Here is a 57,671-nt window from a genome sequence, read left to right on the forward strand (position 1 = left end):
GCTGGCGGCAGATACTGTGCGTAAACTGCGTTTTCTCGATAAACTGCGCAGCCAAATAGAACAACTCGAAGAAAAGCTGCTCGATTTTTAACTGGAAGCTCAATATGGCGTTATTACAAATTAGTGAGCCGGGCCTGAGTGCGGCACCACATCAGCGTAAACTTGCTGCGGGTATCGATTTAGGCACCACCAATTCACTGGTTGCAACAGTTCGTAGTGGGCAAGCTGAAACGCTGCCTGACCATGAAGGGCGTCACCTGTTACCTTCTGTGGTGCATTATCAGCAACAAGGCCTCAATGTGGGTTGGGATGCGCGTGCGCAAGCCGCACTCGACCCTGCAAACACCATCAGTTCTGTAAAACGCCTGATGGGCCGTTCGCTTGTTGATATCCAGACGCGCTACCCGCATCTGCCTTACTCGCTCAAAGCGAGTGAAAATGGCCTGCCGATGATCGACACTCCGGCGGGGCTGCTGAATCCTATCCGTATTTCATCTGACATCCTGAAAGCACTTTCCGCTCGCGCTACCGAAGCGCTGGAAGGCGAGCTTGACGGTGTGGTGATTACCGTTCCTGCTTATTTTGATGATGCACAACGTCAGGGCACCAAAGACGCTGCGCGTCTGGCTGGCCTGCATGTTCTGCGTTTACTCAACGAACCCACTGCTGCGGCGATTGCTTACGGCCTGGATTCCGGTAAAGAAGGCGTTATTGCCGTTTACGATTTAGGCGGTGGCACCTTCGATATCTCTATCCTGCGTTTAAGCCGTGGCGTGTTTGAAGTCCTGGCAACCGGTGGTGATTCTGCGTTGGGCGGTGATGATTTCGACCACCTGCTGGCCGACTGGCTGCGTGAGCAAGCAGGCGTTGCCGACAGAAGTGACGACCGTATTCAACGTCAGTTACTCGATGCTGCTATTGCTGCGAAAATCGCCCTGAGCGATGCCGAAACGGCAAGCATTGAAGTCGCAGGCTGGAAAGGTTCGGTGACGCGTGAACAGTTCAACGAACTGATTGCCGCTCTGGTTAAGCGCACTTTGCTGGCTTGCCGTCGCGCTTTGAAAGATGCCGCAGTGGAAGCTGATGAAGTGCTGGAAGTCGTCATGGTTGGCGGCTCAACTCGCGTTCCATTAGTTCGCGAACGTGTTGGCGAATTCTTTGGTCGCACACCTCTGACAACAATCGACCCGGATAAAGTTGTCGCTATTGGTGCGGCGATTCAGGCCGATATTCTGGTAGGTAACAAGCCGGATAGCGAAATGCTATTGCTGGATGTTATCCCGCTGTCGCTTGGCCTCGAAACCATGGGCGGCCTGGTCGAAAAAGTGATTCCACGTAATACTACTATTCCGGTAGCGCGTGCGCAGGACTTCACTACCTTTAAAGACGGTCAAACTGCGATGGCGATTCATGTCATGCAGGGAGAGCGCGAACTGGTACAAGATTGCCGTTCACTAGCACGCTTTACGCTGCGCGGTATTCCGGCAATGCCTGCGGGCGGGGCGCATATTCGTGTCACCTTCCAGGTTGATGCTGACGGCTTGCTGAGCGTGACTGCGATGGAAAAATCTACCGGAGTGGAAGCGTCCATTCAGGTGAAACCTTCGTATGGCCTGAGCGACGGCGAAATTGCCTCGATGATTCAGGATTCTATGAGTTATGCCGAGCATGATGTGAAAGCGCGCATGCTTGCAGAGCAAAAAGTTGATGCGGCTCGCGTGCTAGAAAGTTTGCAAGGTGCATTGAACTCAGATGCTGCGTTGTTAAGTAAAGCTGAACGTGCGGAAATTGACTCTGCAATGGTGGCGTTAAGCGCTGCTGCTGCGGGCGATGACACTGATGCTATTGAACAAGCCATTAAAAACGTAGACAAACAAACCCAGGAATTTGCCGCACGCCGTATGGATGAATCAATCCGTAAGGCGCTGAAAGGCCACTCCGTGGACGAGGTTTAACATGCCAAAGATTGTTTTTCTGCCTCATCAGGATTTGTGTCCAGATGGCGCAGTTTTGGAAGCGAATGTCGGTGAAACCATTCTTGATGTTGCTCTGCGCAACGGTATCGAGATTGAACACGCCTGTGAAAAATCCTGTGCTTGCACCACTTGCCACTGTGTTGTGCGTGAAGGTTTCGACTCTCTTGCTGAAAGCACGGAAGACGAAGACGATATGCTGGACAAAGCCTGGGGGCTGGAACCTGAAAGCCGTTTAAGCTGCCAGGCACGTGTTACTGATGAAGACTTGGTTGTTGAGATGCCACGTTACACCATCAACCACGCGCGCGAACACTAACAGGAGTCGCTCATGGGACTGAAATGGACCGATAGCCGCGAAATTGGTGAAGCTCTGTATGACAGTCGCCCGGATCTTGATCCTAAAACGGTGCGTTTTACTGATCTACACCAGTGGGTTTGCGATTTGGAAGAGTTTGACGATGAGCCAAACGCATCCAATGAAAAAATTCTGGAAGCGATTCTGTTAGTCTGGTTAGATGAAGCAGAATAGTTAGAAAGGGGCTGCCTGAGGCAGCCTTTTTTACATGTGCTGGATAAAGGAAAATAAAATGACAGAAGCCATGAAAATTACACTTTCCACAGCGCCCGCCGATGCGCGTTGGGGTGATAAAGCCGCTTATAGTATTAACGATGAAGGAATTACCCTGCATCTGACAGGTAAAGACGATCTTGGCCTAATCCAGCGTGCAGCACGTAAAATTGACGGGCAGGGCCTGAAACACGTTCAACTGGCCGGTGATGGTTGGGATGTTGAGAAAAGCTGGGCATTCTGGCTGGGTTATCGCGCACCGAAAGGCACGCGTAAAGTTGACTGGGCACAGCTGGGAGAAGCTGAGCAAAAAGAACTGAATAACCGCCTGAAAATCATCGACTGGGTACGCCATACCATCAACACTCCAGCCGAAGAACTGGGTCCTGAACAACTCGCTTCACGAGCAATTGATCTGCTGTGTGAAGTCGCATGCGATAACGTTTCATACCGCATCACCAAAGGTGAAGATCTGCGCGAGCAGAACTACATGGGTATCCACACTGTTGGCCGTGGCTCTGAGCGTTCACCCGTATTGTTGGCACTCGACTACAACCCAACGGGTAACCCGGATGCACCGGTTTATGCGTGCCTGGTCGGTAAAGGTATCACCTTTGATTCAGGCGGCTATAGCATGAAACAAAGCGCGTTTATGGACTCAATGAAGTCAGACATGGGCGGCGCTGCCACCATTACCGGAGCGCTGGCATTTGCTATCACTCGCGGTCTGGATAAACGTGTGAAGCTGTTCCTGTGCTGCGCGGACAACCTGGTCAGCGGCAACGCTTTTAAACTGGGCGACATCATCAAATATCGCAACGGTAAAACCGTTGAGGTAATGAATACCGACGCAGAAGGCCGTCTGGTTCTGGCTGATGGTCTGATTGACGCTTGTGCGCAAAAACCAGAGCTCATCATCGACTGTGCAACGTTAACCGGCGCTGCAAAAACAGCATTGGGTAACGATTACCACGCGCTGTTCAGCTTTGACGATGAACTGGTCAACCGTTTGATGGCGAGTGCCGCGGAAGAAAATGAACCATTCTGGCGCTTACCGCTAGCCGAATTCCACCGCAACCAGTTGCCATCGAACTTCGCTGAGCTGAATAACACCTCTAACGCTTCCTTCCCGGCAGGTGCGAGCACGGCGGCGGGCTTCCTGTCCCACTTCGTGGAAAACTATCACCAGGGTTGGTTGCACATTGACTGTTCTGCAACCTATCGCAAAGGTGCGGTTGAGCAATGGTCTGCGGGCGCAACGGGCATTGGCGTGCGTGCCATTGCTAATTTGTTGACTGGTAAGTAACTCACTCGATAAATCCTCTCTCTTCAGGAGAGGGGATGCAAAGCCTGGAATCACAATGTCTGAAGCAAAAAACGAACTCGAAACCCTGCTTGAACAGGCGGCAATTGAACCTGCCCATCGTCCGGCATTCTTCCGCGTGCTGCTGGAATCTACAGTCTGGGTACCGGGTGAAGCGCCGCAAGGTGAAGCGATTGATCCGGACAGGTCTGTCGAATTGCAGCACTGGGAAAAAGATGATGGCACATCAGTCATTCCGTTCTTTACTTCCCTTGAGGCGCTACAACAAGCGATTAATCATGAACAGGCATTTGTCGTGATGCCGGTGCGTACGTTGTTTGAAATGACGCAAGGAGCATCACTCTTCCTGAATGCAAAATTACCGACAGGTAAAGAATTTACGCCGCGTGAAATCACCCATTTAATCAGTGATGAAAGCGACCCATTAACCCAGCAGGAAGTGCTGGATGGCGGAACTTCATTGCTGCTCTCAGAAGTGGCTGAACCACCGGCGCAAATGGTTGATTCGCTGACTACGCTGTTTAAAAACCTGAAAACCGTAAAGCGTGCTTTTATCTGCTCAATTAAAGAACATGCAGATGAGCAGCCGAACTTGCTGATTGGTATCGAAGCCGAAGGGGATATCGAAGCGATTATTCGCCAGGCTGGAAGTGTTGCTACCGATACGTTACCGGGTGATGAGCCGGTAGATATTTGCCAGGTCGTGGAAGGTGAGAAGGGTATCAGTCACTTCATGATGGCGCACATTACGCCATTCTATGAGCGCCGTTGGGGAAGCTTCCTGCGAGACTTTAAAACCAATCGTATTATCTGATTCTGATTTTCGCCCTCGCCCTTTAAGAAAGACCGGTGTGAGGGGGAAATCTAACTCGTCGCTTGCAACAGCAATAAATCAATCAGCATCACCAGATTGGACTCAAACGACGTAATCCCTGCGGCTTCGGCCGCAAAATGAATCGCCTCGTCATACAGTGGAAAATGCACATCTGCCAGTTCAGATAAACTGTTCGGGGAAGCCCGTGTGAACGCTACAATAGACATCCCCACATTCTGCGCAATTCGCGCTTTATCCAATACCTGCTCTGTTTCACCACTGCGTGAAATTGCGATAAACACCTGATACTTCGATGCGTTGCTCAGGAATATACCCCGGCTGTCTCCCGGCCCTGAAATAAATGCGGTTTTACCCAACACCTGAAGTTTCTTTGTCAGGTACTCGGCGAATAAATAGGAAAACCCCGCACCGTATAAAAAGAAACTCTCTTTTTCGCGCAGCAGAGATGAGAACTCCGCCATCAGTTCGGGTGTTACCCACCGGAAGGTTTGCCGGTAATTATCAACAAATTGGTCGAATAAAATCGGCAGCGTGGCAGCGGGTAATGCGGGCTGATTAGCAATGTGTGGCGTGCTGGAAAGCAGTTGTTTGCAGTGCCAGATAAATTCACTGTAGCCACTAAATCCGAGCTTATGGCAAAGCCGCATAATGGTCGCGCTGGAGACAAACGTCACCTGAGCAAGTTCGCGAACCGTAATGTTGCCAACCAACAACGGATGGTTTGTCAGATGTGAGAGAACGCGGTACTCAGCGCGGGTTAACGATTCCCCGCGCTCAAGCAGTCCTACCAGACGGTTGTCCATTACTGGGGTTGAGCAGGTTCGACAGGTAAATCAGGGCGCGCACCCCATTCACTCCAGGAACCGTCGTACAGCGAAACACCGTTGACCCCAAGTGTGGTTAGCGCAAGTACTACAACAGCCGCTGTTACACCTGAACCGCAGCTTGCGATGATAGGCTTATCAAAACTGACGCCCTGGCGAGTGAAGATTTCATTCAGTTCATCGGTGGTTTTCAACTGGCCATTTTCCACCAAATCATTCCACGGCACGTTCATGGCGCCGGGGATATGCCCACGTCTTAAACCAGGGCGAGGTTCATCGACCTGTGCGTTAAAGCGCGGAGCAGGGCGAGCATCAACAATCTGTGCAGTGCCTTCATGGCTAACCAAAAGAACATCGGTCAGGCGCTTGATAACCATTGGGTCGAAATTCACCTCGAACTCACCTTCCGGTAACGCCACATCACCTTGCTGGAGAGGGTATTCTTCGCGTTGCCAGTCAGCTAAACCACCTGCCAGAATCGATACGTTTACAACGCCAAATGTGCGCAGCATCCACCATGCTCTGGGGGCCGAGAACAGGTTTCCTTCATCGTAAACAACCAAATGTTTATCGTTGCTGATACCTAATTCGCGCATGGCGACCGCAAAGGATTCCGCTCGTGGCATCATATGTGGCAAAGGGCTGGTGCTCTCGGAAAGGGCTTCTATATCGAAAAATACTGCGCCAGGCAGATGCCCTGCACGATATTCACCGGGTACATCACGATGCTCCTGGCCTGGAGGAGCCATACGAGCATCAATAATCTGGATATTCGCATCATTAATATGTTCTGCGAGCCAGTCGCCCGCGACGAAGAAAGAGGTGGACATGGTTGCCTCCGAATGATTATTCACTATCGGATTGTCGGTGTTTTTCACCAAACCGACAAGTAGCCATATCCACTGCTGCGAGGTGTGCCGTAAATATTTTACCCGTCATACTTTGAGCTGCAAATGCGTTGACTGCACCCGCGCGCCCCAGTCACATAGTTAGCTATGTGACTGGGGACTTACGGCCTGGCCGCCTTTTTGCAACTCAAACTATTTAGGGTAAAGGGAGGTACTTATGCTTTTACGGCTTCACCGTTTCGCCATGCCTGCTGAAGCTGCGGCCAGTAGTCACGGTTGGCTTCAATCATATCGTCAAGAATCGCTTTCGCATGTTGCATGGTTGGCACCGTGCGATTAAGCGTAAACGCCTGCAATGCTTTCTCGTAGCTGCCTTCAATGGTCGCTTCAACCAGCAATTGTTCGGATGCTAATTGTTGCATCAACAAAGTCTGGTGGAAGAGGGGAACCGCACCCATGCGCACCGGCTCCGGACCTTCAGAAGTGATATATGCAGGAACTTCAACCATTGCGTCATACGGCAGGTTTGCAATCGCTCCTTTGTTTTCCACAATCACCAGATGGCGTTGGCGCAAATCAAAGGCCAGAGAACAGGCGACATCAACAATAAATGCACCATGTACACCGACATGGAATGCGTCCGGCAAAATACCGGTTTTTTTGTATTCATCAGCTGCTGCAAATAGTTTCTTCTCACGGCCGTCCATCACTTCATTGGCGCGGGTGTATTCAGGGTTTTGATGCTCCACAATCTCATTTGGCATCAGGTAATATTGCAAATAAGGATTCGGCAGGTATTCCGGGAAATTATCCATAATCGGCTGGATATTACGCCAGGTTTTCACCCACGACGGATCAGAATGCTGCGGATCGGTTTGCGCAGCATCTTCGGTCAGTAAGCCAAACTTCGCGATATGACGGCGTAATTCTGGCAGACGATCTTCCCCATCAACCAGTACACGGGTAAACCAGCCAAAATGGTTGAGGCCAAAGTAGTCAACTTCCAGCTTATGGCGGTCAACGCCAAGAATGGCGCCCATATTGCGCATTGCCGCCACCGGCATATCGCAAATATTCAATACGCGAGCTTTCGGGCGCAAACGGCGTACACCTTCGGCGACAATTGCTGCTGGGTTCGAATAGTTAACAATCCACGCTTTTTGATGGGCATAGCGCTCAACAAAATCACACAGTTCAACCATGGGTAAAATGGTGCGCAGACCATACGCCAGCCCGCCAGGTCCGCAGGTTTCTTGCCCGACTACGCCATGGCGTAGTGGGATTTTTTCATCCTGTTCACGCATTTTATACTGCCCAACGCGCATCTGAGCGAAGACGAAGTGAGCGCCGCTAAAGGCAACTTCTGGATCAGTGGTGACAGTAAATTTGATGCTTTGGCTATGGTCACGAATCACTTTCTCAACTACCGGAGCAATCACCGACTGGCGTGCGCCATCAATATCGTAAAGGCGAATTTCAGCTAACGGAAAATCTGCCAGGCGTACCATCAGGCTTTTAACAATGCCCGGCGTGTAAGTACTACCGCCACCGGCAATGGACAAAATAAATGGGGGTTTAAACATCTTTGACTCCTTTAGAGAAATGTCTCTACTGCTTCACGCATTTTTTTGACATGCAGCCCGTAGACCACCTGAACGTTATTACCTTGTTTAATCACCCCTTTTGCGCCAGTCGATTTCAGGCGGGGTTCGTCGATAACTGAAACATCGCGCACTGTGACTCGCAGACGGGTGTAACAGTTGTCGACCACTTCGATATTGGCCCGGCCACCCAGGCCTTCGATAATGGCTTCACCTAAGCCGTCGTTGCTGCCTTTGGCTTGATACTCTTGTTTGCTATACAGTTTTGTTTCCTGGTCGTCCGTTTCGCGACCCGGTGTTTTCATATCGAAGCGACGAATCAGGAAACGGAATACGACAAAGTAGATAACCGACATGGTCAGCCCGACCGCGATGTACATCGGCCAGTTGGATTTCTCTGTGCCCAGCGGCAGGTTATAAAGAATGAAATCGATAATGCCGTTGGCCCCGATGGCGTGAACACCCAGAAGATAGAACAACATCATGCCAATCCCGGTCAGTACCGCATGCACACCAAACAGCAGTGGGGCGACAAACAGGAAGGAAAACTCCAGCGGTTCTGTAACGCCAACTAACATGGACGTTAGAGCAGCAGGAATCAGAATGGCTTTGGCAGCGGCTTTACGCTCGGGTTTGGCGGTCATATACATGGCGAGTGCGGCAGCAGGAAGGCCAAACATTTTACTTATGCCACGGGCATCCCATACTACGGTACTGCTGAGTTGATGAACGCTCGGGCATGCCATTTCAGCGAAATAGATATTGCGAGCACCCTGGTAAATGTTGCCGCAAACATCCGCAGTACCCCCCAATTCGGTGTACAGAAACGGGGTATAAACCAAGTGATGTAGCCCTGTTGGCACCAGAATTCTCTCCAGGAAACCGTAGATAGCCACGCCAAACGCCCCTGCCCCTTTAATTGCTAGTGCCAGTGCGCTGATACCATGTTGTGCGAATGGCCAAAGTTCGCTCATTATCACGCCGAGCAGCATAGAAACCGGTAGCATGATAATGGCGACAAAACAGTGGCCTGAGTAAATCGCCATGGCACCGGAAAACTGTACGCTGGAATAGCGGTTGTACAGATATCCCGAAAGCGCACCGGTAAGGATCCCAGCAAATACGCCCATCTCAAGGACTTGTACACCTAACACCATGCTCTGCCCTGCGGCTCGCATTTGGTCGATAGGGGCCAGCTCACCTTGTAGTTGTAATGTCACATTCATCGCATTAATAAAGACGATAAAAGTGACCAGACCAATCAGTGCAGCGTAGCCTTTGTCTTTTGCCGCGAGTCCAATAGGGATACCGACACCAAATACCAAAGCCAGATTTGCCAGTACCGAAACGGCGGATTTAGATATCAGTACCCCGGTGTGTTGAACCGAAGGGTGACCGAGGAAAGGTAAATATTCAGCGAGGTTGCCATTGCCCAATACATTACCGAACGCGATAAATAGACCGACGATCGGTAAAATAAGCACTGGGCCATAGAGCGATTTTCCGAAATTTTGTAGGGCATTAACGGCACTTTTCATTTAGCAGTCTCTTATTATCACTTTGGCTAAACACCGCGTTCAGGCAGCGACTCAGCTCAAAATGTAGCAAGAATCAAGACTGTAAATCCATCTATCTTATTGTTTTAAAAACAAATGACTTATAAGGTAACATGTAACCTTTCAGGTTGTGATCTTGCTTCCAGTTTGCTATATCACCCCAGTTGAAACCGTTGCACAATTATTCATTCCCTTTGCGAGCGAACGCGTAATGCCGAGTATTCATACTTTCGTTTTTTTAATGTACCCGCATAATACAAGTATTATTGGGCGGGTTAATTGGGCCTTATTGGCCAGGGATAAAATATGCGAGCAATACATCTGGGCGCGCTGGCTGCTATGCTGGCGGCTGTATTAGTACTATCAGGGTGCGACAATAACGACAAACCCCAATCGGTGGCGAAGAGCGAAACCCCGTCTCAGCAAAATGTTGCTCCTGCCGCGAAGCCTGACGCCTCCCAACTTGAAAAACTGGCGAAGGATTCTGCGGGCAAACCGCTGAAATTGCTTGATGCCTCGGAAGTTCAGCTTGATGGCGCAGCCACGCTGGTCCTCACATTTTCTATCCCATTAGATCCCAATCAGGATTTCTCCCGAGTAGCACATTTGGTTGATAAAACCAGCGGCAAAGTTGATGGTGCGTGGGAACTTTCAGCCGATCTCAAAGAATTACGCCTGCGCCACCTTGAACCTAAACGCGAACTGCTACTGACTGTAGATAGTGGGTTGCTTGCTCTTAATAAAGCGACTTTTGACAGTAACTTTGAGAAGCAAATCTCGACACGTGATATTCAACCGAGCGTGGGTTTTGCCAGCCGTGGTTCATTGCTGCCAACTAAAGTGATTGCGGGTTTACCTGTGATGGCTCTTAACGTCGACAAAATCGACGTTAATTTTTATCGAATTAAAAATGAATCCTTAAGCTCCTTTATTAGCCAGTGGCAGTACAGAAACTCGGTGTCTAACTGGGAATCTGACAATTTGCTGAAACTTGCGGATTTAGTTTACAGCGGCAGGTTCGATCTTAACCCTGCGCGGAATACCCGTGAGAAACTGCTACTCCCGTTAGGCGAAATTAAGCCACTACAGCAGCCCGGCGTCTATATCGCCATTATGAATCAGGCAGGGCATTACAGTTACAGCAATGCCGCGACCCTGTTTACCTTGAGTGATATTGGCGTCTCAGCACACCGCTATCATGACCGGTTAGATGTATTCACTCAAAGCCTTGAAAATGGCGCGGCGCAATCTGGCGTGGAAATCATGCTGCTCAATGAGAAAGGGCAAACGCTGGCGCAATCTAAGAGCGATAGTGATGGTCATGCCACGCTGGAAAAAATAGAAAAAGGAACGTTATTACTGGCGCGGACTCCAGAGCAGACCACCTTGCTGGACTTAAACCGCCCGGCGTTGGATTTGGCTGAGTTCAACATTGCAGGAGACGCAGGGTACAGTAAGCAATTCTTTATGTTTGGCCCAAGGGATCTTTATCGTCCAGGGGAGACGGTACTTCTGAACGCGTTACTCCGTGATAGCGATGGTAAAGCATTACCCGCGCAACCGGTGAAGCTGGAAGTCGTGAAACCGGATGGGCAGGTCGCCAGAACACAAATCTGGCAGCCTGAAAATAGTTTGTATCAGTTCAGTTTCCCATTAAGCAAGGATGTGCAAACCGGTAACTGGCAGGTTCGTGTTAATACGGGTGATAACCAACCACGTATCTGGTCATTTAAAGTCGAAGACTTCATGCCGGAGCGCATGGCGCTTAACATCACCAGCCAATCGCAACCTGCGAGCCCTGATGAATCAGTGAGCTTCCAGATTGCCGGGCGTTATCTATACGGCGCGCCAGCTGCTGGTAATAGCTTACAAGGGCAACTGTTTCTGCGTCCACTCCGTGAGGCAGTGTCTGCCTTGCCTGGGTTCCAGTTTGGCGACATCAACGAAGAAAATCTCACCCGCAATCTGGATGAAGTCCAGCTTCAGCTCGATGAGCAAGGTAAAACAACGGTAAGCACGGATAGCCAATGGTCTGATGTCCATTCACCGTTAAAGCTGGTGCTACAAGCCAGCTTGCTGGAGTCCGGTGGCCGCCCGGTAACGCGTCGCGCCGAGCGGGCTATCTGGCCTGAAGAAGCGCTACCAGGCATTCGTCCACAATTTGCCAGCAAAGAAATTTACGATTACCGCACTGATAGCACCCGCACTCAACCGATTGTCGATGAAGACACCAGTGCTGGTTTTGACATTATTTATGCCAATGCGAAAGGTGAAAAGCTGGCGGTTTCAGGGCTTGATATCAGGCTGATTCGCGAACGCCGGGATTACTTCTGGAGTTGGGAAGAAGGCCAGGGTTGGCAGTCTCAGTATGATCAAAAAGATCTCGTAGAAGCGGAGCAAAAGCTGGATCTTGCGGCCGGTGAAACGGGTAAAGTTTCTTTCCCAGTAGAGTGGGGCTCCTACCGTCTTGAGGTGCGTGACCCTGATACCAACATCATCAGTAGCATTCGTTTTTGGGCCGGTTATAGCTGGCAGGACAACAGTGACGGCGAAGGTGCTGTGCGTCCGGACCGTGTCACGCTGAAAATTGATAAGCCAAGTTATAAAGCCGGTGACACTATCAATCTGCATATTTCAGCACCTTCTGCAGGCAAAGGGTATGCGATGGTGGAGTCCAGTGATGGCCCACTGTGGTGGAAAGAAATTGATGTACCCGAGAAAGGCCTCGATATTGCCATTCCGGTTGATAAAAGCTGGCAGCGCCATGATCTCTATCTGAGTACGTTGGTAATCCGGCCTGGCGATAAGAGCCGTGCGGCAACGCCAAAACGTGCTGTCGGTATTTTGCACCTGCCATTGGGTGATGAAAACCGCAGGTTGGCACTTGCATTAGAAGTACCAGCCAAAATGCGACCGAACCAAAATCTCACGGTGAAAGTAAAGACAAAACCTATAAACGGTGAAATGCCGAAGAAAATTAATGTGCTGGTTTCTGCCGTAGACAGTGGTGTGCTGAATATTACTGACTATAAAACACCGGATCCGTGGGAGGCTTTCTTTGGCCGTAAACGTTACGGAGCTGATTTATACGATATTTATGGTCAGGTTATCGAAGGGGAAGGGCGCTTAGCTGCTTTACGCTTTGGTGGTGATGGCGACGAAGGTGATGAGCTAAGCCGTGGCGGTAAAAAGCCTGTAAACCATGTCACGATCATTGCTCAGCAAACCCAGCCAGTACAACTGGACGAAAATGGCGAAGGTACTGTCACACTCCCGATTGGTGACTTTAACGGCGAATTACGCGTGATGGCACAAGCGTGGACTGATGACCGCTTTGGTAACAGTGAAGAAAAAGTCGTGGTCGCAGCACCGTTAGTGACAGAACTGGCTGCTCCACGCTTTATGGCAAGCGGTGATACCAGTCGCTTAGCAATGGATCTCACGAATCTTACCGAACAGCCTCAGCAACTGAATATAAACCTGAAAACCAGTGGTTTGATTTCGCTGGGTTCACCGGCATCACAAACGGTGAAACTGATGCCTGGCGCGCGTAAAACGCTGTTTATTTCAGTTAATGCGCTGGAAGGGTTTGGTGATGGACAGTTAAGCACCGAAATTAGTGGGGTGAACATACCGGGCGAAACCATCGCAGCCTTGCAAAAACAATGGACATTAGGTGTACGGCCTCCATACCCGGCCCAAAGCATCAATAGCGGTGCGGTGCTTGCTCCTGGTGAAATTTGGGATGTTCCACCGCAGCATATTTCCGGTTTGGCACCTGCAACGCTCGAAGGTCAGGTCTTGCTAAGTGGGCGTCCACCATTAAACCTGGCGCGTTATATCCGTGAACTTAAAGCGTACCCGTATGGTTGTCTTGAACAAACCACAAGCGGTCTGTTCCCTTCTCTTTACACCAATCAGGCTCAGTTAGAGTCGTTAGGTATTAAAGGAACCAGTGATGAGCAGCGTCGTGCTGCGATCGACCTCGGAATTACACGTCTGCTGGATATGCAGCGCGACAACGGTAGTTTTGGTCTGTGGGACAAAGAAGGGCCAGAGGAATATTGGCTAACCGCATATGTGACTGATTTCCTGGTTCGTGCGAGCGAGCAAGGCTACAGCGTGAACGTTGACTCGCTCAACAAAGCGAACCAGCGCTTGCTGCGTTATCTCCAGGATTCAGGGCTTATCGCCCTGCGCTATAGCGATGATTCCGCAGCCAGTAAATTTGCCATTCAGGCATATGCAGGCCAGGTATTAGCTCGTCAGCAAAAAGCGCCGCTTGGAGCTTTACGTGAACTTTGGCTACGCCATAACAATGCTCGTGCGGGCTTGCCTCTGGTGCAATTAGGTGTGGCATTGAAATTGATGGGCGATGCACCACGTGGTGAGCAAGCTCTTAAATTAGGTTTGCAAACTAATCGCCGCGATGAACGTATCTGGATGGCTGACTATGGCAGCGAGCTACGCGATAAAGCGATGATGTTAAGCTTGCTGGAAGAGAACAAATTGCTACCGGAGCAACAGAATCAATTGTTGATGGAGCTTTCTAATCTCGCTTACAGCCAACGCTGGCTTTCGACTCAGGAAAGTAACGCACTCTTCCTCGCTGGCCGTAACTGGCAAACGGCAAAAGGAGACTGGAAATCGCAGGTGTCATTTGCAGCCGAGCCATTAACAGGCACGCAATCAATGACTCACAATGTGGCAGCTGAACAACTCTCAGGTCTGCAGGTGACAAATACCGGAACCGGTAATCTTTATCTCCGTTTAGACAGCGTTGGCTATCCGCAGCAGGCACCAGTTCCTTATAGTAATGTGTTGCATATTGAGCGTCATTTCCTTGATGCGAAAGGCAACAGCAAATCATTGTCAGAGTTGAAAAGCGGTGAACTGGTTATGGTCTGGTTGGATGTATGGGCTGATAAAAATGTTCCAGATGCGCTGGTAGTCGATCTACTGCCCGCTGGGCTTGAACTAGAAAACCAGAATCTTTCGGAAAGCAGTGCCAGCTTAAGCGAAAGTGATAATCAGGTTCAGGAGTTACTGAGCCAGATGCAACAAGCTGATATTCAGCATCTGGAATTCCGTGACGATCGCTTTGTTGCTGCATTGCCTCTTAACGAAAGCCAGCACGCTACCCTGGTTTATCTGGCGCGAGCGGTGACACCTGGAACTTACCATGTGCCGGTTTCACAAGTTGAGTCGATGTATGTTCCGCAGTGGCGGGCAACAGGAGCCAGTACGGGCATCCTGACTGTACATCCGTAACAGGCAACGCAACGTGCTGAAGTCTACGCGCTGGCGGCATCGCTATCTTCTGGTGATGCTGCCTCTTATTTTATGTCTGGGAATTTGGTTGGCAGACCGGCTTTGGCCATTGCCTCTATCCCAGGCGAATCCTGCACGTGTTGTGGTCGCCGCAGACGGGACACCGCTGTGGCGCTTTGCTGATGAGAATGGGATCTGGCGTTATCCGGTCACGCTTAACGATGTTTCACCTCGTTATCTTGAAGCGTTAATCAACTACGAAGATCGCTGGTTCTGGGATCACCCTGGAATCAACCCACTATCGATTCTGCGCGCGGCCTGGCAGGATCTGTTTAATGGTAAGGTTATTTCAGGTGGCAGTACTTTGACGATGCAAGTCGCTCGATTACTCGATCCTCATCCCCGCACATTCGGGGGGAAAATCCGCCAGATGTGGCGAGCATTGCAACTTGAATGGCATCTTTCGAAAGAACAAATTCTTACGCTATACCTTAATCGAGCACCGTTTGGTGGCACGCTACAGGGTGTCGGTGCGGCCAGTTGGGTTTACCTTGGAAAATCACCCCAGCAATTAAGTTATGCAGAAGCGGCTTTATTGGCGGTGTTGCCTCAGGCGCCTAGTCGCCTGCGTCCTGACCGTTGGCCAGAACGTGCACAAACCGCGCGTAACAAAGTACTTCTTCGCATGGCTGAGCAAGCCGTCTGGGAACCGCAGCAGGTTAAAGAATCGCTTGAAGAACCGGTATGGTTGGCTCCGAGACAGATGCCGCAGTTGGCACCTTTGCTTTCTCGCTATCTGGTGAATCGCAGCAATGCGCAAAAAATTACAACCACGATTGATGCGTCAATGCAGCGCCAGTTGGAAGAGCTGGCACTAAACTGGAAAGCCCAATTACCACCACGTTCTTCACTGGCGATACTGGTGGTTGATCACACCACTATGGAAGTGCGCGGCTGGGTAGGTTCTGTCGATATCAATGATCAGAATCGTTTTGGTCATGTTGATATGGTCACAGCTATTCGCTCGCCCGGTTCGGTGTTGAAACCCTTTGTGTATGGCCTGGCCCTGGATGAAGGCTTGATCCATCCAACATCATTGTTACAGGATGTGCCACGCCGTTTCGGCGATTACCGTCCGGGTAATTTTGACACTGGTTTTCATGGCCCGGTCAGTATGAGCGAAGCGCTGGTGCGATCACTTAACCTTCCTGCGGTACAAGTGCTTGAAGCATATGGCCCAAAACGTTTTGCTGCTCAACTTCGAAATGTTGGTCTGGATTTACGCTTCCCGGAGGGCAGTGAACCAAATCTTTCGCTAATTCTTGGTGGTGGTGGTGCGCGTCTGGATCAGATAGTCGCCGCTTATAGCGCCTTTGCCCGCCACGGGCGAGCTGCACAATTGCGTCTGCAACCAGAACAACCATTGCTTGAGCGCCCATTGATGTCCGATGGTGCAGCCTGGATTATTCGTCGAATTCTGGCGGGCGAAGCTCAACCACAATCGGATGCTACTTTGCCGCCAGTCGTTCCTCTGGCCTGGAAAACCGGGACTAGCTATGGTTACCGTGATGCGTGGGCTGTGGGTATAAACCCGCGATATCTGATTGGGATCTGGACCGGGCGACCAGATAGCACACCTGTTGCCGGGCAGTTTGGATTGGGGAGCGCTGTTCCTCTATTGAATCAAGTGAACAATTTGCTGCAAGCCAGTTCCGCAGCACAGCAAGCACGTCTGCCGGTTGACCCTCGTCCTGCTTCTGTCTCTGCGGGTGAAGTCTGCTGGCCTGGCGGGCAAAATCTGGCTGTCGGAGACAGTAATTGCCGGCGCAGATTGGCTGGCTGGTTACTGGATAATAGCCAGCCGCCAACGCTCGAGGCTCCAGGACAGGAAGGGGTTCAGGGATCAAGAAAAGTTGTGTGGCTGGACGAACTAGGCAAACGTGTAGCTGCTGATTGTCCTGGCGCTACTCAACATATTATTTCGCTGTGGCCGATGCCGCTTGAGCCATGGTTACCCGTCAGTGAAAGAAGGGTTGCTCGCTTACCCGAGGCATCGGCACAATGTCCTCCACAGCAGAAAGATGAAGTTACGCCTTTATTGTTGTTAGGGGTTCGTGAGGGCGCTATTTTGAAGCGTCTACCTGGTGAATTACGCTTAGTGCTTCGCCTTAGCGCACAGGGTGGGCAAGGAGACCGTTGGTGGTTTTTAAACGGCGAGCCAGTGAGTGGAAATGGTAATGGAATCGCGTTAAATCTGGATAAAACGGGGGTGTATCAGGTTTTAGTCCTCGATGAAGCAGGGCAGATTGCTGCGGCTCATTTTACGTTACAGTAGAATAATAGTGTGATTTTTAAGCGCTTAAGTTAAAAATGTTGCCGATGTTCGTTTTATTTTAAAAAAATGTTACCTGCATCCATAGGCAACACGAGACTTGCTCATTATAATCGGCGCCAAATCATAACCGGCTAGCCGGTGCAAACAGAACAGACACAGAGGTAATCATGGCTATTGAACGTACTTTTTCCATCATCAAACCAAACGCGGTGGCAAAAAACGTTATTGGTAATATTTATGCTCGTTTTGAATCCGCAGGGTTTAAGATTGTTGGCGCAAAAATGTTGCACCTGACTTCAGAACAGGCTCAGGGTTTTTATGCTGAGCACGAAGGCAAACCTTTCTTTGATGGCTTGGTCGCATTCATGACTTCTGGTCCAATCATGGTTAGCGTACTGGAAGGCGAAAACGCTGTTCAACGCCACCGTGACATTCTGGGCGCAACCAACCCGGCTAACGCTCTGGCTGGCACTCTGCGTGCTGATTACGCGGACAGCTTCACCGAGAACGGTACTCACGGTTCTGACTCTGTAGAATCAGCAGCACGTGAAATTGCCTATTTCTTCGCTGAAGGTGAAGTGTGCCCTCGCACTCGTTAATATCCTCAATCTTTTGAGCTACAGGGGTGAATTCTTTCACCGCCTACCAGCAACGCAAAAGATTTTGGGTATAAGCACTAACTGTTAAGCAACGTTTACATTTATTTATATGTACATCGCTTTCAGTCATGGCATCTGTGCCATAGAATTTGTACAATGCCACGCCCCGGATGAGCCAGCTCTCCGGGGCGTATCTTTTTTTATAACCCTCCTGGGGCCGTAACGTGTAACAACGAGGCCGGAAGAAATTATGTCAGAGCAAATTGTCACTCCTGAGACGTCTGTTTCAGTCGTTTCCAGCAAGTCAGAAAAAATTAACCTGTTGGATCTTAACCGCCAGCAATTGCGTGAGTTTTTCGCTGATATGGGCGAAAAACCTTTCCGCGCCGATCAAGTCATGAAATGGATGTATCACTATTGCAGTGATGACTTCGATGACATGACCGACATCAACAAAGTTCTGCGCAACAAACTTAAAGAAGTTGCTGAAATCCGCGCTCCTGAAGTTGCTGAAGAACAACGTTCTGCTGATGGCACCATCAAATGGGCAATCAGAATCGCCGATCAGCTTGTTGAAACGGTGTATATCCCGGAAGAAGACCGCGCCACTCTGTGTGTTTCCTCCCAGGTTGGCTGCGCTCTGGAATGTAAATTCTGCTCAACTGCTCAGCAAGGTTTTAACCGTAACCTGCGCGTATCTGAAATCATTGGCCAGGTATGGCGTGCGGCGAAAATTATCGGTGCGCAAAAGAAGACCGGTGTTCGTCCTATTACCAACGTAGTGATGATGGGCATGGGTGAGCCGCTGCTGAACCTCAACAACGTGGTTCCAGCGATGGAAATCATGCTTGATGATTTCGGTTTCGGGCTTTCTAAACGCCGGGTTACGCTTTCTACTTCTGGAGTGGTTCCGGCACTGGATAAATTGGGCGATATGATTGACGTGGCACTGGCCATTTCTCTGCATGCTCCGACCGATGATATTCGCGACCAGATCATGCCGATTAACAAAAAGTACAACATTGAGACTTTCCTGGCTGCGGTCCGTCGCTATCTGGAGAAATCCAATGCCAACCAGGGTCGTGTTACAGTGGAATACGTTCTGCTTGACCACGTTAACGATGGTACTGAGCATGCGCATCAGCTGGCTGAATGTCTCAAAGACACACCATGTAAAATCAACCTGATCCCGTGGAACCCGTTCCCGGGTGCACCATATGGCCGTAGCTCGAATAGTCGAATTGACCGTTTCTCAAAAGTATTAATGAGTTATGGTTTTACGACTATCGTGCGTAAGACACGTGGTGATGATATTGATGCGGCTTGCGGGCAGCTGGCTGGCGAAGTGATTGACCGTACAAAACGTACGCTTCGTAAACGCATGCAAGGTGAACCTATTGATGTTAAAGCTGTCTGATAAGCGTTCGAATTAATCAGATTGGTGCCATGCAGTTGTGTTGCTGCGTGGCACAAAAAACACTTAGTGATTTCTTGCAGTTATGCAAGTTTAGCAAGTGCCTTTAAGATTAATAATTACGGTGCGTTTCACTTTGCTTTAAGGCAGTATGTAGCGTCACAACAATAGTTTAGGCGCATCTATTTAAGCCATTGCAAGTTGCAATCCACTGACAACATTCAAAATGGTGTCTATGGTTAACTCATCGATGATGAACTGTTCATGTAAAGTAGTGTGTTTATGTGGGCAAGTAGTCTGAGCTAAATGTTATGTTGTTTGGAGGTTTACCCTTCAGAACACAAATTTTTTTCGCGGAGCGGGAGTGTGTGGCGTAGCGGAAATGCTGTGCGACAAGGCTTCTGTCCAATTCCTTAATCGAACAGTTCCAGCAGTTGTAGCTAATGAATACTGAAGCCACTCAAGAATCAAATGCAGCAAAAACTACGGGCGAACGTCTACGTACTGCTCGTGAAGAACTCGGTCTTAGCCAACAAGCAGTGGCAGAACGCCTGTGCCTGAAGGTTTCTACCGTCCGGGATATTGAAGATGACAAGGCACCTGCTGAGTTAGCGTCTACTTTCCTGCGTGGTTACATCCGATCTTATGCACGACTGGTGCGTATCCCGGAAGAAGAACTGCTGCCTATGATGGAAAAACAGGCACCGATCAGAGCGGCCAAAGTTGCTCCGATGCAAAGTTTTTCTCTGGGGAAACGTCGTAAGAAACGTGACGGTTGGTTGATGAGCTTTACCTGGCTCATTCTGTTTGTTGTTGTCGGCCTGACGGGCGCATGGTGGTGGCAAAATCACAAAGCGCAGCAGGAAGAGATCTCAACGATGGCAGATCAATCTTCAGCTGAGCTTTCAGCCAGCAATGGTGGTTCTCAATCAGTTCCATTGAACACTGGTGACTCGTCTGCTGCTGCTGATAACTCAGCACAGCAGGCAGTACAGCCTCTGGTTACGCAATCTACTCCAGCGACTGATTCGACATCAAACCAGACCCCGGCAGCGACGGCTCAGCAAACCACATCAGCAGATGCCTCCGCTGTAGTGGCACCAAGCCAGGCAGCTGTAGAAAATGTACAGGTAACCACGCCTCCGGTATCAACATCTAATGTCGCATTACCCACTGATCAAGCTGCTGTGACTAATCCTGCGGCTGACCCCAATGCGTTGGTCATGAATTTCAACGCTGATTGCTGGCTTGAAGTGACCGATGCAACCGGTAAAAAATTGTTCAGCGGTATGCAGCGCAAAGATGGCACTTTGAATTTAGCCGGTCAGGCACCGTATAAGTTGAAAATTGGTGCTCCGTCGGCAGTGCAGATTCAGTTTCAGGGTAAGCCCGTCGACCTGAGTCGTTTTATCCGAACTAGCCAGGTTGCACGTCTGACAGTAAGTGCTGAATAATCACAGCCAGCATGACGCGTAATTGTGGAGATTTGTAATGCATAATGAAGCCCCAATTCAACGTAGAAAATCCAAACGGATCTACGTCGGAAATGTGCCAATCGGCGACGGGGCACCGATCGCCGTCCAGTCAATGACCAATACCCGTACCACGGATGTTGAAGCAACTGTCAATCAGATCAAAGCGTTAGAAAGAGTTGGAGCCGATATTGTTCGTATATCTGTACCCACTATGGACGCGGCAGAAGCATTCAAACTCATTAAGCAGCAGGTCAATATCCCATTGGTCGCTGATATCCATTTTGACTATCGTATCGCCCTCAAAGTTGCTGAGTACGGTGTCGACTGCCTGCGCATTAACCCTGGCAATATTGGTAGCGAAGAGCGAATTCGCGCCGTTGTTGATTGTGCGCGGGACAAAAATATTCCAATTCGTATTGGTGTGAACGCCGGATCGTTGGAAAAAGATCTCCAGGAAAAATATGGCGAGCCAACACCTCAGGCATTGTTAGAGTCTGCAATGCGCCATGTAGATCATCTCGATCGTCTCAACTTTGATCAATTCAAAGTCAGCGTGAAAGCTTCCGATGTTTTCCTGGCCGTTGAATCCTATCGTTTACTGGCTAAGCAGATCGATCAGCCATTGCACTTGGGGATCACCGAAGCGGGTGGCATGCGTAGTGGTTCGGTGAAATCTGCAATTGGTCTGGGTTTGCTGCTTTCCGAAGGTATTGGTGACACGTTGCGCGTATCACTGGCCGCTGATCCTGTTGAAGAAATCAAGGTCGGTTTCGACATTCTAAAATCTTTGCGCATCCGTGCTCGCGGTATTAACTTTATCGCCTGCCCGACCTGTTCGCGCCAGGAGTTCGATGTTATCGGTACGGTTAACGCCCTTGAAGAGCGTCTGGAAGATATCATCACACCAATGGATGTTTCGATAATCGGTTGCGTAGTGAACGGTCCAGGTGAAGCGCTAGTTTCTACTTTAGGTGTGACTGGTGGCAACAAGAAAAGTGGCTTCTACGAGGACGGTGTGCGTCAGAAAGAGCGAATGGATAACGAAAACATGATTGCGCAGCTTGAAGCGCGTATTCGTGCCAAGGCTTCCATGCTTGATGAATCGCAGCGGATTAGTATCCAGCAGTTGGAAAAATAGTGCTAAACATGGGAAGCATTCGGCTTCCCGTGTATGATTGAACCCGCCGGACATTTTGCGAAAGCAAACAGTCTGATTTCGGGTTCATTTTTTGTATAAATTCGGTAGAGAACAAACGTGGCAAAAAACATTCAAGCCATCCGCGGCATGAACGATTACCTGCCTGGCGAAACCGCCATTTGGCAGCGCATTGAAGGCATTCTGAAGCAGGTGCTCGGTAGCTACGGTTACAGTGAAATCCGTTTGCCGATTGTAGAGCAGACCCCGTTATTCAAACGCGCTATCGGTGAAGTTACCGACGTGGTTGAAAAAGAGATGTATACCTTTGAGGATCGTAATGGCGATAGCCTGACTCTGCGTCCTGAAGGCACCGCGGGCTGCGTGCGTGCCGGTATCGAACATGGTCTTCTGTACAATCAGGAACAGCGCTTGTGGTACATCGGGCCGATGTTCCGTCATGAGCGTCCCCAAAAAGGACGCTATCGCCAGTTCAATCAGTTGGGTGTTGAGGTCTTTGGTCTGCAAGGGCCAGATATTGATGCCGAACTGATCATGCTCACAGCTCGTTGGTGGCGTGCACTGGGTATCGACCAGCACGTAAGCCTGGAATTGAATTCAATTGGTTCGCTTGAAGCTCGCGCTAACTATCGCGATGCACTTGTGGCGTTCCTTGAGCAGCATAAAGAGAAGCTCGACGAAGATTGCCAGCGCCGCATGTACAGCAACCCGCTGCGTGTGTTGGATTCTAAAAACCAGGAAGTTCAGGCTTTGCTGGATGACGCACCAACGCTTGGTGAGTATCTGGACGACGAGTCTCGCGAACACTTCGCAGGCCTGTGTCAGTATCTTGATGCCGCCGGTATTGCGTATACCGTGAATCAACGCCTGGTGCGTGGTCTGGATTACTACAATCGTACCGTTTTCGAGTGGGTCACGAGCAGCTTGGGCTCTCAAGGTACCGTTTGTGCGGGTGGTCGTTATGATGGTTTGGTCGAACAATTGGGTGGCCGTGCGGCACCTGCCGTTGGCTTCGCAATGGGCCTGGAACGTCTTGTTTTACTGGTTCAGGCTATCAATCCGGAATTTAAAGCAGAATCTGTTGTCGATATTTACCTGATATCGTCAGGTCACGGAACGCAAGCTTCAGCGATGCTATTAGCTGAGCAATTACGTGATCAGGTCCCAGCTATCAAGTTGATGACTAACTATGGCGGAGGCAACTTCAAAAAACAGTTCGTCCGTGCAGATAAGTGGGGTGCGCGTGTTGCACTGGTGCTAGGCGAAACTGAAGTCGCAGATGGTCAAGTCGTCGTGAAGGATCTGCGCACAGGTGAGCAGACTACCGTTGAACAAGCAAACGCGGTGGCTCATTTGCAGGCGCTACTGGGCTAATTTCCCCAGTGATTAATCGTTAAGGAGAAGGACTGCGTGGAAATTTACGAGAACGAAAACGAGCAAGTTGATGCGGTAAAACGCTTCTTTGCCGAAAACGGTAAAGCGCTGGTCGTTGGGGTCGTACTGGGTATAGGCGCACTGGTTGGTTGGCGTTACTGGGGCAGCCATCAGGCCGAAAGCGCGATGGCTTCTTCTCTTGAGTATCAAACAGTGACTGATGCTGTGCGTGCTGATCAACCTGCCACACTGATTGCCGCAGAGAAATTCGCAGCCAGCACCAAGAATACTTATGGCGCTCTGGCATCACTTGAACTGGCGCAGAAGTATGCTGACAACAATGACCTGGCGAAAGCGGCAGCTCAATTGCAGCAGGGTTTGAGTAGTACCAGCGATGAAAACTTGCAGGCGTTGATTAATGTGCGTTTGGCACGTATTCAAATACAACAAAAGCAGTCTGATGCGGCGCTGAAAACTCTCGACAGCATTAAAGGCGAAGGTTGGGTAGCGATTATTGCTGATTTGCGCGGCGAAGCGCTGCTCAGCAAAGGGGATAAGCAAGGTGCACGCGATGCGTGGAGCAAAGGCTCACAAACCGACGCTTCTCCAGCTCTGCGCGAAATGATGCAGATGAAAATTAATAATTTGTCGAGCTAAGAGGGACCCGATGCAATTGCGTAAACTACTTGTACCAGGGCTGATTTCTCTGATGCTGCTCAGCGGTTGTTCACTGTTTAGCGGTGAAGAAGACGTGGTAAAGATGTCTCCACTGCCGACAGTTGAAAACCAGTTTGAACCTGAAAAATCATGGAGTACTTCCGTTGGTAGCGGAATTGGCGATTTTTATTCCAATTTGCACCCAACCTGGCAGGATGGCACCATTTATGCGGCAGACCGCCGCGGTACTGTTAAAGCCGTTAATGCGGATGACGGCAAAGAAACATGGTCTGTCGATCTCTCTGAAAAGACAAACTTTTATAGCAGCAACCTGCCGGCACTGCTTTCTGGTGGTCTAACGGTTGACGGGGCACATATTTATCTTGGTAGTGAAAAAGCACAAGTTTATGCGCTTAACACCTCTGATGGTAGTATTGCATGGCAAAGCAAAGCCGCAGGTGAAGTGATTTCTCGCCCAGTGGTTAGCGACGGTTTAGTTCTGGTGCATACCAGCAATGGCCAGCTTCAGGCATTTAATGAAACTGACGGTGCGGTGAAATGGACCGTAAACCTGGATATGCCAGCACTTTCTCTGCGTGGCGAATCAGCTCCCGCTGTAGCGTTTGGTGCAGCGATTGTTGGTGGCGACAATGGCCGTGTCAGTGCAGTGCTGATGAAGCAAGGGCAGTTGATCTGGCAACAACGTATCTCTCAGGCAACCGGTGCTACTGAAATTGACCGTCTGAGCGATGTCGACACAACTCCTGTTATTGTCAACGGTGTGGTTTACGCCCTGGCATATAACGGTAACCTGACAGCGCTGGATTTACGTTCAGGTCAGGTAATGTGGAAACGTGAATTAGGTTCGGTAAACGACTTCATTGTTGATGCGAACCGTATTTTCCTCGTCGACCAGAATGACCGTGTTGTTGCTTTGAATGCTGATGGCGGTGTGACTCTGTGGACGCAAAGCGATCTGTTGCACCGTAACCTGACGGCTCCTGTTCTGTACAATGGCTATCTGGTTGTTGGTGACAGCGAAGGTTACATGCACTGGATCAATGCTGATGACGGCCGCTTTGTTGCTCAACAAAAAGTGGATAGCACTGGCTTCCAGACTGATCCCGTTGTTGCAAGTGACAAGCTGTTGATTCAGGCAAAAGACGGTACGTTGTACGCTATCAAGCGCTAAACTTGCCTGAAGTACAGTTAAGTGAAACGGTTCCTGTAGTCCGGGAGCCGTTTCCTGTTTTTAGAAACGACGTGATTTAACGTCGTTTGATGATGAATTTTGAGTTATGAGGTTTTTATCATGGTACCTGTGGTTGCGCTCGTCGGGCGCCCTAATGTCGGAAAATCCACGTTGTTTAACCGCTTGACGCGTACCCGAGATGCGCTGGTCGCGGATTTCCCGGGGCTGACTCGCGACCGCAAGTATGGTCGTGCTGAAGTGGAAGGTCGCGAATTTATTGCTATTGATACCGGTGGTATCGATGGGACGGAAGACGGTGTTGAAACGCATATGGCGGCGCAGTCGCTGTTAGCGATTGAAGAAGCTGATGTTGTTCTGTTTATGGTGGACGCACGTGCGGGTCTGATGCCTGCCGATGAAGCCATTGCTAAACACCTGCGTTCTCGTCAGAAGCCAACTTTCCTGGTGGCAAACAAAACTGACGGTATGGACCCTGATCAGGCGGTCATCGACTTCTACTCCTTGGGCCTGGGTGAAATTCACCCAATTGCTGCGTCTCATGGCCGCGGTGTAACAACCCTGCTTGAACACGTTCTGATTCCGTTCATCGATGACAAAAATCCGCGCGAACCGGAAGAAGAAATCGATGAAGATGCAGTCTACTGGGCGGCATTCAATGCTAAAAATGGCATTGTTTCTGAAGACGACGAAGAGATGGAAGAAGAGGAAGAAGAAGCTTTCAATCCTCAAGATCTGCCAATCAAACTCGCGATTGTTGGCCGTCCGAATGTTGGTAAGTCAACGCTCACCAACCGCATTCTTGGCGAAGACCGTGTTGTTGTTTACGACATGCCGGGAACCACGCGTGACAGCATTTACATCCCAATGGAACGTGATGAACGTGAATACATTCTTATCGATACCGCTGGTGTGCGTAAGCGCGGCAAAATCACGGAAACCGTAGAGAAATTCTCGGTAATCAAAACACTGCAAGCGATTGAAGACGCAAACGTCGTACTGCTGGTTATTGATGCTCGCGAAGGAATTTCCGACCAGGATTTGTCTCTGCTCGGCTTCATCCTGAATAGTGGGCGCTCACTGGTGATTGTAGTCAACAAGTGGGATGGCTTGAGCAATGAAGTCAGAGAGCAGGTGAAAGAGACGCTAGATTACCGTCTTGGCTTTATCGACTTTGCTCGCGTTCACTTCATCTCTGCGTTGCACGGTAGTGGTGTAGGTAACCTGTTTGAGTCCGTTCGTGAAGCTTACGACAGCTCCACGCGTCGCGTAAGCACTGCAATGTTGACTCGCGTTATGACAATGGCTGCTGAAGATCACCAGCCACCGTTGGTACGTGGTCGTCGTGTGAAGCTGAAATATGCTCACGCCGGTGGTTATAATCCACCGATTGTTGTGATTCACGGTAACCAGGTCAAAGACCTGCCGGACTCCTACAAGCGTTATTTAATGAACTACTTCCGCAAATCGCTGGATGTGATGGGTACGCCAATCCGTATTCAATTCAAAGAAGGGGAGAACCCGTTTGCTAACAAGCGTAACCCCCTGACGCCGAACCAGATGCGCAAACGTAAGCGTTTGATCAAGCACATCAAGAAAGGCAAATAACGAATCACGAGTATTCACTAGATATCGCCATCATCAGAAAGCCCGCATCCTGTCGGGCTTTCTTGCATCTAAAATCTATCAGCAAATACCATAAAAACGAATGATAGGCGTGTATTCAAGGGGTTACCCTGAAAATCAGTTGGGATTATTGGGTGCAATATTTCGCTCATATTTGTACACCTATCTGATTCTCGGTACACGCCAACCCCATAGCAGATACTAGCAATGCCAAAGCTCACAGACATGAAAATCCGAAAGACCAAGGAATATTTCGAAGGCCGCTCCGATGAAAGTGGGCTGTGTCACCGGTACCGAGAGGCTGATAAATCGCCCACATGGAGATTCCACTACAGTTTATTGGCCAGCGCATCATTGGCATCGTTTTTTTTGTGATGAGTGAAGGCTTTTACATGCTGGGTGGGGATGAGTCGAATGAGAAAGCCCATTGACTGAAAAGTACTCCCCCCAGTAATGCGAAGTAGCACAAGCTGCAATAATTGAACCAGCAGTAAACAGACGAATGGTATTCAGCAATTTAGTCCGGGAAACCTTGCGGTTAAATGCAACGCTTCCATCGTTAATTCAGACGCAGACTTGAAAAACAGATTTAGCCAGATCGATACCGATGACTTTTATCGAGTTCATGATGTAGTACCTCTGAAAAAAGAATACTCAGCATAAGTGTGGCAGGACTTGCGCTGAGGGAGGGTCGTCCATCACATCACTACAAGGCTGCCTGGTTCAAAGTAGCTGAGTATCTCTTTTTTACGGCTGGTCATTTTCATGGCTGGCTGATTCCTTATTGTGGGATAGAAGTATCCAACAATAAAGATTTCTCTTAAAGCCTAAGAATCATGCGTTTACTTAGGATCACTTGTGCAAAAAAAACTCTATAATGCAACCATATCCTACCGGGCAATGGCTCAATGGTACAAATATGGCGATACAGTTCCTCTTTTCTCACAAAAGAACCACTATGCTGGCTGCGCTGCTACTGATCAGTTCTTTCAGCTTCGCCGCAGGTGGCAACCTTATTAAGCAACGCGCCGATGCGGTGGTCTCTCTGATGAGCTATACGGTGGTGCCCGATATCACGGCCAGCAACCTCAATATCGGTGGTGGGACCAATCAGCAAGCCGCGCTCTCTATCACTCAGTTCGGTGGTGGTGCTACCGTAAGCGAAGATGTGCCCATTTATCTTGAAGGCACCATGGGTTACAGCCGTTACGATCCCCAATTTGTCGTCACCAACGGTAACGATAGCCGTACCATCCCAGTGAAATGGAACAGTCTGACCGCCACCGGCGGCATTGGCTGGGACATTAATCTGCACAAGGATAAATGGGGAGGCAATCTGGTACTGCGTCCCATTGCCAACTTCTCGCTAGGTACGGTGGCAAGTGACTTGCGCATCGGCGCCGCATTGCTCGAACATCGCAGAGACAAGGAACTTGATTTTCTCGATGGAGGTCATCTGAATGTTTACGGCATGGGAGGCGCCTTGATGCTCGACTACGAATTGTTCTCAAAGACTCAGGATATAGATGCCGAACTGCGCTACTCGTATCAGCATTTGCAAAGTTTCGCCAACAGCTCGGACATTGTCGCCGGCCAGGCCGATGCGGAAAATGTGGGGCTCTATCTGCGCCGCCGTGCGCCCATCGCAGACTGGACGTTGCTGGGGAGCCCGTTGCGCTATGTGATGGAGGGTGCGCGTACCGAATACCTGGGTGATCAGCGCGGCCAACTCGGCTTCGATAGTCTAAATTCCCTGGGACTGGGGCTCGAACTCGATAGCAGCAAATACAACGTTATTGTCAGTCGCACCAGGCTGATGGCACGCTATATGTTCGGTAACAACACTACCGGTTACGGTGTGGGTCTGGCGATGAGCTTCTGATCAGGCTAGTTTTAGCACGTCAGCCAACCATGATTGAAAAATGTGCGGGCACATAGCGCACTTCATTTCCCTGTGTACACAAGGGTGTACCTGGAATTAAATTAGAAAATATAAATACTATATAAAACAATATTATTGTGTGTGTTTTTGCTATTCACATCTAAAATGGCAAATAAAGAATAATTGCGATTCTCTAAACATCCAAAAGCTTTATAAGCCCGCATGTAGCGGGCTTTTTTAATATTGCTAGTCGTCATAACGGTTCATAAAGAGGCAATATGTTGGGTACCCAAAGATAGACTCTTGGAGTTTGGGTACGCGCGACGATGACCTTGCGTATGTGCACGAAAGTCCCGGCAATACAGTTGATCGACTTACCAGCACAAATGAAAGCTAACTCGCCCTTCATGACGTAGAACGACTCACCCCAGTCGTATCTGTTGTCCTGGTGTATTTCCCATGCTACCAGATATAACCGACTGCAAATCCAGCATAAAGCTCCCCAGAATGCTGGACGATGGGGCTATCTGCGATGTCTTTATCATAAAGTTCGTAGTTGGCGGCAAACATACCCACCCAGTTCGGGCTGAAGCGATAGCTGGTGATGATAGCGGCCATTGGGGAGACTGTGGTGCCGGTGTCCCAGGCAGCACGCTGGGGTGTTGCTTCACCAGATGAGATACCGCCGAAATAGTAGTTAGCCATTTTGTCACTGCGGATCATCATCCCCATGCCCGGCATGATAAGTAGTTTATCTAAAATGATGGGGAAATCGGCCCACAATAGCAGTTCCTGACCATTGCTGCGGCCAGTCACATCGGTGGTTATACGGGCAGTTAGCAAGGCATAGGGAGTAATGAAGTTTGCTCCGATACCTGCTTCAAACTCCCCCTTGCGCTCATTCATGCCTTTGAATGCCTCATCGTCACTTGGATCCAGGTTGCCAAATCGCACTCTGCCGTATCCGTATGCCGCAAAAGTATCATCCTTGTGGAAGTAATAGCGGGCCCGATCACCCAGGTACATGAACTTATCACCAAAGTAGATGGCTCCTGGGATGATGTAGGCTGAGTTGTCTTGCGCCTTATAACGAGCCTGTCCGCCGAGGACGGCACCTCCAATCACCAGGCCTTTGGGTACGGGGCTTGTGGCACCGTCATTGGCGTAGAGGTCGAGGGCGCCGAGATCAACCTCGGCATGGGCATGAGCACAAAGCAACAGCAGGGGGCAGAGTGCAGTGGCAAGCTGTCGGTAGTGTCTCATCGAGTCTCCAAAACGTGGTAAACAGGTAATGTTAGCCTTGTCCCTGGCGGGGCAGACATAATGTGCATCCCGATATCGAATGAGATATCTCTTTTTTATGCCGTTGTATCAATAATGCGTGGGAATATAAAATATTCCAGAAATTTCAATAAATTGCTTTAGTGTTATCACGAAAATCCAACGCTACGTACTGGCTTAAGAGCAGAAATCTATCATATCCTTGTCTTCTTTCGCGGCTCGCCTTGCGGTATTTCAATTATTATAGATTGCCGTAAGTCGAAGAACACCTCGCCCCAACAAAATGCTGATGAGGGTAACGTATTGTATTATTTGTTTTATCTGAAGAGTATTTTTTCGTGCGACGACTGCTTAACCCCGCTGCTCTGAACCCATCTAGCTAAAACCAGAAAAGCTCCACTTTGCTCGTGTTTGTAACAGCATCGCCACTGCGCGAGGTGAAATTGCTACTGCGCTGTTTACCGGAATGATGATTGCATTCTGACCTATCGGGCGTATGTAGCGTTTAATCGTAAAAAAGGAAAGTGGGGCTGCGGCAAAACATTCATGAGCAATGCTTGAAATGCTGTCTTCATTCTGGCACGGGTATGGTGAATGGCATGTCTGCCCGCGTCATTCTCTCTGGCGACGTAGATGCTTATTGGCATATTTATCTTTATCATCAAAAGAGCAAATCATGGTGACGCAAACCCATGTCTTCTGGTGAGTTGTTGTAAGGAGTGATTATGGAAATTAAATGCCCGGAGTGTGAAAACCCGTTGCAGCAAACAGACTCAGGTATTCGCTGCGAAACCTGTCAGCAGAATTTTCACCTGGAAGCCCGCTGTCCGGATTGCCACAAGCCGCTGGAAGTTTTAAAAGCCTGTGGCGCGGTCGATTATTTTTGTCAGAACGGCCACGGATTGATCTCGAAAAAACGCGTCGAATTCGTACCTGTTGCTGACTAAGTTTTAGCTTTTTGCCGCCGTTTTGCGTATGCGTTTAGGTTTCACCGGTGTAATGCCGGTGACCTGGCTTTCCACCCAACCATCTTCCAGACGCGTAGTAAGCATATCGCCTGAATGCACCTGTTTTGTTTTCTTCAGTAGCTTACCGTCTGTTGCGGTTGTCACGCTATAACCCCGTGCAAGCGTTGCCAGCGGGCTAACAGCTTCAAGCTGGGCGATAGCGGTGCCAAACCGCTGGCGAGTATTACTAAGCCGCGCGGTGACAACTTGTGATAAACGATATTCAAGCTGCTGCAAACGAGTCTGCGCGCGGTGGATACGTGGCTGGAGTTGTTGCTGATTCAAGCGCAGCATCAGTCGTTGCTGTTGCAGTGCGATACGGCGTAGCTTTGAATCTATCGCGGTATTTAGGCGCTGGTGTAAACGCTCGAGCGTAGTTTGCTGTCGGGCTAAACGCAGTTGTGGATGTTGCTGCTGCAAGCGATGGTGCAGGCGTGTGAAGCGCTGCATCCGTTGGGCGATGTAGTAATCCATCGCCATTTCCATACGCTGTTGTTGGGACTGGAGTAGGCGTAGTAATTCGAGCTGATTTCGGCTGACAATTTCTGCGGCGGCTGATGGCGTAGGCGCACGAATATCAGCCACAAAATCGGCGATCGTGACGTCAGTTTCATGCCCTACGGCGCTAACGACGGGGATCTGGCTTGCAAAAATTGCTCGCACGACTCGCTCATCGTTAAAGCTCCATAAATCCTCTAATGAACCACCGCCGCGCCCAACTATCAGCACGTCACACTCTTTGCGTAAGTTTGCCAGTTCTATCGCGCGAACGATTTGCAACGGTGCATCAGCACCTTGTACGGCGGTTGGGTAAATAATGACCGGGAGAGAGGGGTCGCGACGTTTTAGCACATGCAAAATGTCATGTAGCGCGGCACCGGTTTTTGAAGTAATCACCCCAACCTGGTGTGCAGGCGTTGGCAGTGGCTGTTTATGAATTTGTTCAAACAACCCTTCCGCAGTGAGTCGTTGTTTCAACTCTTCGTACTGCTGCTGCAATAATCCTTCGCCGGCAGGCTGCATGCTTTCGACGATTATCTGGTAATCACCACGCGGCTCATACAGCGTAAGAGTAGCGCGAACCAAAACCTGTTGCCCGTGTTGCGGACGGAAGGTGACACGTCGATTGCTGTTGCGAAACATTGCGCCGCGAATTTGAGCGGTATCGTCTTTGAGCGTGAAATACCAGTGGCCGGAAGCCGGTTGGGTAAAGTTGGAAATTTCACCGCTGATCCACACTTGCCCCATCTCTTGTTCCAGCAGCATGCGGACCGTCTGATTCAGGCGGCTTACAGTAAAAATTGAAGGAGAATTTATTGTTGGCATGTGAGCTAGATCAAATTTTAAATCAGCAGGTTATTCGGTCAATAGTACCTTTCATATTGCACCTGGCAAGGATTATTCTCAAAAAAGTGTGGATGCAATCGATTCCGCTCTGTATAATGCCGCGGCAATATTTTATCTGTTCTCATTCACCCCAGGTTGAGATATTGCCATGCTACGAATCGCTAAAGAAGCACTGACGTTTGATGACGTTCTCCTCGTTCCAGCTCACTCTACAGTTCTGCCTAATACGGCCGATCTCAGCACCCAATTAACCAAAACTATTCGTTTGAATATCCCTATGCTGTCCGCAGCAATGGATACCGTAACGGAAGCCCGTCTGGCCATTGCATTGGCTCAGGAAGGTGGACTTGGTTTTATTCACAAAAATATGTCAATTGAGCGCCAGGCTGAAGAAGTCCGACGCGTGAAAAAACACGAAAGTGGCGTTGTGACTGACCCACAGACCGTGCTGCCGACCACCACTCTGCACGAAGTGAAAGAACTCACCGCTCGTAACGGTTTCGCCGGTTACCCTGTTGTCACCGAACAAAACGAACTGGTAGGTATCATCACCGGTCGTGATGTTCGTTTTGTGACCGACCTGAACCAGCCTGTTAGCGTGTACATGACTCCGAAAGAGCGTCTGGTTACCGTGAAAGAAGGCGAAGCACGTGATGTTGTGCTGTCCAAAATGCACGAAAAACGCGTTGAGAAAGCACTGGTCGTTGATGGTAACTTCCATTTGCGCGGCATGATCACCGTAAAAGACTTCCAGAAAGCAGAACGCAAACCTAACGCCTGTAAAGACGACCAGGGCCGTTTGCGTGTTGGGGCGGCCGTTGGCGCAGGTGCGGGCAACGAAGAGCGTATCGACGCTCTGGTAGCTGCTGGCGTTGATGTTTTACTGATTGACTCCTCTCATGGTCATTCCGAAGGCGTTTTACAACGTATTCGCGAAACCCGTGCTAAATATCCTGACCTGCAAATCATTGGCGGCAACGTCGCGACTGCTGCTGGTGCTCGTGCTTTGGCTGACGCCGGTGTGAGTGCTGTGAAAGTGGGGATCGGCCCAGGTTCAATCTGCACCACTCGTATCGTAACGGGTGTTGGCGTTCCACAAATCACTGCCGTTGCTGATGCAGTTGACGCGCTGGAAGGAACGGGTATTCCGGTTATCGCTGACGGTGGTATTCGTTTCTCTGGTGATATTGCTAAAGCTATCGCTGCGGGTGCATCAGCGGTCATGGTTGGCGGTATGCTGGCAGGGACCGAAGAGTCTCCGGGCGAAATCGAACTTTACCAGGGGCGTTCTTTCAAATCCTACCGCGGTATGGGTTCTCTGGGAGCGATGTCCAAAGGCTCTTCTGACCGTTACTTCCAGACTGATAACGCAGCCGACAAACTGGTGCCGGAAGGTATCGAAGGTCGCGTGGCTTATAAAGGCCGTCTGAAAGAAATCGTTCACCAGCAAATGGGCGGCCTGCGTTCCTGTATGGGTCTGACCGGCTGTGGTACTATCGACGAGCTGCGTACTAAAGCGGAATTTGTACGTATCAGCGGTGCGGGTATTCAGGAAAGTCACGTACACGATGTGACGATTACTAAAGAGTCTCCGAATTACCGTATGGGCTCCTGATTCTCCTCGCCCGGCATTCGCCGGGCGTTTTTCTTTATCTGTTTCACTTGCCTCGGAATAAGCGTCAATGACGGAAAATATCCATAAACATCGCATACTTATCCTTGATTTTGGTTCTCAGTACACCCAACTGGTTGCGCGCCGCGTGCGTGAACTGGGCGTTTACTGTGAGCTGTGGGCATGGGATGTCACTGAAGCACAGATTCGTGAATTCAATCCAAGCGGTATCATCCTTTCTGGTGGCCCGGAAAGCACCACGGAGCTGAACAGCCCACGTGCACCTGAATATGTCTTTACCACAGGTGTGCCAGTATTTGGTGTGTGCTACGGCATGCAGACCATGGCGATGCAGCTTGGCGGCCACGTTGAATCCTCTACCGAACGTGAGTTTGGTTACGCACAGGTTGAAGTTGTAACTGACAGCGCACTGGTTCGTGGTATCGAAGACGCTTTGAGCGCTGCCGGCAACCCGCTGCTGGATGTCTGGATGAGCCACGGCGATAAAGTCACTGCGATTCCAGCTGGCTTCGTTACCGTTGCCAGCACCGAAACTTGCCCGTTCGCCATTATGGCAAACGAAGAAAAACGTTTTTATGGCGTGCAGTTCCACCCGGAAGTGACCCATACCCGTCAGGGCCAGCGTCTGTTGGAACGTTTTGTTCTGGATATCTGCGGCTGCGAAGCGCTGTGGACACCAGCAAAAATTATCGAAGATGCGATTGTTCGTCTGCGTGAGCAAGTCGGCAACGACAAGGTGATTCTTGGCCTGTCCGGCGGCGTGGATTCTTCCGTTACCGCAATGCTGCTGCACCGCGCAATTGGCGACCGTCTGACCTGTGTATTTGTGGATAATGGCCTGCTGCGTTTGAATGAAGCACAGCAAGTTATGGATATGTTTGGCGACCACTTCGGCCTGAACATTGTTCACGTTGCCGCGGAAGAGCGCTTCCTGTCTCAACTGGCGGGCATCGACGAGCCAGAAGCAAAACGCAAAACCATTGGTCGTGTATTCGTAGAAGTCTTCGACGAAGAAGCACTGCGCCTGGAAGACGTGAAATGGTTAGCGCAGGGCACAATCTACCCTGACGTTATCGAATCTGCAGCTTCTGCTACCGGCAAAGCGCATGTTATCAAATCTCACCACAACGTGGGCGGCTTACCGAAAGAGATGAAGATGGGTCTGGTTGAGCCGCTTAAAGAGCTGTTCAAAGACGAAGTGCGTAAAATTGGTCTGGAACTGGGTCTGCCATACGACATGCTCTACCGCCACCCGTTCCCGGGCCCAGGTCTTGGCGTGCGTGTGCTGGGCGAAGTGAAGAAAGAGTATTGCGATCTGCTGCGCCGTGCCGATGCCATCTTTATTGAAGAGCTGCATAAAGCAGATCTCTACAACAAAGTAAGTCAGGCGTTCACCGTGTTCCTGCCGGTGCGTTCTGTTGGCGTAATGGGCGATGGCCGTAAATACGATTGGGTTGTTTCACTGCGCGCTGTAGAAACCATCGATTTTATGACTGCACATTGGGCGCACCTGCCATACGATTTCCTTGGTCGCGTCTCCAACCGCATCATCAACGAAGTTAACGGTATTTCCCGTGTGGTTTACGATATTTCTGGCAAACCGCCAGCAACTATTGAGTGGGAATGATTTTCCGCTAATCCGTAGCTTGTCTGGATGACTAAAAACCCTCTGTTTTTACAGAGGGTTTTTTATTTAGATTAGACCATAGAAAGGAGTAAATCTTTCCAGTACCACAGGCGTGACTAATCTCACCGGTTGCAAGTCAGTGTTATCATTTTTAATGAGAAGAAGGCGTTACCGGTTGGTGTTATCCATTGACAGGCTGCTTTGCTGGGCTTCTACTTTGTCCTGATGATGGTACCAGGCACCGATAGCAGAGTAGACAAAACGGCCAAAAAAGAAGAGAAAACTGATAATCAGAATAATGCGGGTCATACGATTGTTAAACTTATGTCGTCTTCGCATACTCGTAACCTGTGTCACGCAAATGATCCTTGATGTTTGCCCGTCAACCGCGGGCGACGGTGATATTTATACACAGTGATGCCTCAAGGTCAATTCCGGGGCACCTGCGAATTGTCCATGGAATCATTTCTCCTTGTTATATAAACATTTCTTAATATTAGTTGATTAGTATATATCCAGTTATTTTTCTGAATAATTTACAAATGAAAGTGAAACTCCATCAAGAAATTGATTTGAATCAACTTAGCGAACCAATCCCTAACTAGAATCTGCACTCTATTCCATAGCGATATGGCTATATCGATTGGGTTGGACACCTGATCGAAACTTACCCGAGCTGGATGACGGGGTTCCTGGCGATGATTAATGTATCTGGCAAGCTGGTATAAAAAAAATCAAAACAAATGGTGGGTGCTTCCTCTGGTGCTGCCGAGTCTGCTACTTCCTATTTCTGTGTGGTGTAACGCGAATACCGTAATGGATGGGGGGCGTGTTTTCCTCGTCTATATGCCACTAGGTTTAATGACTGCATTTATGCTGGTTTTCGGCTGGGCAGCCTTGCCGGGAATTATTCTCGCACTACTCGTTCGCTATATCCCGATGAAAGGTGAAATGATCGCAATGCTGTCGGTTATTCACTTCCTGCTACCCATTACGATTAGTTGGGGTGGTTACCGTATTTTTGTTCCCAGGCGTAGTTCGGTGATGTTTGGGGTAATCAAACTCACCGCACAACGCATGCTGTGGTTAGTACTCGTTAACTCTGTGACATTCCTGATCATCTACCAGGTAGGGATCTTTTTCGGCTGGTATGACAGTGTTAGCAATACCGTCGCGGAAAATCCGCTCCATACGGGGACATTAATTAATTTTCAGGCGGTGCTAGTTGGCTGTTTAACGGGAATACCTTTCTTTTATTGTGCCATCCGCATGTTCCGTAACCCACACTTTGTTTTCTCGTTTTGGTCACGGATGAAAGCGCAGATGCAATCTGGTGTAACGAAGAGTGAGGTTGCACTATGGGCCGGTATTGTTGCTATTCTTGTCAGCTTGCTGCTAGTCCCAATCAGTGATTTCAGCTCCATTTTCACCACGGATTACACATTAACGCTGATCCTGCCGCTGATGCTGTGGGGTGCGATGCGCTTTGGTTTTTTGTTTATCACCACCGCCTGGACGGTGATATTAATTATTCTGTGTAGCGGGTTTCATAACTATTTGCCACCGTACATGGGCTTCCAGCTTCATCTGGCGATAGCCTCATCTTGTTACGCTGTATTTTCTATTACCATCTATTTGATGGCAGTGGTCACTACGCGTCAGCGTTTCTTACATAGTAAAGCGCGGCGTGTTGCGTTTATCGACCCCATAGTACAAATGCCGAATCTGCGAGCTCTGAATCGTGATTTATCCCGCCATCCGTCGTCAGCATTAGCTTTTTTGCGCATACCTGAACTGGAGTTATTGGGCCGTAATTACGGTGTGCAACTTCGTATTCAATACAAACAGCAACTTAATGATTACCTTCAACCCATATTGAACGCTGACGAAAAGGTTTATCACCTGTCGGGCCATGAAGTGGCCGTGCGTTTAAATTATGAGTCTTACCACGAGCATATTGAATTACTCGACCAGCGTGTGAAGCAGTTCCGCTTTATGTGGGACGGCATGCCGATGCAACCTCAAGTGGGCATCAGTTATTGCTATATACGCCAGCCCGTCAGGCACATTTATTTCTTGTTAGGTGAACTTAGCACTATGGCTGATTTGTCGCTGTCGACATCAAAGCCTGAAAGCTTGCAGCAGCAGGGGCCAAACCATGTGCAGAATGCGGTGCGAAATAAAGTCACGATGATGAACCGTTTGCAGGTTGCCATTGATTCAGGGAATTTCGTGCTGATGGCCCAGCGAATCGAAGGGATTCGTGGCGATATCTACCATGAAATTCTGCTGCGCATGAAAGGCGATAATGAAGGGGATAACGTCTTTATGCCGGATGTGTTTTTGCCGGTGGCCCATGAATTTGGTTTGTCTTCAAAAATCGACAAATGGGTATTAGAAGCCACGCTAAAATTCATGGATATACATCGCGAACAACTTGCCGGCAGCCGTTTTGCCATTAACTTGACTCCAGCGTCAGTAGGGCAATTACAGTTTGTAAGCGAGGTGAAGCTGTTGCTGAAACACTACAATATTCAGCCCTGGCAGCTTATTTTTGAGGTCACTGAAAGCAACTCACTAACTAACCTTGAGCAGGCGAATGCGACTCTGACTGCGTTGCAAAATATGGGATGTCGGGTGGCGATTGACGATTTTGGTACAGGCTATGCCAGCTACGCACGGTTGAAAGACATCAGTGCTGATATACTGAAAATCGACGGCAGCTTTATCCGCAATGTGCTGTCCAGCAGTCTGGATTATCAGATTGTTGAATCTATCTGCAAGTTAGCGCGGATGAAAAAGATGTTGCTGGTTGCTGAGTACGTTGAAACCGACTCAGTCAGAGCGGCAGTACGAAGTTTGGGGATAGATTACATGCAAGGTTATTTGATTGGGCGCCCGCAATTGCTCGAAACGTTACTTGAACCGGGAAATGTGGCATTAATAAACCAAACGCCCTGATGGGCGTTTGGTTTATTAATAGTCAGGCTGCAACGTTCGGGCTAGCTTCCTCTTCAATCTCAAGCCGCCAGCCTGGCGTATTCTCCCAATATTGCTGTTCACGTTCTAAATCCAGCAATACCAGTGTGTTTTGGCTAAACCAGTCGTGCGGGAAGCGCAGCGTCCAGTGGTTTTCTTCTGTTTCCAGAACCAGTGTCGGAGGTGTGGTCGTCGCCTGACGTTGATTATTGAGCAGCACGGCCAATCGTAGAATCTGAATTAATGGCAAAAACTGTTTTCTCTTAAACAACGTAAATCGCGGCAGATCATCAATTTTTATCGCTTTGCGGTGATAGCGCACAAGCGTTGCCATAAGCATCTGCTGTTCCTGATTAAAGCCCGGCAGGTTGCTATTTTGCAGGATATAAGCCGAGTGGCGATGAAGCCCGCTGTGATTAATATTCAGCCCCACCTCATGCAACATGGCGGACCATTTGAGTAACGCTGCCAATTGCGGAATAGCCAACTTTGGGTTTTGTACTTCCCACTGTTGGTAAATATGCTCGGTTGTTGCCAACACACGCTTAGCCTGATCGCTATCTATATGGTACTGGTTTGCCAGACTTTGCGCGGTACGGATACGAATATCCTGATGACGGAAACGGCCTTCCATTTCATAGAGCACACCTTCGCGTAGAGCCCCATCAGACAGGCGTAGTTCGCGAATCGCCAGTGAGTCAAACACGCCACAAAGAATCGCAAGCCCAGGCACAAATACGGCTTTACGCTCTTCGGATAAACCAGGCAGGCTCATAGAGCTGAAACTCTTATGTTTCAGGACTTCATCACGCAGCATTTCCAGGCGCTCCGGCGTAATAATGCCGTCTTTTTCGCCCAGATTAACCAGCACTTCATGAGCAGCTTTGATGGTGCCAGACGCACCCATCGCCACATTCCAACCCTGCAAGCGATATTGCCAGGAAAGGTTCTCCAGCTTTTGCACCGCAGCAAGACGCGCTCGTTTGAAGTTTTCTGGTGTAATCATCCCTTTCGGGAAAAAGTTTTGCGCAAAGCTAACACAACCCATTCGACGACTTTCGACCAGCATTGGCTCGAAATCTTCGCCAATCACTAACTCAGTTGACCCGCCACCGATATCAATAACCAGTTTGCGGCCTTTTTCAGGTTGGGTATGTTCTACCCCCATGAAAATCAGACGTGCTTCTTCGTTACCGGAAATAATTTCAATCGGGTAGGGGATAACCTGTTCGGCACGCTTGAGAAATTCCTCGGCGTTGACCGCCTGACGCAAACTGTGTGTACCGACAATACAAACGTTATCTGCGGAGAATCCTTGCAGACGCTCAGCAAATAACGCAAGGCACGACAGCCCACGTTCTATCGCCTCTTCACTTAATTCGTTCTGGGCGTTCAGGCCATCAGCCAAATGGACGCGTTGCTTCAGACGCCCGATGATTTGCATCGCGCCGTCTACCACGCGTGCAATTACCATATGGAAACTGTTCGAGCCAAGATCGACCGCAGCGAATTCTTGCGGCCGTGGAGTGTGTTTTTTTATCGGCATGATTTTATAGTCGACATAGTGCGTTATTCAGGTTGTTCCAGAGATTTAATGTAATCGTAAATCGCCAGTTGCGAGCGCACCTTACGGCGGTTTCCGCGCGGTACATAGCGGTTACTCAGTTCTTTGTCGATGTAGCGTGCTTTCACCGTATCACTGAACAATATTTCAATGATATCCAGCACCCGTTGCTTCAGGCGCGGGTCGAGTATGGCGACAGCCACCTCAATACGGTAATCAATGTTGCGTGTCATCCAGTCGGCAGAAGAGAGGTACACTTTCTTATCTCCGCCATTTTCAAACACATACACGCGGTCGTGTTCGAGATACCGGTCAACAATGCTGATCACGCGAATGTTATCGCTGATGCCTTCCAGATTAGGGATCAATGAACACATCCCACGCACCAGCAGATTCACTTTCACGCCAGAGCTTGAAGCCGCATATAGCCTGTCCACCAAACCTTTATCGACCAGGTTATTAAGTTTCAGAGTAATACCTGATGGCACACCGTTTTGCGCATTGGCAATCTCTTTATCGACCAAATCGTAAAGCAGGCGACGCGAGTTCTGTGGTGAAACCATCAGATGCTCAAATGTCACCGGGCGATAAGGGTTTTCAATAAAGTTGAACACTCGGCGCACTTCATTGGTGATGCGTGCATCGCAGGTCAGAAGTGAATAGTCAGTATAAAGACGCGCTGTTTTCTCGTTAAAGTTACCGGTGCCGATGTGGGCGTAACGCACTACTTCTTCACCTTCTTTGCGCGAAATCAGGAACAATTTAGCGTGAATTTTCAGACCAGGTGCGGAGAAAATAACGTGTACGCCCGCTTCCGTCAGGCGCTTTGCCCAGTGAATATTGGCTTCTTCATCAAATCGCGCTTGCAGCTCAACCACCACAGTGACTTTTTTGCCATTGTGCGCCGCGTGGATCATCGACTCAATAATGCGCGAGTCTTTCGCCACACGGTAAATATTGATTTTGATCGCCAGAACGCTTGGGTCAAACGAGGCCTGGCGCAGCAATTCCAGAACGTGCTCAAAGGTGTGATACGGATAGTAGAGCAACACGTCACGATTACGGATTGCATCAAAGCCGTTACGGAATTTATCGAACCAGATATGGCGCAGACGCGGTAGCGGTTTGTTCACTAAATTAGCTTTGCCGACATTCGGGAAGTTAATGAAGTCTTTGAAGTTATGGTAACGCCCGCCTGGTACGATGGAATCGTAATTGGTGATAGTCAGCTTGTTGCGCAGCATTTCTACCATCGCATCAGGCATATCGCGCTGATACACAAAGCGCACCGGTTCTGCGGTGAGACGTTGTTTCAGGCTCGATGACATCAATTCCAGCAGGCTGGACTCCATTTCTGTGACCAGGTCGTATTCTGCATCGCGGGTCATTTTCATCGAGTAGGCGTTTAACGAATCGTAATCGAAGAAGCCTTTGAAAATGTCATCCAGGCAATAGCGCAGAATGTTGTCCAGCAGAATCATAGGCTTGCGTCGACGCGGAGCTTCCGGCGGCAGATTTACAAAGCGTGGTACTTTATCGGACGGGATTTCCAGCAACGCATAGCGAATGTCGTCGCCGCGAATAATTTCCACAGCCAGATAGGTGTAATCATCTTTAAGAAACTGCACCAGATCAGTGTCGTGGTTAATCAGGATCGGTGTGATGTGCTGGCGCAAATAGTGTTTAAAGTAGTGGCGCAGCCAGTTTTGCTGGTTCGGAGAAAGTTGGCGTTCGTTGATCAAGAAGATCTGATTGCGTGCCATTTCTAGCAGCAGATCGTTATACAGCCCATCAAACTCTTGATCGGCTTTCAGAACACGAGCCTGAATCTTATTGAGTAGATGACGCGAATTGGGCGCAGTCCCTTGTTCTTCACTGATCAGAATGCGCCGTTTGAGCTCGGCGAAACGGACCTTATAAAATTCATCAAGGTTATTCGAATAGATGCCGAGAAAACGCATTCTCTCGATCAACGGATTAATTTTATCCGCTGCTTCCTGAAGCACACGTTCGTTAAAAGACAACCAGCTCAGTTCTTTTTCGATATACAACTTATCCTGACCCATTGGCCTCACACTCCGTTTTCGTGGACGTAAAAATGCCGTCACGTCTGTCATTATGGCGAGCTTTGGCGGGGAATGTCCAACGCTGCTCGTTAAGTATGATAAATCGCGATTTAGATAACGCAGGGTTGTAGGAGGGAGGCATTAAAAAAGGAGCCGAAGCTCCTTAATTTTACTCTTCGGCGGCATAGCCTTGTTTGGGCAACTCTTTACCATCAAGCCAGGCGCTGTTGCCACGCATCTCAAGACGGCCTTCCATAAACCAGGAAACGACTAACGGATAAATAGCGTGTTCCTGATGCTGTACACGCGCAGTAATTTCGTCTTCGTCATCACCCTCAAATACCGGAATTTTGGCCTGTAAAATAACCGGCCCACCATCAAGTTCATCCGTAACGAAATGAACAGATGTACCGTGTTCTTCGTCACCGTTTTCCAATACCTGACGATGCGTATTAAGACCTGGATATTTAGGTAACAAAGAAGGGTGAATATTAATAAGACGGCCAGAATAGCGCGCGACAAACTCTGGGCTAAGAATGCGCATGTAGCCGGCGAGCACCACGAGATCCGGTGCGTAGGCGTTGATCTCCTGGATTAACTCACGATCGAAAGCGGCGCGGTCGGCGAACTGGCTAGCAGTTAACGCGTGAGCAGGGATCCCCGCTACACGCGCACGCTCAAGGCCGAAGGCATCGGCCTTATTACTAAACACAGCGCTCAGGGTGCCATTAATCTTTTTCAGCTTACAAGCATCAATAATTGCCTGAAGATTGCTTCCGTTACCGGAAATTAGCACCACAATGCGTTTCATCACTCAATAACCACACGCTCAGAGGAACCAGAAGCTTTGATCCTACCAATTTTCCAGGCGTTTTCACCTTTTGCAGTCAAAAACGCGATGGCTTTATCAGCTTCTTCAGCAGGCAGTGCGATAAGCATACCGACGCCGCAGTTAAAGGTGCGGTACATCTCATGACGGCTGATATTCCCGGCTTGTTGCAGCCAGTTGAATACCGCAGGCCATTGCCATGAGGACTCGGCGATAACCGCCTGAGTGTTGTCTGGTAGAACGCGAGGGATATTTTCCCAGAAGCCGCCGCCTGTGAGGTGCGCAATCGCGTGAACGTCTACCTGCTCAATCAGCTCCAGAATCGATTTCACGTAGATGCGAGTCGGTTCGAGGAGGTGATCTGCCAGTGGTTTGCCTTCAAGTTCGGTGGTCAGCGGGTCAGTCCTGCTTACTTCCAGTACTTTGCGCACCAAAGAGTAGCCGTTAGAGTGTGGTCCGCTGGACGCAAGTGCAATAAGCACATCGCCGTCGGCCACTTTAGAACCGTCAATAATCTCAGATTTCTCGACCACGCCAACGCAGAAGCCAGCAACATCATAATCTTCGCCGTGATACATCCCCGGCATTTCGGCTGTTTCGCCACCGACTAATGCACAGCCAGATTGCAGACAACCTTCGGCAATGCCAGTGATAACGCTTGCAGCGGTTTCAACTTCAAGTTTGCCGGTTGCGTAGTAATCGAGGAAAAACAATGGCTCAGCGCCCTGTACAACCAGGTCGTTCACACACATGGCGACTAAATCGATGCCGATTGTGTCGTGACGTTTTAAATCCATGGCCAGACGCAGCTTAGTCCCCACACCGTCAGTGCCGGAAACCAGAACGGGTTCACGATACTTTTGAGGTAACGCGCACAGCGCACCGAAACCGCCCAATCCACCCATCACTTCCGGGCGGCGGGTTTTTTTCACTACGCCTTTGATTTTATCGACCAGAGCGTTACCAGCATCAATATCAACACCGGCATCTTTATAGCTGAGAGAGGTTTTGTCGGTCACTGCTAAGTCCCCGCGGATGGGTTAGTAATAAAAAACGCCGCAATTCTAACAGTGCAGGCAAACGTTTGCGAGCCTCTTATTCAGCGGGATGTAATTATTATTGATATATACTCAATCCAGTCTAGTTGATCTTGATCAACCCCAATACCTGTGGCGCCGCTATGAAAAAGCGGTATAATCCGGCGATTTTTTTTGTGGTGGCCAACTATCTCGGGGAGAAAGAGTATGAAGATCGTGGAAGTCAAACACCCACTCGTCAAACACAAGCTGGGCCTGATGCGTGAGAACGACATTAGCACCAAACGCTTTCGTGAACTCGCCTCAGAAGTTGGCAGCTTGCTGACTTACGAAGCTACGGCGGATCTGGAAACTGAGAAAGTCACTATCGAAGGCTGGAACGGCCCGGTAGAGATTGATCAGATCAAAGGTAAGAAGATTACTGTTGTGCCAATTCTGCGTGCCGGTCTGGGCATGATGGAAGGTGTGCTGGAAAACGTACCAAGCGCACGTATCAGCGTTGTGGGTATCTATCGTAATGAAGAAACCCTGGAGCCAGTACCGTACTTCCAGAAACTGGTTTCAAACATTGAAGAGCGTATGGCGCTGGTGGTTGACCCAATGCTGGCAACTGGTGGCTCTATGATTGCAACCATCGACCTGCTGAAAAATGCCGGTTGTTCTAGCATCAAGGTGCTGGTTCTGGTGGCAGCACCTGAAGGTATTGCAGCGCTGGAAAAAGCGCACCCGGATGTAGAACTGTTTACAGCTTCTATCGATCAGGGCCTGAACGAGCACGGATACATTATTCCGGGACTCGGCGATGCCGGCGATAAGATATTTGGTACTAAATAATAAAATGAGCCGACTTCGATAGTCGGCTTTTTTTTGATTTGTTCGACCCATTATTTCTAAAAACAAGACTCAGAGGAAAACAACATGACACGCCGCGCCATTGGGGTGAGTGAAAGACCACCCCTGTTGCAAACGATACCGTTAAGTTTGCAACACCTGTTCGCCATGTTTGGTGCCACCGTTCTGGTGCCAATCCTGTTCCACATTAATCCGGCGACGGTGCTGCTATTTAACGGGATTGGGACACTGCTGTATCTCTTTATCTGTAAAGGCAAAATCCCGGCGTATCTGGGTTCCAGTTTTGCATTTATTTCACCTGTGCTGCTGCTGCTGCCGCTGGGTTATGAAGTGGCGCTGGGTGGTTTTATCATGTGTGGCGTGCTGTTTTGTATTGTGGCGCTGATTGTTAAAAAAGCCGGTACTGGCTGGCTGGATGTGATGTTCCCACCAGCGGCAATGGGCGCGATTGTTGCTGTTATCGGGCTTGAACTGGCGGGAGTCGCCGCGAATATGGCGGGTTTATTACCTGCTGATGGCACATCACCAGACTCAACCACCATTATCATTTCGCTTGTCACGCTAGCGGTCACGATCTTTGGTTCTGTCCTGTTCCGTGGTTTCCTGGCAATAATTCCAATTCTTATCGGTGTTCTGGCTGGGTATGCACTTTCCTTCGCCATGGGCGTGGTTGATGTTACTCCAATTGTTGAAGCGCACTGGTTTGCCTTGCCAACCTTCTACACACCGCGTTTTGAGTGGTTTGCCATCTTCACCATTCTGCCTGCGGCTCTCGTGGTTATCGCTGAGCACGTTGGCCACCTGGTGGTAACGGCGAATATTGTGAAGAAAGATTTGATTCGTGACCCAGGTCTGCATCGCTCGATGTTTGCGAATGGGATTTCGACTATCTTCTCTGGTTTCTTTGGCTCTACACCAAACACCACTTATGGCGAGAATATTGGCGTAATGGCGATTACCCGTGTTTATTCCACTTGGGTTATTGGCGGAGCAGCGATTCTGGCGATTCTTCTCTCTTGCGTAGGTAAACTCGCCGCAGCGATACAAATTATCCCGGTTCCGGTAATGGGCGGTGTTTCACTGCTGCTGTACGGCGTGATTGGCGCATCCGGTATTCGCGTGTTGATCGAATCGAAAGTGGATTACAGCAAAGCACAAAACCTGATCCTGACTTCAGTTATCTTGATAATCGGAGTGAGTGGCGCGAAAGTGCACATTGGCGCAGCTGAGCTGAAAGGTATGGCACTGGCGACCATCGTTGGCGTGGGCCTTAGTCTTATCTTCAAACTTATCAGTGTCTTGCGCCCAGAAGAAGTGGTGCTGGATGCCGAAGAAAGCGACGTAAAATCGTAGTTCTGCTTCAAGCCGGGCGGCGTGTTCGCCCGGTTCTACTGCTCGCCAATTCTGTGATAGACTCTCTGCGTTTTTCTGCCTGTTATGGTTGAGGTAATTCTGAATACGCCGGCACAGCTCTCACTGCCACTCTATTTGCCTGATGACGAAACTTTTGCAAGTTTCTGGCCGGGTGATAACCCTTCTTTACTTGCCGCACTCCAGTCCGTGCTCCGTCAGGATCACAGCGGATATATCTATTTCTGGTCGCGAGAAGGAGGAGGGCGCAGCCATTTGTTGCATGCCGCCTGCGCAGAATTGTCACAACGTGGCGAAGCTGTCGGTTATGTGCCGCTAGATAAACGCACCTGGTTTGTTCCAGAAGTACTGGATGGCATGGAGCAGCTTTCGTTGGTGTGTATCGACAACATTGAGTGTGTTGCTGGTGATGAACTGTGGGAAATGGCGATTTTTAATCTCTACAACCGCATTCTGGAATCAGGAAAAACTCGTCTGTTGATTACCGGCGATCGTCCACCACGCCAACTCAATCTACAATTGCCTGATCTTGCCTCGCGCCTTGATTGGGGGCAAATCTACAAGCTGCAACCTTTGTCAGATGATGACAAACTCCAGGCCCTGCAACTACGTGCCAGACTGCGCGGGTTTGAATTACCCGAGGACGTAGGACGTTTCCTGTTAAAACGGTTGGATCGAGAAATGCGTACACTGTTTACGACGCTCGATCAGCTTGATCTTGCCTCGATTACTGCGCAGCGTAAGTTGACGATCCCGTTTGTGAAAGAGATTCTCGGGCTTTGATCTTATTCCCTCTCCTGGGGAGAGGGTTAGGTTGGGGCGTCAAATAGCAGGATTACAAAATTTCCAGCACTGACTCCGGCGGGCGGCCAATTCGTGCTTCGCCATTCGCCAGGACAATCGGGCGTTCAATCAATTTCGGATTATCAACCATCGCCTTGATTAACTGCTCTTCACTCAGCGTTTGATCTGCCAGATTCAGCTCCTTATACAAATCCTCTTTCTGACGCATAAGGTCACGTGCGCTGGCAAAATCTAATTTGCTCAGCAAAGATTTGATTGTTGCGGCATCTGGTGGGGTTTCCAGATACAACACGACTTCGGGTTCTACGCCATTTGCTTTTAGCAGGCTTAACGTTTCACGGCTCTTCGAGCAGCGAGGATTGTGATAAATAGAAACGGCTGTAGACATCGTAACTCCTGTTACATCTTAGAATACTGAAGGAAGCGTTTTTGCAATTCGCGGAATTGGTCTATTCGCGCATCATAACGAGCTTGTTGCAAACTACCCAATTTCACCTGACCACTGGCGCTACTGAGCAGCGAAATTGCCTGGTCGATTCGTCCGACAAGGGCCATTACTTCTGCGCGTGCGGCGAGTTCCTGGTCACGATTACCTAGTGCCGCTTCGGATTGGGCTAATAAGTCCCAGCCATTGCTGTCATCCGGATGAGAAAACGTATAACGATTAAGAATGGCTGCGGCCTGAGCGGGCTGTTTTGCCTGAACGTAGGCGTTAGCAAGGTTAAGTTGCAGCACCGGGTTTTGTTTTAGGTCAGGCGCATTTTTCAGCCGGTTAATTGCATCTGCGGATTTATTCTGCCCAAGGTCGATATCCGTGGATAAATCGAGATACCAGGTATTGGCTGGTTGAGCGGCTAAAAGCGGTTGTAAAAGTTTACGAGCTTCCTCCCACTTATCAGCGCCCATTGCCTGAAGCGCACGGCCATAAGTTGCTGCATGCTGTTCACGAATATTGCCTTTCGACCAGCTATCCAATAAATCGGTGGTTAGCTGATTGCGACCAGAATTGTACATGCCAAGAGTACGTGCTTTTGCAAAGTAAAAATCTTCAGAAGATTGCACCACCACTGGGCGCATTTGGTTAGCACGGTTACGAGCATCGGCCAGACGGCTTTCCGGTAATGGGTGGGTAAGCAGAATTTCTGGCGGGCGAGAGGAATAACGCGACTGATCGAGCAGTTTTTCAAGGAATGTCGGCATGGCTTGCGGATCAAAACCAGAACGTTGTAACACTTGAATACCGATGCGGTCTGCTTCTTGTTCGTTTTGCTGAGTGAAACTGATCATGCCTTGCTGCGTTCCTGCAAGCGTCCCACTCAATGCTGCCATACCTGCTTGCGGGCTGGCCATCGCCAGTAAAATAGAACCTAACGCGCCAACCCAGGTGAGTGGGGCGTTCTTTTTCTGATCTTCCATAGCACGTGCCAGGTGACGTTGCGTAACGTGCGAAATTTCGTGCGCCATTACGGATGCAAGCTGGCTTTCGTTATCAGAGTAACGGAATAACGCCGAATGAAGCACAACATTGCCGCCAAAGAAGGCAAAGGCGTTGATTTCATCGTTGTTGATCAGGAAGAAATGAAACGGTGTCTTAACGGAATCTGCGTGGCTAACCAGGCGCATACCCAGTTTATTAATGTACTGCACGAGCAAAGGATCATTGATTAATGGGGCACTGCCTCGAAGTTGGCGGACATAATAGTCGCCCATCTGCAGTTCCTGGCCGATTGACAGTGTGCTTCCGGCTGTTGTTCCCATATCTGGCAGCTGATCGGAAACATCCGCAAAGGCTGGAGTTGCCGGGCCCGCGAGCACGGCTGCCATTAGCGTTACAACCAGCGATTTTTTCAACTGCTTGAACATACGTCCTGTCCTGTTTAATCAAAGTTAATCTTCGACATGTAATACGTGAATTTGTTCGCATACAAAGTTGAACTGTAGCCCACAGCATGACTGAGACCTATCTTAATCTAAGACAATTTTAAACTGCCACTGAACAGAGATAAAAAGCGAAGTCTTTACTGTGACATTTAGATACAATCTGTCCTCGCACAATGCTGTCACGGAAGGGATTTATGCTTGAAATGTTGTTGCAGTGGTATCGACGACGGTTTAGCGACCCGGAAGCTATCGCTCTGCTGGTAATTCTGGTTGCAGGGTTTGTTATCCTGTTCTTCTTCCATGGACTGTTAGCGCCATTGTTAGTGGCGATTGTGCTGGCTTATTTGCTGGAGTGGCCAACTGCGCGGCTTCAGCGTGTTGGATGTTCCCGTACCTGGTCAACAACGATTGTGCTGGTGTTGTTTGTTGGTATTTTGCTGTTGATGGTATTGGTGGTGGCACCTGTTGCCTGGCAACAAGGCATCAATCTGATTCGAGATATGCCAGGGATGCTCAACAAACTCTCTGATTTTGCCGCAACGCTGCCTAAGCGTTATCCGGCTCTGGTTGACGCGGGCATTATTGATGCTATGGCCGAGAGCATGCGTGGGCGCATGATGGGTATGGGCGATCAGGTTGTGAAATTTTCGCTTGCCTCCTTGGTTGGTTTGTTAACACTGGCAATTTATTTGGTGTTAGTTCCACTGATGGTATTCTTCCTGGTCAAAGATAAAGAGCAGATGCTGAATGCTGTGCGCCGCGTTTTGCCACGTAACCGTGGGCTTGCGGGGCAAGTCTGGCAGGAAATGAATCAGCAAATTACTAATTATATCCGCGGCAAAGTATTGGAAATGCTAGTAGTGGGTGTGGTGACGTATATCGGCTTTGTGGTTTTTGGCTTGAACTACTCGCTGCTATTGGCGGTGTTGGTGGGCTTCTCGGTTCTGATTCCTTACATCGGCGCGTTTGTTGTCACGATCCCGGTAGTGTGTGTGGCGCTTTTCCAGTTTGGTCTTGGTCCGGAGTTTTGGACGTTGTTTGCCGTATACTTAATCATTCAGGCATTGGATGGCAACCTGCTGGTGCCAGTGCTATTTTCCGAAGCGGTAAACCTGCACCCGTTGGTGATTATACTTTCCGTGGTGATTTTTGGTGGTCTGTGGGGATTTTGGGGGGTGTTCTTCGCCATCCCACTCGCTACGCTGATTAAAGCGGTGGTACATGCCTGGCCGGACAGTATGTTGATAGACGACAAGCCAAATTAGAGACAGTAAAAAGCCGACGTGAAGTCGGCTTTTTTAATACAGCCCGCACAATTAAGCGTTTTCTTTCAGCCAGTTCACCACAATATCGTGATGGTTGCTGGTTTTGAAATCATCAAATACTTTCTCGACTTTCCCTTCGCCATCCAGCAGGAAGCTAATCCGATGGATGCCATCGTAGGTTTTTCCCATAAACGATTTCTCGCCCCAGACACCAAATTGCTCACAGACTTGATGGTCTTCATCAGAAAGCAGTGTGAAGTTGAGTAACTCTTTTTCGGCAAAACGTGAAAGCTTTTCTGGTTTGTCCGTGCTGATACCCAGCACTTCCACACCACTTTTTTTCAACGCATCCATGTTGTCGCGCAAACCACATGCTTGCACGGTGCAGCCTGGTGTCATCGCTTTAGGATAGAAATAAACCAGAACGCGCTGTCCCTGGAAGTCGGTTAAATTTATTTGCTCGCCGTCTTGATCAGGCAGGCTAAATTTCGGTGCGATATCACCGGCTTTCAGTGGGCTCATTACAACTCTCCGTCTTAATCATCTTGCTGTGGATAATTCACAACGTTAATACTGCCCTGTGCTTTGAGTTCTGTACAGAGGGCCTTGAAAGCATCTTCGATCACGCTCGCATCCTGAGAGGCGGGACTATGAGCTGTAATTTGAATGTATAGCTGCGGTGGCGTCCCATCCTGGGTCGGTTGGGTACGGGAACTCAACTCGGCAATATTCATATGGTGAATATCAAAAAGATTGGTGAAACGCTCGATTAAATGAGGTGAGTCGGTCACTTCTACCTGCACCCAGACTGTTGCGGGCATCGCTGGGCGCTCTTGCGCGGCGGTACGCTTCATCACAATCAGTAAATCCAGCTCTGCGCCTTTAAGCGGTAGCGTCGATTCAATCAGGGTTATTGCATTCCAACTGCCCGATAGCAGCATAATAAACGTGAACTCTTCACCGAGCATAGCCAGGCGACTGTCTTCGATATTACAGCCGCAACTGCTCACATGGCGGGTGATGGTATTAACAATACCAGGCCTGTCCGCCCCAAGGGCTGTGATGACCAAATAATGGTGTGGTGAGGGAGTCAAACGTATTCTTCCTGTGAATCGGTGAGATATCATAAGGAAAGCACAAAAAAAACTTGCGTACAACCGTGTAGCGTCACCTGGTGACTTGCTTTTGATCCTGCACCAAACGTACCATTGAGACACTTGTTAGCACAGAGGATGGCCAATGTTCACTGGAAGTATTGTCGCGCTTGTGACGCCGATGGATGAGAAAGGTAATGTCTGCCGGTCAAGCCTGAAAAAACTGATTGATTACCATGTCGCCAGCGGAACCTCGGCGATTGTTTCGGTAGGGACTACCGGAGAGTCAGCTACGTTGAGCCATGACGAACACGGTGACGTAGTAATGCTGACGCTGGAACTGGCCGATGGCCGTATTCCCGTTATCGCAGGGACTGGCGCTAATGCTACCTCTGAAGCTATCTCCCTGACCAAGCGTTTTGAAAACAGCGGTATTGTGGGCTGCCTGACGGTAACGCCGTACTACAACCGTCCAACCCAGGAAGGGCTATATCAGCACTTCAAAGCGATTGCCGAAAGCACTGACCTGCCGCAGATGCTGTACAATGTACCGTCTCGTACCGGTTGCGACATGCTGCCTGAAACCGTAGGCCGTCTGGCTAAGATTAAAAATATTATCGGTATCAAAGAAGCAACTGGGAACTTAACACGAGTAAACCAGATCAAAGTGCTGGTTGAAGATAACTTCATCCTGGTTAGCGGTGATGACGCCAGTGCGCTGGACTTCATGCAATTAGGTGGCCACGGTGTGATTTCTGTGACGGCAAACGTAGCCGCGCGTGAAATGGCAGAAGTGTGTAAACTGGCCGCCAATGGGCAATATGCGCAAGCGCGCGCTATCAATGAACGTTTGATGCCGCTGCACAATAAATTATTTGTAGAACCCAATCCTATCCCAGTGAAATGGGCTTGTAGGGAGTTGGGACTTGTGGCAACCGATACCTTACGCCTGCCAATGACACCGCTGACTGAATCCAGTCATCCGGTGATTATTAGTGCGCTTAAGCATGCTGGTTTGCTGTAAAGTTTAGGGAGATTTGATGGCTTACTCAGTACAGAAGTCGACGGTGGCGAAAGTTGCAGTGGTTTCGTTAGCTATGCTGCTGGCAGCATGCAGCACAGACCAGCGTTATAAGCGCCAGGTCAGTGGTGACGAATCCTATCTGGATGCAGCACCCCTCGCGGAAATCCACTCCCCGGCTGGGATGATCCTGCCGGTGCAGAATGGTGAATATAATATTCCGGTCACCAACGGCAGCGGTGCAGTAGGCAAAGCGTTGGATATCCGTCCGCCAGCCCAACCTCTGGCATTGGTCAGTGGTGCGCGTACTCAGTTTACTGGGGATACCGCAACGTTGATGGTCGAAAATGCGCGTAGTGCAACACTGTGGCCGCAAGTTGTCAGTGTTCTACAGGCGAAAAACTACGGTATTGATAAACGTGATGACGCCAGCCAAACCTTGACCACTGACTGGGTAAACTGGAACCGAGCTGATGAAGATCAACAGTACCGTGGACGCTATCAAATCAGCGTGAAGCCACAGGGCTATCAACAAGCTGTGGTGGTTAAGCTGCTGAATCTGGAACAGGCAGGCAAGCCGGTTACTGATGCATCATCTGTGCAGCGTTACAGCGCAGAAATGCTTAACAGTATCAGCGCAAGTCTGGATAAAACCCAGACTGACCAACAGAACGCGAAAGACAATCGTGCAGCAACGCAACTTGATGTACAAAGTGCCGCTGACGACACAGGCTTACCGATGCTGGTGGTGCGTGGCCCATACAACGTCGTTTGGAGCCGTTTGCCTGCAACGCTTGAGAAAGTCGGTATGAAAGTCACTGACTCTACGCGTTCAACAGGTAGTATTGCTGTTACATACAAACCATTGTCTGACAGTGCATGGCAAGATTTAGGGGCGAAAGACCCGGGTCTGTCCAGTGGCGACTATAAACTGCAAGTTGGCGACCTCGATAACCGTAGTAGCCTGCAGTTCATCGATCCGAAAGGTCATACGCTAACACAGTCCCAGAATGATGCTTTGGTAGCCGCATTCCAGGCGGCATTTAGCAAGTAACTTTTAAGGGCCAGAGAAATCTGGCCTTTTTCCTGATAGGCTACGCAAACGTGTGCGTAGCCACAAATAGCGGAATTTTTAGTTAAATCACACCTGGAGTAAGAAAGATGCAAAAGCAAGCTGAGTTGTATCGTGGAAAAGCGAAGACCGTATACAGCACGGAAAACCCGGATCTGTTGGTGCTCGAATTCCGCAATGATACGTCAGCAGGAGACGGTGCGCGCATTGAACAGTTTGATCGTAAGGGTATGGTAAACAACAAATTTAACCATTTCATTATGACCAAACTCGAAGAAGCGGGTATTCCAACTCAAATGGAAGCGCTGTTGTCCGATAACGAAGTGTTGGTTAAGAAGCTCGATATGGTGCCGGTTGAGTGTGTTATCCGCAACCGTGCAGCGGGCTCTTTGGTTAAACGCCTGGGTATTGAAGAAGGCATTGAACTGAATCCACCGCTGTTTGACCTGTTCCTGAAAAACGATGCGATGCATGACCCCATGGTCAACGAATCTTACTGTGAAACCTTTGGTTGGGTGAACAAAGAGAATTTGGCTCGTATGCGTGAACTCAGCTACAAAGCCAACGATGTTCTGAGCAAACTGTTTGATGATGCGGGTCTGATCCTTGTCGATTTCAAACTGGAATTCGGTTTGTTCAACGGTGAAGTCGTACTTGGCGATGAGTTCTCCCCAGATGGTTGCCGCCTGTGGGACAAAGAAACTCTCCAAAAAATGGATAAAGACCGTTTCCGCCAGAGCTTGGGCGGCCTGATTGAAGCCTACGAAGAAGTTGCCCACCGTCTTGGCGTTAAATTAGACTAACTTCTCACCCGTTTTCTTCTAAAGCCGAATGTGTTTTACATATTCGGCTTTTTCACATCTTGCTTTTTATGGTAATCCTGCAATTAACCACCTACGATCTACTCATTACAAATTGTGAACGATGAGGTCGGCTATGCGTTGGCAAGGTCGTCGCGAAAGCGACAATGTAGAAGACAGAAGAAATAACTCTCCAGGCCCTGGTTTTGGTGGGGGAGGTGGTGGATTCCGCTTACCTGGCGGTAAAGGCGGCATCGTTTTATTAATTGTGGTCGTCGTGGCGAGCTATTACGGGGTCGACCTCACCTCAATGCTGTCCGGTGGGCAACCGGTACAACAGCAATCCACTCAGCGTTCCATTAACCCTAATGATGACGAAGCAGCCAAATTCACTTCGGTTATTCTTGCGACAACTGAAGATACCTGGGGACAAATTTTCCAGAAGATGGGCCGTACTTATCAGCAGCCAAAACTGGTGATGTACCGTGGTTCGACACGCACCGGTTGCGGTACCGGTCAGTCGATTATGGGGCCATTTTACTGTCCAGCAGACAGCACGGTCTATATCGACCTTTCATTCTACGATGACATGAAAAGCAAACTGGGCGCAGATGGTGATTTTGCTCAGGGCTATGTGATTGCTCATGAAGTCGGGCACCATGTTCAGAAATTGTTAGGTATTGAACCGAAAGTACGCCAGCTCCAGCAAGGTGCCACTCAAGCTGAAGGCAACCGCCTCTCCGTTAAAATGGAATTGCAGGCAGATTGTTTTGCGGGTGTCTGGGGCAACAGCATGCAAAAACAACAAGTGCTGGATGCGGGAGATTTACAGGAAGCCTTGAATGCTGCTGAAGCCATTGGTGACGACCGCCTGCAACAACAAGGGCAAGGGCGAGTGGTTCCTGACAGCTTCACCCACGGTACTTCAGAGCAACGTTATACCTGGTTCAAACGCGGCTTCGATAGCGGTGACCCAGCGCAGTGCAATACTTTCGGTAATACTGTCAAATAACGAGATGTGACAAGGATTAAAGCCATGGAACAGCTAAGGCAAGCAACCGCCAGTATGGCTGAAGCAGGTATTCGCCGTATGATAGTCATGGCGGGTGAGAGACTGTGGAGCAGCCAGCAAATTAGCTCTCTCACCCGGTTATTACCTGGCGACTGGCTCTGGGTTGGAGCAGCACCCGAATTGCCACTTCATTGCGCGACATCTGCAATGCGTACTTTGCTGGGCCGTGAGTTTTTACACGCAGTTTTTGATGCACGAAACGGGCTGGACGCTGAAGCTTTGGCAGCACTTGCAGGCACACTCAGAGCGGGAAGCTGGCTGGTTCTTCTTGCGCCGTCATGGAATGACTGGCCTATGCAGCCTGATTGCGACTCGAGCCGCTGGAGCGAACAATCTGAAGCGATCCCAACTCCTCATTTTATCACTCATCTACAGCACTGTATCCGCACCGATAGTGAATGCTTGCTTTGGCAGCAGCATCAGCCGTTGCGCGTACCTGTGTACTCTCCACGCCCTTCATGGCATGCGGCCAATGGAGCGCCTTTCGAAGAGCAGGCGGCTATCCTGAATGAGCTTTTGCAAATGCCAGCGGGTGTTTCCGTTGTCACGGCTGCGCGAGGGCGAGGGAAATCTGCACTAGCGGGCATGTTGTTGCGCAGGATTGCGGGAAAGGGGCTGGTCACCGCGCCGGGCAAAGCAGCAACCGATGTTCTTGCAAATCATGCAGGCGATCGTTTCAATTTTGTCGCTCCAGATGCATTACTTGCCAATACCGAAGCATTTCAGGCTGATTGGCTAATTGTTGACGAGGCTGCAGCGCTCCCTGCACCTCAGTTACGCAAACTAATTTCCCATTTCCCACGGGTTCTACTGACCACCACCGTTCAGGGTTACGAAGGTACTGGGCGTGGGTTTGTTCTCAAATTTTGCGCAAGCCTTGATTCCCTTACACGTTACACCCTTTCAACGCCAATTCGTTGGGCTTCCAATGATCCTTTGGAAAAGCTGATCGATTCCGTATTGCTGTTTGATGAAGTTGATGTGACAACGGCTTCTCAAAGTGCAGCTTCCTTGCAACTTATTGAATGCGAAGACGAAATACAACCTTCGCAACAGCTACAACAGATGTACCGCTTACTGTCCGGTGCGCACTACCGCACCACGCCGCTGGACTGGCGCAGAATGCTGGATGCACCGGGCCAGCATTTCATTGCCGCAACCACTGGCAACGAAACGATTGGCGCCACCTGGCTTGTGGAGGAGGGCGGTTTGGATGAAAAACTGAGCCGTGCAGTATGGGCGGGGTTTCGACGGCCGCGCGGTAACTTAGTCGCACAATCGCTGGCGGCTCATGGTGGTAGCCCGCTGGCAGCAACCCTTAAAGGCCTGCGTGTCAGCCGTATCGCGGTACATCCACTACGCCAGCGCCAGCAAATTGGCCAGCAGATGATTGCTCTGGCAAAAACACATGCCCGGCAAACTGTCGATTATCTTTCGGTCAGCTTTGGTTTCACCGATGAATTATGGCGTTTTTGGGCAAGCTGTGGCTTCGCATTGGTACGCGTTGGCAGTCATCGTGAAGCCAGCAGCGGTTGTTATACCGCGATGGCGTTATTGCCTCTTACTTTGCCAGGCGAGGCTCTCACCGAGCATGAACAGCGGCGATTACAGAGAGATATAACCTGGTTACAACCGTGGATTGAAGACCTGCTCCCTGTCATTCCTCGCGAAGAGGCTACGCTAAATAGTGATGACTGGCAGGAACTGGCGGGTTTCGCCTTCGGGCACCGTCCTCTTGAGGCATGTTTAGGTTCTCTGAATCGCTTGTTACTCACTAGTAACTTGCCGCTGAATGCATTGCGCGGGCGCGTACAGCAGCGTTTGAATGTGGACACACTTTGCCAGCAACTGCAGGTTTCTGGGCGCAAAGCTCTGCTCAATGTTATGCGGCAGGAAGTACAAAGAGCCCTGGAAAAACTAGATGAGCAACAATGTATTGCACTGAAAAATGCCCTTTTGCAATTGCAATTTTTCCACTAAGTCATTCAGTTAAATGGCATGGTCATCGTCATTCGTCGGCGTATAGTCAACTCCAGAAACTTAAGGAGTAACCATGAAACATGACCATTTTGTCGTCCAAAGCCCTGCCACACCTGCAAAGCAACTGTTGTTGTTGTTCCATGGAGTTGGCGATAACCCTGTTGCGATGGGCGAAATTGGCAGTTGGTTTGCTCCACATTTCCCTGATGCGCTGGTGGTCAGCGTCGGTGGCCCTGCACCCAGCGGCCCATATCAAGGTCGTGAATGGTTTTCAGTTGCTGGAGTGACGGAAGAAAACCGCCAACAGCGAATCGACGTCATTATGCCAACGTTTGTGGAAACCGTGCGTTATTGGCAAAAACACAGTGGTGTAGCTGCTAATGCCACGGCACTGATTGGTTTTTCACAAGGGGCAATTATGGCGCTTGAAGGTGTGAAAGCTGAGCCAGAACTCGCTTCTCGAGTGGTTGCTTTTAACGGCCGTTACGCGCAACTGCCGGTAAGTGTGACAACCTCTACCACCATTCATTTGATTCATGGCGATGATGATAAAGTGAT

General features: G+C 49.6%; 46 protein-coding genes and 1 pseudogene (2 of these 47 cut by a window edge). 31 read left to right on the forward strand and 16 right to left on the reverse strand.

What is annotated here, in order from left to right; all coding sequences use genetic code 11:
* The 6 genes in view from hscB to sseB are tightly spaced (at most 58 nt apart) and all read left to right on the forward strand, a layout consistent with a single transcriptional unit that may run on beyond the window.
* Positions 1-91 carry the final stretch of a co-chaperone HscB gene (gene hscB / locus FH968_RS11135; protein WP_139879413.1) on the forward strand. Its footprint begins 425 nt before the window's first position, so only the last 91 of its 516 coding nucleotides appear in the window; the start codon falls outside the window, past its left edge; its stop codon occupies positions 89-91.
* A 13-nt stretch (positions 92-104) separates the two neighbouring features.
* Complete coding sequence (hscA, locus tag FH968_RS11140) at positions 105-1,955, forward strand: Fe-S protein assembly chaperone HscA (protein WP_139879416.1); 1,851 nt, start codon at positions 105-107, stop codon at positions 1,953-1,955.
* 1 nt (position 1,956) lies between these two features.
* On the forward strand, positions 1,957-2,292 hold the full coding sequence (gene fdx, locus FH968_RS11145) for an ISC system 2Fe-2S type ferredoxin (RefSeq protein ID WP_034459208.1): 336 nt from the start codon (positions 1,957-1,959) through the stop codon (positions 2,290-2,292).
* Positions 2,293-2,304: 12 nt separating this feature from the next.
* Positions 2,305-2,505, forward strand: coding sequence for a Fe-S cluster assembly protein IscX (iscX, locus tag FH968_RS11150; RefSeq protein WP_139879418.1), 201 nt, complete (start codon positions 2,305-2,307; stop codon positions 2,503-2,505).
* Positions 2,506-2,563: 58 nt separating this feature from the next.
* Positions 2,564-3,850 (forward strand): aminopeptidase PepB, encoded by a 1,287-nt coding sequence (gene pepB / locus FH968_RS11155; RefSeq protein ID WP_139879420.1) that lies wholly within the window; start codon positions 2,564-2,566, stop codon positions 3,848-3,850.
* 55 nt (positions 3,851-3,905) lie between these two features.
* Positions 3,906-4,682 (forward strand): enhanced serine sensitivity protein SseB, encoded by a 777-nt coding sequence (sseB, locus tag FH968_RS11160; RefSeq protein ID WP_139879423.1) that lies wholly within the window; start codon positions 3,906-3,908, stop codon positions 4,680-4,682.
* Between the two features lie 50 nt (positions 4,683-4,732).
* On the opposite strand, the gene FH968_RS11165 is transcribed toward sseB, so the two are convergent.
* The 4 genes from FH968_RS11165 to FH968_RS11180 form a co-directional block, all read right to left on the reverse strand.
* Positions 4,733-5,506 carry a MurR/RpiR family transcriptional regulator gene (locus FH968_RS11165; RefSeq protein WP_139879425.1) on the reverse strand — a complete coding sequence of 258 codons (774 nt, stop codon included), beginning with the start codon at positions 5,504-5,506 and terminating at the stop codon, positions 4,733-4,735.
* A complete protein-coding gene (gene sseA, locus FH968_RS11170) occupies positions 5,506-6,357 on the reverse strand; it encodes a 3-mercaptopyruvate sulfurtransferase (protein WP_139879427.1) in 852 nt (283 codons plus the stop codon). The genes FH968_RS11165 and sseA overlap by 1 nt, the downstream gene beginning before the upstream one ends.
* Positions 6,358-6,590: 233 nt before the next feature.
* On the reverse strand, positions 6,591-7,958 hold the full coding sequence (locus FH968_RS11175; protein WP_139879429.1) for a 6-phospho-alpha-glucosidase: 1,368 nt from the start codon (positions 7,956-7,958) through the stop codon (positions 6,591-6,593).
* An 11-nt stretch (positions 7,959-7,969) separates the two neighbouring features.
* Entirely contained in the window at positions 7,970-9,514 is a 1,545-nt protein-coding gene (locus FH968_RS11180; protein WP_139879431.1) for a PTS transporter subunit EIIC, read from the reverse strand.
* A gap of 324 nt (positions 9,515-9,838) precedes the next feature.
* Between FH968_RS11180 and FH968_RS11185 the strand changes: the two genes are divergently transcribed.
* The 10 genes from FH968_RS11185 (at position 9,839) to der (ending at position 26,631) form a co-directional block, all read left to right on the forward strand.
* On the forward strand, positions 9,839-14,803 hold the full coding sequence (locus tag FH968_RS11185) for an alpha-2-macroglobulin (protein ID WP_139879433.1): 4,965 nt from the start codon (positions 9,839-9,841) through the stop codon (positions 14,801-14,803).
* Positions 14,804-14,819: 16 nt separating this feature from the next.
* Positions 14,820-17,138, forward strand: a complete 2,319-nt coding sequence (gene pbpC / locus FH968_RS11190) for a peptidoglycan glycosyltransferase PbpC (RefSeq protein WP_370451497.1) — start codon at positions 14,820-14,822, stop codon at positions 17,136-17,138.
* A gap of 167 nt (positions 17,139-17,305) precedes the next feature.
* Positions 17,306-17,737 (forward strand): nucleoside-diphosphate kinase, encoded by a 432-nt coding sequence (gene ndk, locus FH968_RS11195; protein ID WP_034459186.1) that lies wholly within the window; start codon positions 17,306-17,308, stop codon positions 17,735-17,737.
* A gap of 250 nt (positions 17,738-17,987) precedes the next feature.
* Entirely contained in the window at positions 17,988-19,154 is a 1,167-nt protein-coding gene (locus tag FH968_RS11200) for a bifunctional tRNA (adenosine(37)-C2)-methyltransferase TrmG/ribosomal RNA large subunit methyltransferase RlmN (protein ID WP_139879435.1), read from the forward strand.
* A 440-nt stretch (positions 19,155-19,594) separates the two neighbouring features.
* The gene (rodZ, locus tag FH968_RS11205; RefSeq protein WP_139879437.1) at positions 19,595-20,605 is read left to right on the forward strand and encodes a cytoskeleton protein RodZ; all 1,011 of its coding nucleotides are present in this window, start codon (positions 19,595-19,597) and stop codon (positions 20,603-20,605) included.
* Between the two features lie 37 nt (positions 20,606-20,642).
* On the forward strand, positions 20,643-21,764 hold the full coding sequence (gene ispG, locus FH968_RS11210) for a flavodoxin-dependent (E)-4-hydroxy-3-methylbut-2-enyl-diphosphate synthase (RefSeq protein WP_139879439.1): 1,122 nt from the start codon (positions 20,643-20,645) through the stop codon (positions 21,762-21,764).
* A 117-nt stretch (positions 21,765-21,881) separates the two neighbouring features.
* Positions 21,882-23,156, forward strand: coding sequence for a histidine--tRNA ligase (hisS, locus tag FH968_RS11215; protein WP_139879441.1), 1,275 nt, complete (start codon positions 21,882-21,884; stop codon positions 23,154-23,156).
* Positions 23,157-23,192: 36 nt separating this feature from the next.
* Entirely contained in the window at positions 23,193-23,813 is a 621-nt protein-coding gene (locus FH968_RS11220; protein ID WP_139879443.1) for a YfgM family protein, read from the forward strand.
* A 10-nt stretch (positions 23,814-23,823) separates the two neighbouring features.
* Positions 23,824-25,005: an outer membrane protein assembly factor BamB gene (gene bamB, locus FH968_RS11225; protein ID WP_139879445.1), complete on the forward strand. Its 1,182-nt coding sequence runs from the start codon at positions 23,824-23,826 to the stop codon at positions 25,003-25,005.
* 120 nt (positions 25,006-25,125) lie between these two features.
* The gene (der, locus tag FH968_RS11230; protein ID WP_139879447.1) at positions 25,126-26,631 is read left to right on the forward strand and encodes a ribosome biogenesis GTPase Der; all 1,506 of its coding nucleotides are present in this window, start codon (positions 25,126-25,128) and stop codon (positions 26,629-26,631) included.
* Between the two features lie 359 nt (positions 26,632-26,990).
* Here the strand turns inward: der and FH968_RS23870 are convergent.
* Positions 26,991-27,213: pseudogene (locus FH968_RS23870) on the reverse strand (IS110 family transposase); the annotation flags it as partial.
* Between the two features lie 394 nt (positions 27,214-27,607).
* On the opposite strand from FH968_RS23870, the gene FH968_RS11245 reads away from it, so the two are divergent.
* On the forward strand, positions 27,608-28,531 hold the full coding sequence (locus tag FH968_RS11245; RefSeq protein ID WP_223271315.1) for a hypothetical protein: 924 nt from the start codon (positions 27,608-27,610) through the stop codon (positions 28,529-28,531).
* Positions 28,532-28,993: 462 nt separating this feature from the next.
* On the opposite strand, the gene FH968_RS11250 is transcribed toward FH968_RS11245, so the two are convergent.
* Positions 28,994-29,794 carry a MipA/OmpV family protein gene (locus FH968_RS11250; RefSeq protein ID WP_139879449.1) on the reverse strand — a complete coding sequence of 267 codons (801 nt, stop codon included), beginning with the start codon at positions 29,792-29,794 and terminating at the stop codon, positions 28,994-28,996.
* Between the two features lie 743 nt (positions 29,795-30,537).
* Here FH968_RS11250 and FH968_RS11255 point away from each other — a divergent pair.
* Complete coding sequence (locus FH968_RS11255; RefSeq protein ID WP_139879451.1) at positions 30,538-30,759, forward strand: zinc ribbon domain-containing protein; 222 nt, start codon at positions 30,538-30,540, stop codon at positions 30,757-30,759.
* 3 nt (positions 30,760-30,762) lie between these two features.
* Here the strand turns inward: FH968_RS11255 and xseA are convergent, their stop codons facing one another.
* Complete coding sequence (gene xseA, locus FH968_RS11260; RefSeq protein ID WP_139879453.1) at positions 30,763-32,145, reverse strand: exodeoxyribonuclease VII large subunit; 1,383 nt, start codon at positions 32,143-32,145, stop codon at positions 30,763-30,765.
* A 169-nt stretch (positions 32,146-32,314) separates the two neighbouring features.
* Here xseA and guaB point away from each other — a divergent pair, with 169 nt between their 5' ends.
* Positions 32,315-33,781, forward strand: a complete 1,467-nt coding sequence (guaB, locus tag FH968_RS11265) for an IMP dehydrogenase (protein ID WP_139879456.1) — start codon at positions 32,315-32,317, stop codon at positions 33,779-33,781.
* Positions 33,782-33,848: 67 nt separating this feature from the next.
* A complete protein-coding gene (guaA, locus tag FH968_RS11270) occupies positions 33,849-35,426 on the forward strand; it encodes a glutamine-hydrolyzing GMP synthase (protein WP_139879458.1) in 1,578 nt (525 codons plus the stop codon).
* A 168-nt stretch (positions 35,427-35,594) separates the two neighbouring features.
* On the opposite strand, the gene FH968_RS11275 is transcribed toward guaA, so the two are convergent.
* Entirely contained in the window at positions 35,595-35,783 is a 189-nt protein-coding gene (locus tag FH968_RS11275) for a YfgG family protein (RefSeq protein WP_139879461.1), read from the reverse strand.
* A gap of 348 nt (positions 35,784-36,131) precedes the next feature.
* Between FH968_RS11275 and FH968_RS11280 the strand changes: the two genes are divergently transcribed.
* Positions 36,132-38,387, forward strand: coding sequence for an EAL domain-containing protein (locus FH968_RS11280; protein WP_139879463.1), 2,256 nt, complete (start codon positions 36,132-36,134; stop codon positions 38,385-38,387).
* Positions 38,388-38,409: 22 nt separating this feature from the next.
* Here the strand turns inward: FH968_RS11280 and ppx are convergent, their stop codons facing one another.
* The 4 genes from ppx to purM all read right to left on the reverse strand — a co-directional run bounded on the left by ppx (position 38,410) and on the right by purM (position 43,883).
* The gene (ppx, locus tag FH968_RS11285; RefSeq protein WP_139879465.1) at positions 38,410-39,951 is read right to left on the reverse strand and encodes an exopolyphosphatase; all 1,542 of its coding nucleotides are present in this window, start codon (positions 39,949-39,951) and stop codon (positions 38,410-38,412) included.
* A 23-nt stretch (positions 39,952-39,974) separates the two neighbouring features.
* Positions 39,975-42,035 (reverse strand): polyphosphate kinase 1, encoded by a 2,061-nt coding sequence (ppk1, locus tag FH968_RS11290; protein WP_139879467.1) that lies wholly within the window; start codon positions 42,033-42,035, stop codon positions 39,975-39,977.
* Between the two features lie 169 nt (positions 42,036-42,204).
* On the reverse strand, positions 42,205-42,846 hold the full coding sequence (gene purN / locus FH968_RS11295) for a phosphoribosylglycinamide formyltransferase (RefSeq protein ID WP_139879630.1): 642 nt from the start codon (positions 42,844-42,846) through the stop codon (positions 42,205-42,207).
* A complete protein-coding gene (gene purM, locus FH968_RS11300) occupies positions 42,846-43,883 on the reverse strand; it encodes a phosphoribosylformylglycinamidine cyclo-ligase (RefSeq protein ID WP_139879469.1) in 1,038 nt (345 codons plus the stop codon). Before purM ends, purN begins: the two co-directional genes overlap by 1 nt.
* Before the next feature lie 225 nt (positions 43,884-44,108).
* Here purM and upp point away from each other — a divergent pair, with 225 nt between their 5' ends.
* The 3 genes from upp to FH968_RS11315 all read left to right on the forward strand — a co-directional run bounded on the left by upp (position 44,109) and on the right by FH968_RS11315 (position 46,907).
* On the forward strand, positions 44,109-44,735 hold the full coding sequence (gene upp, locus FH968_RS11305) for a uracil phosphoribosyltransferase (protein WP_139879471.1): 627 nt from the start codon (positions 44,109-44,111) through the stop codon (positions 44,733-44,735).
* Between the two features lie 84 nt (positions 44,736-44,819).
* Entirely contained in the window at positions 44,820-46,106 is a 1,287-nt protein-coding gene (uraA, locus tag FH968_RS11310) for a uracil permease (protein WP_139879473.1), read from the forward strand.
* 99 nt (positions 46,107-46,205) lie between these two features.
* The gene (locus FH968_RS11315; RefSeq protein ID WP_223271316.1) at positions 46,206-46,907 is read left to right on the forward strand and encodes a DnaA inactivator Hda; all 702 of its coding nucleotides are present in this window, start codon (positions 46,206-46,208) and stop codon (positions 46,905-46,907) included.
* Positions 46,908-46,959: 52 nt separating this feature from the next.
* Here FH968_RS11315 and arsC read toward each other — a convergent pair whose 3' ends face one another.
* Positions 46,960-47,316, reverse strand: coding sequence for an arsenate reductase (glutaredoxin) (arsC, locus tag FH968_RS11320; protein WP_139879477.1), 357 nt, complete (start codon positions 47,314-47,316; stop codon positions 46,960-46,962).
* A gap of 11 nt (positions 47,317-47,327) precedes the next feature.
* Positions 47,328-48,791, reverse strand: a complete 1,464-nt coding sequence (bepA, locus tag FH968_RS11325) for a beta-barrel assembly-enhancing protease (RefSeq protein WP_139879479.1) — start codon at positions 48,789-48,791, stop codon at positions 47,328-47,330.
* Between the two features lie 212 nt (positions 48,792-49,003).
* On the opposite strand from bepA, the gene FH968_RS11330 reads away from it, so the two are divergent.
* Positions 49,004-50,074 carry an AI-2E family transporter gene (locus tag FH968_RS11330; protein ID WP_139879482.1) on the forward strand — a complete coding sequence of 357 codons (1,071 nt, stop codon included), beginning with the start codon at positions 49,004-49,006 and terminating at the stop codon, positions 50,072-50,074.
* Positions 50,075-50,125: 51 nt separating this feature from the next.
* Here FH968_RS11330 and bcp read toward each other — a convergent pair whose 3' ends face one another.
* Both bcp and FH968_RS11340 read right to left on the reverse strand, forming a co-directional pair.
* Complete coding sequence (gene bcp, locus FH968_RS11335; protein ID WP_139879484.1) at positions 50,126-50,596, reverse strand: thioredoxin-dependent thiol peroxidase; 471 nt, start codon at positions 50,594-50,596, stop codon at positions 50,126-50,128.
* 14 nt (positions 50,597-50,610) lie between these two features.
* The gene (locus FH968_RS11340) at positions 50,611-51,168 is read right to left on the reverse strand and encodes a glycine cleavage system transcriptional repressor (RefSeq protein ID WP_223271312.1); all 558 of its coding nucleotides are present in this window, start codon (positions 51,166-51,168) and stop codon (positions 50,611-50,613) included.
* Positions 51,169-51,313: 145 nt separating this feature from the next.
* On the opposite strand from FH968_RS11340, the gene dapA reads away from it, so the two are divergent.
* From dapA to ypfH, 6 genes are all read left to right on the forward strand, one after another.
* On the forward strand, positions 51,314-52,192 hold the full coding sequence (dapA, locus tag FH968_RS11345) for a 4-hydroxy-tetrahydrodipicolinate synthase (RefSeq protein WP_139879489.1): 879 nt from the start codon (positions 51,314-51,316) through the stop codon (positions 52,190-52,192).
* A 16-nt stretch (positions 52,193-52,208) separates the two neighbouring features.
* On the forward strand, positions 52,209-53,243 hold the full coding sequence (gene bamC, locus FH968_RS11350; RefSeq protein WP_139879491.1) for an outer membrane protein assembly factor BamC: 1,035 nt from the start codon (positions 52,209-52,211) through the stop codon (positions 53,241-53,243).
* 107 nt (positions 53,244-53,350) lie between these two features.
* Positions 53,351-54,064: a phosphoribosylaminoimidazolesuccinocarboxamide synthase gene (gene purC, locus FH968_RS11355; RefSeq protein WP_139879493.1), complete on the forward strand. Its 714-nt coding sequence runs from the start codon at positions 53,351-53,353 to the stop codon at positions 54,062-54,064.
* A 133-nt stretch (positions 54,065-54,197) separates the two neighbouring features.
* A complete protein-coding gene (locus FH968_RS11360) occupies positions 54,198-55,073 on the forward strand; it encodes a neutral zinc metallopeptidase (protein WP_139879495.1) in 876 nt (291 codons plus the stop codon).
* Positions 55,074-55,097: 24 nt separating this feature from the next.
* Positions 55,098-57,113 carry a tRNA(Met) cytidine acetyltransferase TmcA gene (locus FH968_RS11365; protein WP_189389090.1) on the forward strand — a complete coding sequence of 672 codons (2,016 nt, stop codon included), beginning with the start codon at positions 55,098-55,100 and terminating at the stop codon, positions 57,111-57,113.
* A 73-nt stretch (positions 57,114-57,186) separates the two neighbouring features.
* Positions 57,187-57,671, forward strand: the 5' portion of a protein-coding gene (ypfH, locus tag FH968_RS11370; protein ID WP_139879497.1) for an esterase. Its footprint extends 214 nt past the window's final position; only the first 485 of its 699 coding nucleotides appear in the window; it begins with the start codon at positions 57,187-57,189; the stop codon falls past the right edge of the window.

Source organism: Buttiauxella sp. B2 (assembly GCF_006376615.1).
GTDB lineage: Bacteria > Pseudomonadota > Gammaproteobacteria > Enterobacterales > Enterobacteriaceae > Buttiauxella.

Bases quoted from the DNA above. Each gene is read 5' to 3' on its own strand.
- FH968_RS11200 (WP_139879435.1), top strand. From the start codon at position 17,988: ATGTCAGAGCAAATTGTCACTCCTGAGACGTCTGTTTCAGTCGTTTCC.
- hscA (WP_139879416.1), top strand. From the start codon at position 105: ATGGCGTTATTACAAATTAGTGAGCCGGGCCTGAGTGCGGCACCACAT.
- bcp (WP_139879484.1), bottom strand. From the start codon at position 50,596: ATGAGCCCACTGAAAGCCGGTGATATCGCACCGAAATTTAGCCTGCCT.
- sseA (WP_139879427.1), bottom strand. From the start codon at position 6,357: ATGTCCACCTCTTTCTTCGTCGCGGGCGACTGGCTCGCAGAACATATT.
- FH968_RS11360 (WP_139879495.1), top strand. From the start codon at position 54,198: ATGCGTTGGCAAGGTCGTCGCGAAAGCGACAATGTAGAAGACAGAAGA.
- fdx (WP_034459208.1), top strand. From the start codon at position 1,957: ATGCCAAAGATTGTTTTTCTGCCTCATCAGGATTTGTGTCCAGATGGC.
- bamC (WP_139879491.1), top strand. From the start codon at position 52,209: ATGGCTTACTCAGTACAGAAGTCGACGGTGGCGAAAGTTGCAGTGGTT.
- FH968_RS11180 (WP_139879431.1), bottom strand. From the start codon at position 9,514: ATGAAAAGTGCCGTTAATGCCCTACAAAATTTCGGAAAATCGCTCTAT.
- guaA (WP_139879458.1), top strand. From the start codon at position 33,849: ATGACGGAAAATATCCATAAACATCGCATACTTATCCTTGATTTTGGT.
- purC (WP_139879493.1), top strand. From the start codon at position 53,351: ATGCAAAAGCAAGCTGAGTTGTATCGTGGAAAAGCGAAGACCGTATAC.
- upp (WP_139879471.1), top strand. From the start codon at position 44,109: ATGAAGATCGTGGAAGTCAAACACCCACTCGTCAAACACAAGCTGGGC.
- guaB (WP_139879456.1), top strand. From the start codon at position 32,315: ATGCTACGAATCGCTAAAGAAGCACTGACGTTTGATGACGTTCTCCTC.
- bepA (WP_139879479.1), bottom strand. From the start codon at position 48,791: ATGTTCAAGCAGTTGAAAAAATCGCTGGTTGTAACGCTAATGGCAGCC.
- FH968_RS11280 (WP_139879463.1), top strand. From the start codon at position 36,132: ATGTATCTGGCAAGCTGGTATAAAAAAAATCAAAACAAATGGTGGGTG.
- sseB (WP_139879423.1), top strand. From the start codon at position 3,906: ATGTCTGAAGCAAAAAACGAACTCGAAACCCTGCTTGAACAGGCGGCA.
- FH968_RS11165 (WP_139879425.1), bottom strand. From the start codon at position 5,506: ATGGACAACCGTCTGGTAGGACTGCTTGAGCGCGGGGAATCGTTAACC.
- xseA (WP_139879453.1), bottom strand. From the start codon at position 32,145: ATGCCAACAATAAATTCTCCTTCAATTTTTACTGTAAGCCGCCTGAAT.
- FH968_RS11255 (WP_139879451.1), top strand. From the start codon at position 30,538: ATGGAAATTAAATGCCCGGAGTGTGAAAACCCGTTGCAGCAAACAGAC.
- FH968_RS11250 (WP_139879449.1), bottom strand. From the start codon at position 29,794: ATGAGACACTACCGACAGCTTGCCACTGCACTCTGCCCCCTGCTGTTG.
- iscX (WP_139879418.1), top strand. From the start codon at position 2,305: ATGGGACTGAAATGGACCGATAGCCGCGAAATTGGTGAAGCTCTGTAT.
- ispG (WP_139879439.1), top strand. From the start codon at position 20,643: ATGCATAATGAAGCCCCAATTCAACGTAGAAAATCCAAACGGATCTAC.
- pepB (WP_139879420.1), top strand. From the start codon at position 2,564: ATGACAGAAGCCATGAAAATTACACTTTCCACAGCGCCCGCCGATGCG.
- FH968_RS11185 (WP_139879433.1), top strand. From the start codon at position 9,839: ATGCGAGCAATACATCTGGGCGCGCTGGCTGCTATGCTGGCGGCTGTA.
- ppx (WP_139879465.1), bottom strand. From the start codon at position 39,951: ATGCCGATAAAAAAACACACTCCACGGCCGCAAGAATTCGCTGCGGTC.
- ppk1 (WP_139879467.1), bottom strand. From the start codon at position 42,035: ATGGGTCAGGATAAGTTGTATATCGAAAAAGAACTGAGCTGGTTGTCT.
- FH968_RS11245 (WP_223271315.1), top strand. From the start codon at position 27,608: ATGCTGGCTGCGCTGCTACTGATCAGTTCTTTCAGCTTCGCCGCAGGT.
- arsC (WP_139879477.1), bottom strand. From the start codon at position 47,316: ATGTCTACAGCCGTTTCTATTTATCACAATCCTCGCTGCTCGAAGAGC.
- uraA (WP_139879473.1), top strand. From the start codon at position 44,820: ATGACACGCCGCGCCATTGGGGTGAGTGAAAGACCACCCCTGTTGCAA.
- FH968_RS11365 (WP_189389090.1), top strand. From the start codon at position 55,098: ATGGAACAGCTAAGGCAAGCAACCGCCAGTATGGCTGAAGCAGGTATT.
- FH968_RS11330 (WP_139879482.1), top strand. From the start codon at position 49,004: ATGCTTGAAATGTTGTTGCAGTGGTATCGACGACGGTTTAGCGACCCG.
- dapA (WP_139879489.1), top strand. From the start codon at position 51,314: ATGTTCACTGGAAGTATTGTCGCGCTTGTGACGCCGATGGATGAGAAA.
- purN (WP_139879630.1), bottom strand. From the start codon at position 42,846: ATGAAACGCATTGTGGTGCTAATTTCCGGTAACGGAAGCAATCTTCAG.
- ndk (WP_034459186.1), top strand. From the start codon at position 17,306: ATGGCTATTGAACGTACTTTTTCCATCATCAAACCAAACGCGGTGGCA.
- FH968_RS11175 (WP_139879429.1), bottom strand. From the start codon at position 7,958: ATGTTTAAACCCCCATTTATTTTGTCCATTGCCGGTGGCGGTAGTACT.
- bamB (WP_139879445.1), top strand. From the start codon at position 23,824: ATGCAATTGCGTAAACTACTTGTACCAGGGCTGATTTCTCTGATGCTG.
- rodZ (WP_139879437.1), top strand. From the start codon at position 19,595: ATGAATACTGAAGCCACTCAAGAATCAAATGCAGCAAAAACTACGGGC.
- der (WP_139879447.1), top strand. From the start codon at position 25,126: ATGGTACCTGTGGTTGCGCTCGTCGGGCGCCCTAATGTCGGAAAATCC.